The following is a 57,671-nucleotide window of genomic DNA, read 5'->3' on the forward strand; positions in this document are numbered from 1 at the left end:
GCAATTACTCACGAAATTGTGCGATATTCCTGAAGTTTTGGGCGTTTACTCGTGAATTTGAGGCGTTTACTCGTGAATTTGGGCTTTTTACTCGTGAGTTTGGGGCGTTTACTCGTGAGTTTGCGCTTTTTACTCGTGAATTTGTGCTGTTTCCTTATAAGTGTGATGAATTTACTCTTAGGAGGTGCGTTAACTCAAGTTTTGGAGGATTTCTCCGAAGTTTGGGGCAATTACTCGCGAAATTGTGCGATATTCCTGAAGTTTTGTGCGTTTACTCGTGAATTTGAGGCGTTTACTCGTGAATTGGGGCTTTTTACTCGTGAGTTTGCGCTTTTTACTCGTGAATTCGTGCTGTTTCCTTATAAGTGTGATGAATTTACTCTTATGAGGTGCGTTAACTCAAGTTTTGGGGGATTTCTCCGAAGTTTGGGGCATTTACTCACGAAATTGTGCGATATTCCTGAAGTTTTGTGCGTTTACTCGTGAATTTGAGGCGTTTACTCGTGAATTGGGGCTTTTTACTCGTGAGTTCGGGGCGTTTACTCGTGAGTTTGCGCTTTTTACTCGTGAATTCGTGTTGTTTCCTTATAAGTGTGATGAATTTACTCTTAGGAGGTGCGTTAACTCAATTTTTGGGGGATTTAGCCGAAGTTTGGGGCAATTACTCGCGAAATTGTGCGATATTCCTGAAGTTTTGTGCGTTTACTCGTGAGTTTAGGGCGTTTACTCGTGAATTCGGGCTTTTTACTCGTGAGTTTGGGGCGTTTACTCGTGAGTTTGCGCTTTTTACTCGTGAATTCGTGCTGTTTCCTTATAAGTGTGATGAATTTACTCTTAGGAGGTGCGTTAACTCAATTTTTGGGGGATTTAGCCGAAGTTTGGGGCAATTACTCGCGAAATTGTGCGATATTCCTGAAGTTTAGGGCGTTTACTCGTGAATTTGTGCTGTTTACTCGTGAGTTTGGGGCGTTTACTCGTGAATTTGCGCTTTTTACTCGTGAGTTTGGGGCGTTTACTCGTGAATTTGCGCTTTTTACTCGTGAATTCGTGCTGTTTACTCGCGAGTTTGCGCTTTTTACTCGTGAATTCGTGCTGTTTCCTTATAAGTGTGATGAATTTACTCTTATGAGGTGCGTTAACTCAAGTTTTGGGGGATTTCTCCGAAGTTTGGGGCGTTTACTCGCGAGTTTGCGCCTTTTACTCGTGAGTTTGATGAAGAACCTTAACCATTTATAATAGAACAAAAAAAGACGCCAATAAATGACGTCTTAATTATTCATTTTTTCACATGTTTCTTTACAACATACCCAGTCTGGCTTCCCTTTTTCACTTTATACCACTCATCTTGTTGAGCTAGGATCGTTACGGTTTGATCCCTGTATAGTTTCCCGACCGTTTCAGAAGAATCATTTCTATTTTCTTTAATAGATAATGTGTTTGCTGTCACGATTCCCGTCGTCTTCCTAATGGGGATTTTCGTTGAAACGCTTTTCTTATTGTCACTCCCATCCTTAGCAGTGATTGTCACCGTGAAAATCCCGTTGGTCATATTTTTGAAATCCCAGCTTGCCGATTGCCTGCCTTTAATGACCTGCCTTTCGGAAAGGGTGCCAACCGCTTTGCCCTTACTGTTCTTGATTTCCACTTTCACTTTAGAGTTTTCATTTATCGTATACGTTATGTTCGCTTTCTCGGTACTGTAATTACCCGATGTATTGACATCGGTGATTTTCGGTGCCGACGTATCCTTACTAATCTTAATCACCATTCTTGCCGAACCTTCATTACCGCTTCGGTCCATTGTTGATATTTCCGCTCCATATGTACCGTTACTTACCGCTTTCGTGTTCCAGATTACTGAATGGGTACCTTTTTTCATTGTTTGGTCACGAACTGGGGTAGTTAGGGCTTTCCCTTTACTATCTTTAATCGTGAGTGAAACTACTGCATCTTCTTTAAGGGAATAAGTGATTTCAACTTCATCCTTTTCATGATCCGTCTTCGCTTTCATGTTTATTGATTTCGGTGCCGCCTTCACGTCAAGATCCGTTTTAGAACCAGCCCCTATTTGTCCATATTCCTTTTCTATATTAGTATTAGGATAATAAAATGCCAAAATCTCTTGATACGATTGACCTGCTTCCGCCCTGTTTTTCGCTCCAAACTGACTTAGCCCGACCCCATGTCCGTATCCTGACCCTTCAATAGCAATTCTGGAAGGTTCGGAAGATGAATGGTCAACCAGATAGCTTTTCATCACATCTTGCCCCACCATGCCCCTGATTTTGGAAGCCGCTACATTGGTAAGGTTAATCTTTTGCCCCAAAAGTCTCCCCCTGTCATCAACAAGATCCCTTACATAGAATTTCAGTTGGATCGAGCCTTTCGTAACCCGGCCTCCCGTTTTTTTATCGGTAAATGTTAAAACGGGAATCTCCGTTATTTTAATATCTTTATTCGCATATCCATTATTATTCAGCCAAACCTTGAGCCTAGGTACAACCGCATTATCTTTTTCCTGTATACTTGTCCACCATTCATCCGGATTCGATAAATCTTTTTTTGACAGGTCGATTTGCTGCTTGTCCAGCGTTATCGCCCAATTGGTTTTTGGATCATAGGAATCTTCTTTTATAGTTAAATATGCAAGAGGATTACCACTTGACCAAACATTTGAATTCGATTCGGTCATGCCTCCATTACTTGAGGAAAAGAACGCTTCGATTATTTCATCATCTTGTTTGATTACCATACCCGTCGTCTGATCAATGGCAGAATTAGTTTGGTAGTGACCGTCCGCCCCGCCATATACTTGGTAAGAAACCGTATCATCAATTAATGCGGATTGATGGCGAAGAGCATAAGTCCGGGCGGCAATCGCCTGTGCTTTTAAGGCTTCGGCATGCCATAGTGCAGGCATCTCCCGCGGCACAACACCCTTTAGATAATCTTCAATGTAAACATGATTGATTGGCCGAATGTAACCGCCCTCCACTGTAAATGAAAATGAACCTGGATATGGCCGGCCGTTTATGGACAATGAAGCATCTGATTTAACAGGAATTATCTTGAAGGAAGCATAAGCTCCCGCTTTCTTAGAACCTTTGTAAACGGCAATTTTTGCTGACTCCACTTTCAAAGTCAGATCTTCACCCGCCTTGATGAATATCTCTCCCCCTGAAGTACGGTAGTCCCCGGTTGCCGTTAATTTGACACTGGTTTGATTCCCTAAGTAATTCTTCAGTTTCACTTCCATCGTTGTATTCTCTTCCGTTGCCGTTGCTTCAGGAGAAGGAAATGCAGAAAAAATGATAAAGAAAGCAATAAAAAAATATTTTAAACTCCTCATTCCTTTTCATCCTCATTCCAATTCTATTTGTCTTTCAAAGATTTCCGGACGCATTAATCCTGATACGTTCAATCCAATGGCATGGGAGAGTAAATAATAATCCTGGATGATGTCACTGCTGCTGAAACATGTTCCATGATTTTCATTCCTTGTTTTTAACTCCTTTTTGAATGACAAACTTTTAAGGTTTACTGAATTCTCTTTTTTACATTCTGTATGTACGACTCATTATCCTTCAAATCCAACCTTTAATATTGAGGTTGAATAGCATAACGTTTTTGATCATTTATGAAGGTACTGAAATCCTTAACCGTTAAAAAAATAAAAAGCTGGACATGGAAGAAAACATGTCCAGCTTTTTATTTGGTAAATGCTCGATGCATCTAACCATTTTCTGATGGGTACTTATTTCTTTACTTTAAATACTTCTTCAAGACCGGTTTCATATGATCGATAGCGACATGGCTGCCGCCCCGTCCTTTTACATCCTCTACCATCCATGCCATGAGAAGTTCTGGGTCTTCTAAGTCCATTGCAACAAACCAGCCATTTTCTGTTCCGTCAGCGTTTTTGGATGCCTTGATTTCAGCAGTTCCCGTTTTGGCTGCGATTTTTATGCCAAGATCATTTATTCCATGTCCGCTTCCCTTAGGATGTTCCACTACTTGTGTCAGCATCTTGGTGATCTGATTTGCTTGGTCTGCTGATATGGCATTTTCCTTCCATATTTTCTTTTCTATTTTATCTCCTGTTATTAACGAAGGTGCCAGGATGTTTCCTTCATTCAAGAAGGCTGAATAGGTCATAGCGAGATGAAGAGTGCTCATTTGGACTTGAGCTTGACCATATCCAGCGTCTGCCAAGCGTCCTTCACTGTCGATTTTACCAATGCTCGATGCTTTGATCGGATAATCGTAGTTCAAAGCTTCATCAAATCCGAATGCCTTGAGTCCATTTGAGAATTTTTCTTTTCCAAGCCCCAATGCTTTTTGGGCAAAATAAATATTGTCTGAATAAATTAATGCCTTTTCCATATCGATTGGAACACCGGGGTCAGAAACCCTTGTAATGGAATGATCTTTCCATGTCGATTTGGCCCACGTTTTTCCTTGGATATTTATTGTCTCATTCGGATCCACACCATTTTTCAAAGCGATTGCCGCAGTAATCGCCTTAATGGTTGAACCAGGTGCAAACGTCGAACTGAAACGGTTTAAGAGCGGTTTTTTTGGGTCTTCTTCAAGCGCTTTTTGTTCCGCTTTTGTTATTCCGAATATATATTTATTAGGATCGAATGACGGACTTGAAACAAGTGCAAGCGTTTCACCGGTTTTCGGATCAAGTGCCGATGCTGATCCAACTTCGTTCTTATATTGCTTAAAGATATCCTTTTGAAGCTCGGCATCGATGGTCAATGTAATTGTTTCTCCCTCTTCAGCAGGTTTTTCAGCAATTACTTTTTCTTCGCCATCTTCTGATTTAATAAAGATTTTACCGCCAGGTTTCCCTTTAAGCCTTTTTTCTAAAACTTCCTCAAGGCCTCGCTTGCCAATAACGTCACTTACGGTATAACCTTTCCCTTTCAATTTCTCCAAGTCTTCGGCTGATGCCTCGCCGACGTATCCAATTAGATGGGCAGTAGCCTCTTTATATGGATATATGCGTTCTTCCGTATTATTGACCGATACCCCAGCAATGCTTAGTAGCTTTTCCAAGGGTGCAGTATTATCGTTTGACATTTTCTTGATGGGGACGAAATAGCTGGGCTTCACCCATGATTGTTTTAATTTCTGATTCACTTCGTCGGTGGTCATATTGAGGATTCCAGCGACCTTTTTAACTGTTTCGGATTCATTGGCCATTTTCTCTGGCACAATTCCTACTTCTGCTACCGTTCCATTCATGGCAAGACCGCGTTCATTTCGATCGACAATTTCCCCGCGAATGGCTGGATACGATTCAACAGATATCTTTTCACCAGCTTCCAATTTAGGGAATATATAACTTTCATCCCACTTGATGTACCAATTTTCTTCCTCACCTTCCCCTTCCTTGACAAGGGTCGCTTTATGGTCAGAGCTGACTGCACCTGCCATAGTGGACATATCAACGGTATAAGCAAGGTTCACCTTTTCTCCATCTTTATGATCTTTTTCTTCTTTTGGCTGTTTATAGTCCACCTTTAATTGGTCGACTTCTATGCCCGAATAGATTTTTTCATAACGTTTCGCAAATTCATCCGCACTGATTTCTTTCTTTGTCTCAGGTGACAGATATTCGTACATCTTCGTAAAATCCTGTTTATTCCAAAGCTTCGTATATGCTGCAAAGCGATCTTCTGGAGTTGGCTCATCCGAGCACCCGGCCAGGAACAATACGCTCATCAACAATAAGCTGGAAACTAAAGCTAGTTTCTTCATGATTTCCTCCTAATGAATAGTTAGAGTGATATACCTATAGTTTATCAAAATATTAGGGGAATGGGGGATTTTACATGACAGATTTCTTGATTTTGCTAATTAACCATGTTTTTTCTAAAGCAAAAGTCCTGTACATATTGTACAGGACTTCAGACTATAGACGACTTCGAAGAAAGCGAGTTTGCCTACAGTTTTTTAAACGTTTCAGTTGTTTTCAGAAATCCGTTCCCTTTCCGCCGACTGTCTGCCAAGCCGCATCAAAGCAAGCATCTGTGGGGTCCGGCTAGCCAGTTATTCGGCAAGAGTGTCGCAAATTCCTTCAATCCGGTGAAGATTTCATCTACTATAATAAAGTAAAAAAACATGAATGAAATTCAAGGTTTTCTTTTAAATTCATGGTTCGAAATAAAACCAGCAGCTACAGTTTTTTCCTAATAAAAGGTCCATTTGTTTTCGGAAATCCGCAAACCCTTTCCGCCGACCGTCTACCAAGCCTTCTCACGCTAGCATCCTGCGTGGTCCAGGCTAGCCAGTTATTCGGCAGGAGTATCGAAATTCCATTAAACCAGTGGTTTCATCCACTATAATAAAGTAAAAAAACATGAACGATAATCGTTGGGTGAGGCAATTCCTAATTCCCCTTTTTCGACAAATTAAAGCATTCTTTTTTTTCGGCTTCTTTTCTCTTGCAACCATTTTTTCAAGAAGAAAAAGCCCAGGATGCTCGAAATGATGAGACCGCTCGTCGTCACCATGACAGCTACCCATTCGTATAGGGAGTAATTCATATATGCTTTCCACGGTAATTTCCCTTTCCAATCTTCAATATATAGATTCATTCCGAATATCCCGGAAATAACCGTATAAATCGTTAGTATTTGCAAGAGATAATTACTGCTTTTCCCAGCCAGTTTATCCTGGTTTTGATAAAGGTAGGAAAGTGTTTCCTTCACTTCTTTATAGAGAGGGGCGATCCTGAAGGTTTCATCCGTTTTTTTGAATAGCTCTTTACCGACAGCCGTACTATTGACTTCAGTAAATAAATATTTTGCAGAAAACTCAGTGATCATGAAAATCAGCTGTTCCGTATCCGATTGATCTTTTTCCACATCTATTCGGGAATGTTCATGAGCCAATTTGAGCAGTACGATTTTATAATAGAAGAAGAGCAACACCGTGTAAAAGTGTTGGCCGTACATTTCACTGGCCAGTTCCTGTTCCAGTTTACCTGTCGCTTTCGTGACACACGCGAAATGATACATGCTTGTTACATAATAGGTTTCCTTGCCCCACCTGTCATAAACCCTTTCTTGATAATAGCTTTCAATATAATCAGGGTTTAATGCGCCTATATATGGCTCCCCATCATTGTCATACCCGTTCAGTTCACTGATCCGGAATAAGTCATTTTTGGAAATATCACGATTCTCAGGGAATGCAATGTAACTGATCACGTACATTCTTTCATCGATGAAGAAGGGTAAACTGCCAAAATATGTCGGGTCCGCTTGTTCTTCATCTATATATTCTTCCATTGGCGGCAATAGTTCATTGAAGATGAAATCCTTCACCTGTTCATACTGATTTTCCCGACAGCCAACTTTCGTTTTTTCTTCGTCATCAGCAATCGGTTCAAGGATTCGGAATGTATCTCCAAAATAGAGAACATCATTATATGAAAGTCCTTCAGGTAACGTAACACGGAGATTCATCATGCCAATATGAAATGGACATATGAAGATATCTATAGAGTTAATAATAAATGGGGTATTTAAATAGGGTGATTCGAAGGTACAATCAATATCCAGTTTTTTCGTAAAGCGCCGCAAGCCTTCCTTCTGTTTTGCGTTTCCTGGAAATAGTATCGGCTCGATGTAAGGCATGAAATACTTTTCCAATTTACGGTGTGAAACTTTATGGCCACCGTAAAATTGATTTTGTTGTTCCATATCTTTCAAGTTCAAAAAAACGAAATTGTCCCCCAACAACTTTTCCACAAACTTTTCAATCATATTTCCTTCAAGCGTAAACGGAAAAATGTACTGCTGGAAAGTTCGCTTCGTGGTATCATTCTTATCTTTCACATCCATAAATATATTCCTCCGATTAAACCTGCGACAAACAAGGGTTAATTCATTTATTTAATTATTATTTACCCATGTATATACAAACAAAACGAAACATATTATAGTAATAAATTGGACAAATTGTCCAAATAAAAAAAGATCCCCCAAGCAAGTGCTCGGGGGCCATCGAAAAGAGTTCTTCAACCCTCTTCACTTTAGGGTACTAGAAACTGATGTTTCTAATGAAAAATCCGATAGTCAGACCATTTTAGCATTTATTTTCAGGATGATAAACCACGAAATTCCTCCATATTTGGGCTTTAGAACTAAGTTTTATCTAATTAATCCTTATATACAGGGATTCACAGATGAAAATATAACTTTAGGAATAATCATAAGATCTTCTTTAAACCATCCATAAATCATGAAAATCACGTTTTAAATAATGGAAAATGGGTAAATAAAAAAATAAGCAAAGGAGAGACATCATGAAATCAGATAACAATAAACAACACTTTAAATTTTTCGAAAAAACAAATAACTCAAAACCAAGTGAAAGGAAACAAATGAGCGATTTCATCAAAAAAATGAAAATGAATTCTCAAAACTCTCATCTAAATGGTAAAAACTCATGACATGTATGGTGTCATGAGTTTTTATCGTTTAAAATGCGATTTCATTTCCGTGAAGGTTTTGCCTCACACATTTTTTGATACCGATTACATTCAAAAAATGTTGAATTTTCTTCATGGAGGTTGCCTGATATTCATCTACAATCGAAAACTCTTTAATATAAGCGATATTTTCTTGTACATCTGTATCTATATGATCTTGGCTGTATTCTTTTCCATCTGATTTTTTGCATGTGTACACCACAGCTTCACCAATATTCCTGGTTGCCTTATCAAAAGAAAAAGAAAACACAATGGCACATTCATCATCGTAAAAAGAGGGTTTAACTTTCATATTAATATCAATCATTAACCTTACACCTCTCTCCGTTTTATTATTTACACTATAACAAAATTAATAAAAGGAAATAGGCGTTCCAAACTACGCTCACGTTTCTTCCACACCTACCAAATGGACCTTTCACCCCCATTGCATGGATAATTATAACTAAAGGAATATGCGCAAAAGAATAATCTATTAAAAAGAATAAAAAAAACACCTTCATATGAAGATGCTTGAATGAATAATAGGAAGCTTCATTACTTATTTATATAAACCTGGAAGTTCTGCGTAAAGGCCTGGTAATTCGCTTGGGACAATAACAAAAGCAGCGATGATAAGAAAAGATACGACTAATGCTTTAGTACTTTTTTTCATAGGTCATTCCTCCTTTTCTTTTAAAAAAATATTGGTTAAAATAGAAATTAATTCTATAGTTATATTTAACCACATTTCCTAAAACCATTAATTTCGACTAAAGAATCTATTTAAACCGTTCAGGACCTGTACATACAGCTTTCACCGATTTTTCATAACAAAATATAACTCTAGGCATATTTTAAGGAGAATCAAAATGGATTTTTTTGCAGTTGGACAAAAGATCAAAGAGCTACGTAAACAAATCGGACTTTCCCAGGAAGAGTTGGCATCCGGCATTTGTACACAAGCACAGATCAGTAAGATTGAAAAGGGCGATGTCTATCCATATGCATCCACTCTCTACTTAATTTCTCAACGTTTAGGTGTTGATGTAAACTATTTTTTCGATATTGGTATGACCCCTAGGCTGGATTATGTCGAAGAAGTGATTTATCAATTAAAAATAGCCAGAAGAACCCGAAATTATGAAGAAATGCAGCAAATTGTTAAGGCTGAGGAGAACAGTCCGCTCTTTCTTCAGAATAAAAAGAATCATCAATTGATTCTTTGGCACAAGGGAATATACGAATATGAAAAAAATAAAGATTTAGATAAAGCCATTGAGTTTATTAATCAGGCCATCGCCATCACTCATACGACTGATAAAATTTATTCGGAACGGGAGCTTGAAATCTTGAGTAGCCTTGGTGTGATGTATGTTGCCGAAGAACAATACGAAAATGCCTTTGCCTTGTTAAGGAAAGCTTTAGATCACTTGAAAGCCCTGCCCTTTTTGACCGATAAAACGCTAAAGACGCGCTTATCCTATAATTTTGGCAGAGTCTTAACACGTCTGGTCCGATATGAAGAATCCATTGCCTGCTGCCAAGATGCCATAAAGTGGTGCCTCGAACATGATCAATTATATGCGTTAGCGGATTTACATTACCATTTAGGTTACAATTTTGAACTCGTAGGTAACTTTAAAGAGGCAAAAGAGTACTTGGAAAAGTCAGCATTTCTCTTCACATTACAAAAAAATCATACCTTCGCTACATTCATCAACAAAAAGTTGGACAGTTGGAAGAATGAAATGAAAATAAACTAATTCTATATATAAAGCCATTCCCACGGGAATGGCTCTTCCCATTCACCAAGAATATGTATAAGCTCTCGACTCATCATTTCCAAAACCTCTATTCTACATTTCAAATTCCAAGCCAAAATGAAGTATAATAAAGAGATGCTTCAAAAACCCACTTTTAAAAATGGTTCCTGCCCCTCATCACTTGGTTATTTGGCAATGTGAAGCGGATGAAGGATTTGTGGCATGGTTAGCATGAATGCTAGCTATTCCTGTTTGGAAGGCTATATATCCGAACCGCTTATATTCAAGGGGGTTTTTGACGATATTGACTTTTACAGGGGTTAAATGAAAAGACGGAAAGAGAATGGCCATGAAAAAAGTCAAGCATGGTACATATGCTGTGATGGCTTTTAAAATTGTCACTGTGGCAATTCCTTGGTTAACCCAGGCAAGACTACGATTGTTAAAGTACTGATGGTTCATGTTCATACAAAAATATAATTTTGGTAAACAGGGCTTGACCCTGAAGGAGGAGAGTATGGAGCGGGAGTTGTTGTTAGTTGGGGAGCGGCTGGCGGAATTTTTGGAGGCCGGGAATCCGGAAGATTCGGACGTGGTGAATCAAGGGCTTCAGTTATACCGTCAGGGGCTTGTTGATATTAAAGAAGAAGCGGCAGATACGATTACGGCTGAAGTACAGGATGAAACGCGCTTTAAGGCCAGGCTGAACCTACTCTTCCCTCAGGATGGAAGCTGTACATGTGATTCAAGGTTCATTTGCCGGCATCAAATGGCCGTTTTCTTTTCTTCGTATTCAGAACATGCTAGTGTTTCCGACTGGCTGAGCGAATGGAAAGCACCAAAAAATACCTCAACCGCCCAAGCACTGCAGCAAGTAAAACGGGCGAGTGATTTACTTAAACAGGATGGGGAGAAATCCATCACCTTAGATAAAAGCTATCCATCATGGAAGCAATTCGTGAATGTTACCTTTGAGGAACATGTCGAGCCTCATATAGGCGAGCCTACTTATATGATTGAAAACCATATACAAACTTACTTTAAACGCCTTAGCTCTAAAGCTCCAATGGAACGGGAATGGAAACTGCTTTACCATTTCGTTACACAATTTTGCTCGATGCAGCTGACACTGAGAATGATTCAGTTACATAAAAGTCAGACGCAAATGATCCGGGTCTTTTATGCACTTGCTGTCGACCTAGCAGAAGAGCTTCATGAAACGGTGCAGCCGCTTAGCCGACAAGCTAGGCCATTCGCCTTTGATCCCTTCGTTTTCAGCATCAAGGAGGATGTAGCTAAGCTGCTCGATGGAGGAGATGGTCTGGAATATGAAAAGATCGACCTCTACCGGGAGATTTGGAGCTACTTATTCTCCAACTCCTCATGGCGTAAAGAGGAACTGGAACGAATCAAGAAAGAACTTCCTGAGAAATACATGGGCACGACTGAGAGGACGTCCTATTCCCTCGCAGCCATTCACCTATCCCTTCTGGATAATCATGATAAGCAAGCGATTGGGCTACTCCATGAATTGAAGAAGGAAGCCTGTCCATACATTTTTTATTGGCTGAATCTCCTGTCTGAATCAGACAACCGGTCACGTGCCATCCCTTTCATTGAATTCATCAACGCTAATGTCCAGGAGTTTCTTGCGGATTTATCCGATTATTATCAGCGGGTAGATTTCGTACGGACCTTTACGACTTTAATTAACAGTTGCTGTTATAAGCTAAAACGAACCGATTTGCTTGAGAAATTTTACAGAGCCACACTTCCGCACAGCTATTGGAATTATGCAAATTTCCTTTTTGAACAAGGACAATATAAAAAATGGGTGGAGATGCATATTTACTCAGAAATCAGCATTGACTTAATCAGCAGTGAATCCATCAAAGAAGTGGTCTCAAAAGAACCGGAACTAATCTTGCCCCTATATTATCATGCGGTTCAGGAAAAAGTTTCCTTAAAAAACCGACCTGCATATAAGCAAGCTGTCCGTTATTTGAAAAGGATGCGCACCATCTACAAAAAGAGCAAAAAGGAAGACGTATTCGAACGCTATATACTTTATGTAGCTGATTCAACCAAACGGCTTCGCGCTTTCCAAGAAGAACTAAAAAGGGGTAAGCTTATCGATGTTTAATCCAGGGAAATTAAAAATCAAAATAGCGGCTCTCGAAAACGGATCCTACGCCCTTGGTGTAGTCAATGAAGAGAATACCTTCCTCAATACCAATTATATACGCAGGCTGTTATTCAATTGGGATGACGCAAGCTTTTATGGTACTAAAATGACCACGGATCTAGTTGATGGAAATCCTGTATTCATTCTTGACGCTTGGGGACTTCTCAACTTTTTTGCAAGGGAAAGCTTTAATTCCTTCATAGAATGGGAATGGTCCGAGATATCCTCCCTTTGCCTGTCGGCAGCGCCTGTGCTTCATGAATCCATTGAAGCCGGAATCCCAGTACCGGATTTCACTAATCTTCAGTTGGACTCCATCGGCTGGAAGCTGCCGGAAGAGGTGGAGGAGGAATTCGTCCCTTCGTTTTGGGAAGAAGAAATATCTTTGGACCTCCCTTCACCTGAACTGGAAACCAATCGTACATTTATCGAAAAGTGGTATAACGGTGCCGCTAATATGTATTTAAAAAACTATTCACCCATGCAGCATAAATGGAGTGAAGCCGTCGGGGCATTAAAGGATTCACGGCTTTCTCCCGAAGAATTGCAATCCTTTTTTGACAAAGACAGCTGGCAGGAATGGCTCGGGACCCAACCCGATCCCAAACCATTCACTATAGGCCTCCGTTTAACTGAGCCTCCTGATGGTAATGGGCCTTGGATACTCGATGTCACCCTTCGTTCCAAAAAGGATGAGAATATCATCGAAACTTATACAGGAAAGAAACTGCCGCGCGGCTGGAATAAGTATGCAAGTGATGTGGTCCGTGCTACGAAACGCTGGCAACTCGTCGTGCCATGGCTTGGAGAGAATGGACGTCTAAAAAGGGAGATTCCGGAAACGGATGCATGGGAGTTCTTGACCGACGCAAGCGAAAAACTCCTGTTTCTTGGCGTCGAAATTCTCCTTCCATCCTGGTGGCTTGCCTTGAAGGAGTCCTCTTTGAAGGTTAAGGCGAAAGTAAAGAGCCAATCAAATCGCGGCCCTTCTTATGTCGGGTTAAAGGCTTTAATGGACTTTGATTGGCGTTTCTCATTAAATGGCAAAGAGCTCACTGAGGCGGAGTTCGAGGAGCTCGTCAATGAAAAAAGGCGGCTTGTGTTCATCCGTGGCCAATGGGTCAAGCTTGATCCCGCTTTCATTAAACAAATTCAGGAGCTGATGGAAACGGCTAATGAAAAAGGAATCCAGCTGACTGATTTGCTGCAGCAGGAATTGTTGAATGGCGTAAATGAAGATAGCGATGACGATTCTGAAAACGACGAAATGCTCCGGATTCAATTTGAATTGAACCAGGAGCTTCGTAAAATGGTGGGAAGACTCAGGGAAACAAAAAACATATCCGTTTTGCCCGTCCCCAATACACTTCAAGGCGATTTACGACCTTATCAAAAACTGGGCATGAGCTGGCTCCTTTTTTTAAGGGAGCATGGTTTTGGTGCTTGTCTAGCCGACGATATGGGGCTTGGGAAGACTGTCCAGATGATTGCCTACCTCCTTCATGTGAAAGACAAAGAAGGAGCAAGTAAAGAGCTGCCCACTACTCCCTTGGACGAACAAAAGAGTGAAACGATCATCGTCGAAGAGGAAAGTAACGAAGAGAGCAGCGATGAGGCTGAGGTCAATACCTCTCCACCCGAAACCGTCTCTGTACAATCGGCGCTCATCGTTTGCCCAACATCAGTATTAGGCAACTGGCAAAAGGAATTGGAAAAATTCGCACCAACACTTAAAGTTCACCTTCACTACGGTTCAAATCGGGCTAAAGGTGAAGCATTTACTAAACTGGCAGCGGACCATGATATTGTCTTAACATCATACGGCCTGACCCACCAAGATGTAGCTGAACTGTCCTCCATCCATTGGAGCAGCGTAATCCTTGATGAGGCACAAAACATCAAGAATGCCCAAACAAAGCAATCCAAAGCGGTCCGCAAGCTAAATGGCAGGCATCATATTGCGTTATCGGGTACGCCAATGGAAAACCGTTTAAGTGAGCTATGGGCGATTTTCGACTTCATCAATAAAGGTTATCTTGGAACGCTAGGTCAGTTTCAGGAAAAATATGTGGCGACCATCGAACGTGATGAACAGAAGGATAAAGTCAAAGAATTACAGCGTTTGATACAGCCATTTTTACTCCGCCGTACAAAACGCGATAAAGAAGTTGCACTTAATCTCCCGGATAAGCAAGAACAAAAAGAATTCGTACCGCTTACCACAGAGCAAGCGTCGTTATATGAACAATTGATCAAAGATACATTCACCGATATCGAACAACTGTCGGCCTTTGAAAGAAAAGGCATCATCCTGCAGATGCTGAATAAGCTAAAGCAACTCTGCAATCACCCAGCTCTTTACTTAAAAGAGATGGACAAGGAAAACATCATGAAGGCGCCTAACCGATCAGGCAAACTCGAGAAGCTGACTGAGCTTGTCGATGCTGTCCGCGAACAGGATGAAAGCTGTCTCATTTTTACACAATATATCGGGATGGGCAATATGATGAAAGAATTGTTGGAAAAACGGTATGGCTTTGAAGTGCCATTCCTGAACGGGAGTGCGAACAAGAAACAGCGTGATGAAATGATCACTCGATTCCAAGATGGGGAGTTCCCAATCTTTATTCTCTCGCTGAAAGCAGGTGGCACCGGGCTCAATTTAACAGAAGCAAACCACGTGATTCACTATGATCGCTGGTGGAACCCAGCTGTTGAAAATCAAGCCACCGACCGTGCATACCGAATTGGGCAACAGCGTTTCGTTCACGTTCATAAGCTAATATGCACAGGGACACTGGAAGAAAAAATCGACCAGATGCTTGATAAAAAGCAAGCCCTGAACGACGAAATCATCAGCAGTGACAACTGGATCACCGAACTTTCCACAGAGGAAATCAAGGACTTGGTTGCTCTTCAATAATGTTCTCACACTCAAACACCCGCTCTCTCGATATGAAGATGAATGAGTGCGGGGTGTTGCTTATCAAGACATAAAAGGAGAATACATATAATATGTATTCTCCTTCATTTTTTTAAAAAGTGCCCATTAAGTGGTTAATGCTGCACAATATCATTTTTTCAAAAAAACGATTTCACCATATAGAGAGCCGTAATCCAGATGATGATTGCAGAGATTTTATTTAATATTCCAAGGAATTTGCCTGATGTATCAACCTTTTTCAGCAATCGTCCCGCAAGACATAATCCATGGAACCAGCACCATGACACAACGATGCATGTTCCCGTAAAAATCATTTTATCAGTTCCGGAGTAAACAAGTGAGCTAGAACCGATTACACCTATCGTATCTAAGATTGCATGTGGATTGAGTAATGATACCGATAAAGCAAATACAATTTGTTTTTTTACGGACATCTGCATAGTTTGAGCATCTGACTGTGTATTTGCTTTGGCAGACCAAATCTGAAAACCCATATACAATAGGAATATAACTCCGATTATGATTAACGTAAGACGCAACCAATCATATTGCATGACAATCAACGATACACCTAAAATGGCTAACAGAATGAGTACGGTATCACAAATGGCAGCTGTGATCGTTGCAGGCAATGCTTTTTTTAACGTAGGTTGGATTGCTCCTTGATTAAAAATAAATACATTTTGGACTCCTAATGGCAGTATCAGTCCTAATGCCAATAATAATCCATGAAAAAATGGTCCCATACGAATACCTCCCTCCCCCACATTCAGTATAATGAAAAAAACAAAGGAAATGACCATCCAATTGGTTGGTTTTCAACCCAACCAATTTATAATGAATATAGACCTGAAAGGAGTGATTTTTCGTATGATCATCGAATGGAGACCTAACCGGACATCCAACATATCACTTCATCGACAAATAGTGGATTGGATGAAACAACAAATAACAAGGGGGGAATGGCCCGTTGCGACCAAGCTTCCAGCACAACGCTCATTGGCCGATTCCTTTAGCGTTAACCGAAGTACCATCATTACAGCTATAGATGAGTTGATTGCAGATGGACTATTGGAAACCAAGGTAGGGTCTGGCACATTCGTTTCGAATAATACATGGAATGTGCTCGTCTCCAGCAAACAGCCCGACTGGAGAAACTATGTCCGGAATGGCCTTCATGAACCTAATTTAAAAACGATTCAGGACATTAATCAGTATGAAACAGACACCACCATCATCAGATTAGGCACGGGCGAACTTTCACCGTCTCTCCTGCCGACAAAAAAAATCGAAAAGACGCTGCATTCCACTTCTTTCGATGCCCACTCATTGGGTTATTCTGAACCCAAGGGCGATAAAAGGCTCCGCCAATGTATAAGTGTTTATTTAGAAACAAAAGGGGTCAAGGCAAGCCCCAGCTCCCTCATGATCGTTTCTGGCGGGCTTCAAGCACTCCAATTGATTTCAGTCGGTTTACTTCAAAAGGGATCAATGATTTTACATGAATCCCCTTCCTATTTAAATTCTGTTCATCCTTTTCAATCTGCGGGCATGAACTTAGTAGGTATATCAAACCAAGGCCGGGAAAGTATTCCCACACAAATAAAGCGCATCATTGAAAAGAAGAAAGCGTCACTGTTTTATACTGTTCCAACGTTCAACAATCCAACAAATACTACATGGACAAAAGAAGAAAGACAAAACCTCCTATCCATATGCAAAAAAGAACAGATTCCGATTATTGAAGATGACGTATATAGTGACTTGTGGTTTGATAAGGAACCACCGCTACCTATAAAATCACTTGATGCAGATGGCCTTGTATTGCACATTGGCAGTATGTCCAAAACGTTAAGCCCCGGATTGCGAATCGGATGGATTGCTGGTCCAATAACTGTGATTGAACGTTTAGCAGATATTAAAATGCAAATGGATTACGGTTCCAGTGCACTTTCCCAATACCTTGTGGCAGAATGGTTGGCAAGTGGTCAATATTCAAAGCATTTAGAGTGGCTAAGGCATGAGTTGATAGTACGTAGAGATTTCACATTATCTCTTCTCAATCAATATTTTAAAGGACTGGCAGAATGGAAAATACCTCAAGGCGGGTTTTATATATGGTTAAAATTATGTAAACCCATCGTGAATCCAAATCTTTTCAAGCAAGCGATAAAGGAGAACATACTCCTTAATCCGGGGTACATATATGAACCAAATGACACGACACATCTACGGCTTTCATATTCATACGCCTCGGAGGAACAATTAGCTTATGGCATTCAAACCCTTTCAAAAATCATTCGGCAGTTAGTTTGAATTCTTGATTGATCAAAAGCGCCTTATCGTATTGAGACATTAATGGAGCTGCTCGCGGCAGCCCCCATTCATATTGAACTGAACAATTTACATGTACCGGGTAACGAACCTTGTCGAATTACGTTCCACTTTAACGAAAGTGACCAGCTTTAATGTCCTGCCTAAGAAAGGTAAAGAAAGTCAAGGAGTGCCTGATTTCCTTTTTACGTTCCATTCTTTCAGTTGGATGATGAAAAAAGAATGGTGATTTCCATGATTGATCATGATATGATCGAGGATTTCGGTAAGCGCCTCCCCCTTATTCTGATGATATTGATCTGAACTTTCCTCAATGGTGATTTTTTCTTGTTGGGGGTCATAATTAATTGATGTTTTAGCACCCTTTTCAAAAAAAGAAAGGGCTACCTCCTCAAATAGCGGAAAATCCTGATAGGGTGAATCTGAGCGGGGCTCTTTTTCAAATGGAGAATTGACGTGCTGAAGTGCATCAAAGAAACTCGGTTTTGTAAGTGATGAGTCGCTTCCTTTTCTTTCAAATTTCACTGTAATTCCACGATTATATACCTTTTTGCTCGAATACTTCTTACGATACATAGATATCCTCCTTTTTTATCAGTTCTTTATACCTAATTCCTTCACCTTTCACTATTTACCTGCTAGATAATGAAAATACTTCCTCACTAATAGATTTCCATATTAGCACGGTGAAAACGCAGCAAACCACTCCAAAATCATCACGAAAGAATTCATACTCCAAATTCATTTACGCAAAAACAGCCCTCTTGTATAAGAGGGCTCATACTGTAAACAAACTCGATAATAATTGATTTTACCAACAGTTTTTTTGAGGGTTTGTACACAATTCGAACGTTGATTTCCACTCCAGGCACTCGCTTTCCGCGGGCGGTCCGGGAGCCTCCTCGGCGCTCTTTGCGCCTGTGGGGTCTCCCTTGGACACGCTTTTCCCGCAGGAGTCTCGTACCTTCCGTTCCAATCAACTGGAATGTTTTTTTAAAGAATACTGTAGGCAAACTCGCTTTTCTTCGTCAAAAGGAGGTTCGGATTGGACTACCCCAAACCATGATTAGAAAGGAAAACTTGGTAATCCTTCATGTTTTTTTACTTTTTTATGGAATGAAACCCTTATTAAATTGAAGAAATTTGCGACACTCCTGCCGAATAACTGGCTAGACGAGACCCCACAGACGCTTGCTTTGATGCGGCTTGGCAGACAGTCGGCGGAAAGGGAGCGGACTTCTGAAATAAGCTGGAACGTTTTTCAAAGAAAAAAACTGTAGGCAAACTCGCTCTCTGCGAATTTGTCTACAGTCTGAACCCATGGGTAAGAGGGCTGCCTTTCGTTATTTTTTTGCTTTATTGATGTTAAAGGATTTCTTCGATTCATTTCCTGCAAGATCGGTCACCTTAAATTCAAACTTGTTGTTGCCTGATTTAAGCGGCAGTTCCAGATCCTCTATCTTCTTCTTATAGGCACGCATTTTATATGGTTCCTTGAATTCATTATAGAATACTTCGCTTCCGTTCAGGTAAAGGCGGATTTCATCGAAATTATCTTCTACCGTCACATCCACTTTTGGATTTTTCCCTTTGAATCCTACAGTTGCCGGTACGCCTTTAACTTTTATACCTGGTTTTGTTGTATCGACCATAATCGTCCGTTTAAAGGAAACCGTGTTATCCCATTTGTCTGTCGCTTTAACCGTAAAGCTTTGGACGCCGTCCTCGAATTTCTTTTCATATGAGAATTCATATTTATTATTCGTTTTGTTATACGTTACAGGGACCGTTTTATTATCTATTTTAAATTCCTTTATTTCCGACGCTTCTTCAATATCTCCTGTTATTTTGATTTTCTTTTTATTGTTCACGCTTAATGCTTCAGGACTTTTTATCTTTACAGCTGGTGCATGATTATCGATTGGAGCTGAATCACTGGCTAATTCAGTTTCAGCTGTTTTTTCATTACCTGCAAAGTCAATTGCCACTACTTGAACCTTTTCCCCTTTTACATCAGGTAGGGTGAATTGTTTCGAATTCGCCGGGAGCGGCTCCTCCATGATGGATGCTCCATCGACTTGCACATCGTAATAAGCAAGTCCTGAACCATTCAAATTATCCTTACCTTGGATGGTTAATACATTGCCTTTTTTCGAAATCTTGACTGTCGGCTTTACCGTATCGATTTTAATAGGCATTTTAAAAGTCTGCCATTTTGCACCCTCGCAATCTATCATCGCTTTGATTTCAAAATGATAGACCCCATCCTTAGCAAGTGCATTATTGATTTTACCGTCCCATTTACGGGCTGGATCAAGTGAGTATGCGGTCCCTTCCCCACCATCATAATAGTCCTTACGCACATTATTCTCTGTGCGAAGTTTCCGGACTGATTTGTTTTCACCATTCAATATATTATATTCTACCTTTTTCGCATTCCTTAAGAATGATAGGACAGGCACGAAGTCATCCTGCGCTCCATCGCCATTTGGGGAAATCGCAATATTTTTGCCATTAAATGTTTTCCCCGCAGGGTCGTAGCCAAGATAAGTGAAATCTTCACCTGCTGTCGATACTCCACCTGCCATGCCATAGAAAGACTCTTTATCATATTTAGTGCCATCAAGGATTGGGGCCTTGTCCCACTCCCCTTTAAACCCTACATAGGGTACATGCAGTTCCGGATTAGTGTCAGCTGGATCCTTCAATGAAATGAAGCCTTCAACAAAATATCCGTTTGGAAAGACCTTGTCAACGTCTACAAGAGTCTGAAGGTCATCGCCAAGTACTTTTGCATCGGTTATGTCCACCTTCACTTCGAATGTAACCGATTTTTTTGCAGGTACGGTAATCTTATTTGTATCTTTATTATTGATTTTAATCGAAGCGTCCTTAATTTCCTGTGCCTCTAACTGGTGCGCGGAATAACCCAGTTGTCCCTGGATTGCATAGTCTGTTTGGATATTTCCTTTTACATCATACTTGACTGCTTTGTTGCTGAAGTTTTCAACCTTTAAAGTAAAGGCGAACTTATTGCCGATCTCCTTCATTGCAACCTTCGCTTCTTTCGTGAACGCCTCCGTCACGACAGCAGGTGTGGACAATGCGGATTGCAGCTGCATGACTCCAGCTCCCTGTCTGCGAGGCGAGTATGGATTCTCCCATTCAAGGGCGTTATTGACGACCCCCTGATCCATTAATGGCTTTGAAGTATTCATCATCAGGTTCTTAGCCAAATTGGCCCGGGCAGATCCATCTAATTTAAAGTCTTTATCCACTCTTTCAAGAACCAGTGCAGAGCCTCCGGATACATGTGGCGCGGCCATCGAAGTACCGCTCATCATTCCATATTCATCGTTGTTCAACGTCGAATAAATTTGTCCGCCTGGAGCAGTGATTTCCGGTTTGAAATCCAGGTTCGGTGCGACTCCCCATGAACTGAATGCGCTCATTTTTCCTGCTTCTGGATTTACAGCTTTTGTTTTATCACCATTAAAGGTAATCTTCACCTTTTCTCCATCAGTTAAGGCCGCTTTCAGCTTTGTACCATCCGATTTCAACATAAACAGCTGAGGAATCGTGATATTTTGATCTGTAGCCATGGAGATATATCCATCAGCATTATTGTAAATAATGACTCCTGCCGCTCCTGCTGCCTGGGCATTTTGCGTCTTTTCAATAAAAGAAAGCGTGCCGCGCTCGATGAGGGCGAACTTGCCCTTTACATCCACTTTGGAAAGCTCCTCTGGCGTCCCAAGACCTGCGGCAACCAAGTCATGCGTTTTATCTTTTAAAGCATTGGGATGTACGCTCGAAGCCGACATGAACGGCGCTTTTCCTACTTGCCCATTTATATCATAAGTCGCCGCATCCAAATCCATATAGTTATTCTCGACCGAGGCCACTTGTACCGAGTCATAAGCAAGTCCAGGTGAACCTGAAACGCCAATATCCGGGTTCGAGGCTGATGGGTTTGCAAATCCATTTCCAAAGTGAGCCGAATTTCCTGCTGAAATCGACATGAGGATTCCATTATCAACAGCTCTGGATACTGCCTGCTGCTCCGGATCTTCTGCTGATACAAAACCTGCAGTTGAGCCAAGGCTCATATTAAGCACATCCGCCCCAAGGATGATTGCATCGTCAATTGCCTTAATATATATATCTCCCCATGTTGTCTGCATGGCGGGATCATTCCCGAAGACCTTTAAAGCAAGCAGCTGGGCTTCAGGAGCGACCCCTTTAATGCCGCCATTCGCTTCATCTCCATTGGCACCAGCCGTCCCTGCTACATGCATTCCATGCATGGAGGCCCCTTCACCAAGGTCAAGGATTTCTTCATTTTCATCCATGTAATTATATCCATAAGGTACCTTCGCCGTATAATAGTTGCCTAATAGATGGCTAGATTCCTTCATTCCGCTAATTTCACTTTCAGTCAGTTCTGCCTTATTCTCGTCGTTCAGGACCATATCACGGTGAGATGGGTCGATTCCAGTATCGATAATCCCGACGACCATCCCTTCCCCTTTATATCCATATTCCCTCCAAGCTTCCTGGGCTTGGACAAGTTCTTTACTATAAAGCATCTCAGGTTTTTCTACAGGGCGTTCATATTCATTCGCTATATGTACTTCAGCAACTTCAGGCATGGCCTCCACCTTTTTGATTTCACCATACTGAAGTTCACCACTGAACCCATTGACGACTGTGGTAAAACTTTCAAGTTCCTTGAAAGCTATTTTCTTCTCTTTCACCTTATTTTTCAATTTCTTCTGAACAGCTAATTTTTCGGACTTTAATTGTTGTTTCTTATTTTTCGATAGCTGTTTAAAAAGTTTCCCTTCTTTCGAAGCCGTTTCTATTGCCGGGGCTTCCTTCATCTCTACGATGACCCTGACCTTCTCGTTGCTTTTGTATTTCTTCCCCAAATCATTTTTCTTCAGCTTTATAATGCTTTCCTTATTCTTCTCACCTGCACTGCCCGAACCGGTCGGGGGATCTGGGAGCTTGGCTGCGGAAACGCTTGCAGTAAATACTAATAGAAAGATTGCTAGAATGGACAAGCTACGTTTAAACAATGAACTTTCCTCCTCTAAAATAATGTATTTTTGGAATATTCTTACTTAGTATAAAAATATCACAACTTTTGGGGTGAATTTAAGAGATAATAGTCACTATTTTCCTATTTCAAACTAGGATATTGTCATTATTTTTCATATTTTAATAGATTTACAAGATAGACGACAAAAAGATGGTGATGTTAAAACTAACATCACCTTTTACTTCTAGTTTTTCATTCTTGGATCCAGAGCATCACGCAGGCCATCGCCCATTAGGTTAAAGCCGAGTACCGTAAGCATGATCGCAAGCCCAGGAAAAAGAACCGTCCATGGTGCTTGAATGATGAATGCTCTGGAATCAGCAAGCATTTTTCCCCACTCTGGTGCTGGCGGCTGTGCACCGAGACCGAGAAAGCCAAGTGCTGCACACTCAATTATGGCAGTAGCAATCGCCAAGGTACCCTGGACGATAATCGGTGCAAGGCTATTCGGAAGGACGTGATGAAGGAGAATGCGGCCATCTCCCATTCCAATGGCCTTCGCGGCCGTTACATATTCCTCTTCTTTCACGCTTAAGACCCGTGAACGTAGAAGCCGGCCAAATATCGGGACATTGACGATTGCAATGGCAATAAGTGCATTGCGAAGGGAAGGTCCCAAAACGGCCACGACAGCAATGGCCAGCAAGATACTTGGAAAGGCCAGAATGATGTCAAAGACCCTCGATATGATCGTATCTATCCACCTACCGTAATAACCGGCAATGATTCCTAAAAAAGATCCAACCACGACAGACCCGGCTACAGATAAGAAGCCGATCCCTATTGATATGCGCGAGCCATAAAAGACCCTGCTCAAAATATCACGGCCAAATTCATCCGTTCCAAACCAATGTTCCGCAGATGGTGCCAAATGTTTATCACTTAGCTTTTGTCCCTCAAATGAATAGGGTGCTATTAGCGGTGCGAAGACGGCTATTAAGATGAAAAATAAAACAATCCCCAGACCAACAAGGGCTACTTTATTTTTCTTAAAGCTTTTCCATCCTTCCTTCCAGGGAGAGATGACTTTTTCCTCTGCCTCTTTGGGAGGAAGGATTGGCGATGTATTCGTTGCTATTTCAGGCATGAGTTTCCCTCCCTATTTATACTTAATCCTAGGATCGATTGCTGCATACAACAAGTCCACAACTAGATTAATCATGACGAACAGAAAGGCGATGACGAGAATTCCGGACTGTATGACCGGATAGTCCCGAGATAGTATTGCATCATAAATATATGTACCGATACCCGGCCACCCAAAAATGTTTTCCGTTAATATGGCGCCGCCTAAAAGTAATCCTGTCTGAAGGCCGATAACTGTAACCACTGGAATTAAGGCATTCTTAAAGGAATGCTTGTAAACAACCCAAAACATTCTCATTCCCTTGGCACGAGCCGTACGAATGAAATCCGATCTCATAACTTCCAGCATGGACGAACGTGTCATCCTTGCAATAATGGCCATTGGAATGGTCGCAAGCGCAATTCCTGGCAAAATGAGATGTTTGATCACTTCGAAAAACTGATCCACTCTGCCAGCAATGAGTGTATCTATCAAATACAGACCGGTTATGGCCTCAACAGGATCCCTGATATTGTCCCGCCCTGTCGTCGGAAGTAAATCCCATTGTATTGAAATGATGTATTGCTCCATTAATCCCAGCCAGAATATAGGCATGGACAAACCAATCAACGCAATAACCATTGCTACATAATCAAACCATGAGTTTTGGAACCAAGCTGATATTATCCCTGCATTCACACCTATGACTACTGCAATGATCATGGCGATCAATGCCAGTTCTATCGTGGCCATGAGGTATGGCCCAATTTCTTCAGAAACCGGACTATTCGTTTTTAACGATACACCCAGGTCACCCTTTAACAGGCCTGATAAGTAATCCCAAAATTGAATGAACCAAGGTTTATCCAAACCAAGTTCCTTTGTCATTGCAGCGACTGCCTCTTCTGTTGCTTGCTGCCCTAGAATCACCTGTGCTGGATTTCCAGGAATCGCCCGAATCATCATGAATACAATAAATGCCATTCCGAGTAACACTGGAATGAGAGATCCTAAACGTCGTACGGTATAGGAAAACAAAACAATCACCCGCCTTTTAAATAAGGGTCCTTCGAAGCGCCCTCGATCATTTTGAAATGCATTCCATAACAAAACCGGGCGCATGCAAGATTCCATACTACCCGGTTCGTACGGTTAATTTTCTAGAGAAACATTCACAAGGGATTGAGAACCAGTTGGATGTGGAACAAACCCTTTGACTGTCTTAGATCCGGCTAGCTGCGGTAAAGAGTGGACAAGTGGAACCCATGGAGCTTCATCATGGATGATTTCCTGAGCTTTTCCATATAACTCATTACGCTTGGCTTCATCTGCCGTGGACTGGGCTTCAATCAGTAGCTCATGAACTTCATCGTTTGCATAACGGGCATAGTTGTTGGAGCCGATATTATCTTTATCCAATAATGTATAAAGGAAGTTATCCGCATCTCCATTATCGCCTGTCCAGCCCATCATGAAGGATTGAGCTTCACCAGCCTGCACTTTCTCTAAATATGCAGCCCATTCGTACGAAACGATATTAGCTTCGATGCCGACTTGTTTTAGGCTTGCTTGAATGGCTTCAGCCACTTTTTGACCATCTGGCATATATGGGCGCGGTACCGGCATTGCCCAAAGGTCCATTTTAAACCCGTCTTCAAGTCCAGCTTGTTTAAGCAGTTCTTTCGCTTTTTCTACATCGTAATCATAGTCTTTGACTTTGTCATTGTAGCCAGAAACGGATGGCGGCATAGGATTCTTGGCAGGCTCTGCAGTGCCTTCATAAAAATTATCAATGATTTCCTTTTTGTTGATCAAATGCGAGATTGCTTGACGTACTTCTTTCTTGTCGAATGGTGCTTTCTCAACATTGAAAGCAAAGTACCCGACGTTCATGGATGCACGTTCGAATATTTGCAGTTTGTCATCTCCTGTAACCTTACTGATATCACTTGGGTTCAACCCGTCCATCAGGTCGATTTCACCCTTGATTGCAGCATTTAAACGCGCAGAGTTATCTTTAATGACCTTAAAGGTGATTCCATCAAGTTTTGGCAGTCCATCTTGCCAATAGTCATCGTTTTTCACCACTTCAATCGTATCGCCAGGTTTCCATGATTTGAATTTGAAAGGACCTGTACCAGATGGATTCTTGGTGAAGCTGTCTCCCTCTTTTTCAAATCCAGTCGGACTGGCTATTGCAAATGTAGGCATGGCAAGGTTTTTCAGGAATGGAGCCTGCGGACGGTTCAAAGTGAATTCCACCGTGCTTTCATCGATAGCTTTTACTTCTTTGATCACATGGCCCTCATCACCTTCAAATCCTCCGAACATGGAAGCATAGTAAGCAAATTTACCTTCATCCTTACTTTGCGCCCAGCGTTGAAAGTTTTTTACGACCGCATCTGCATTGAAATCAGTACCATCATGGAACTTGATGCCGGTTTTCAATTTGAATGTGTATGTTTTTGCGTCATCGGACACTTCCCATGATTCTGCAAGACCCTGATTAATTTCCGTATCATCTTCCCCATATTTCACAAGCGTTTCAAAAATCTGCTGTGTGACGATGAATGATTCTCCATCGGTTACGATAGCTGGGTCAAGACCGACCGCATCTCCGCCTTTACCGTAAATCAATACGCCGCCTTTTGCATCACTCGATCCCCCTTTACCATCATCTTTCTCTTTTGATGTAGACGAGGAGCATCCCGCAAGCGCTAGTGAAAGAGCCAGGATACCAGTCAACAATAAAGCTAATGTTTTCTTCATATTCTTCCCCCTTATTTTTGCGAATTTATGTATACGTCGTGTCAATTGTATAAATGACAAGCAACGTAGTGACCAGGTTTATGTTCATGCAGGATTGGCTTTTCCGTTTTGCACTCTACCATGGCTTTCGGACACCTCGTATGGAATGGACAGCCGCCAGGCGGGTTTGATGGGCTTGGAACATCTCCCTGCAGGATTACCCTATCCCCCTTGTATTCCACATCCGGGATCGGTACGGCCGATAATAAAGCCTGGGTATATGGGTGAAGGGGATCTTCATAAAGTCCCTCACTTTCCGTCAATTCAACTATATGTCCAAGATACATCACACCGACACGGTCGGAGATATGCCTTACCACTCCAAGATCATGGGCAATGAATAAGTAGGTCAAATCAAAATCTTCCTGCAAATCCTGCAGGAGATTCAAGACCTGGGCCTGAATCGAAACATCCAGTGCAGATACGGGCTCATCGGCGATGATCAGCTTGGGGTTTACGGCAAGTGCCCTCGCAATGCCAATACGCTGCCGCTGGCCACCACTGAATTGATGCGGATACCTTTTAGCATGGTAACTGCTTAAGCCAACAACCTTAAGGAGTTCCTGTACACGGGCCTTTCGCGTCTTTTTATCTTTAACCCCATGGACGATGAGCGGCTCTTCCAATATTTTTTCAATAGTATGCCTGGGATTGAGGGAAGCGAATGGGTCCTGGAAGACCATCTGCATTTCACGGCGCATCTTTCTCATTTCACGGGAAGATAAAGCCGTCAGGTCTTTTCCTTCGAAATAAACGTTCCCCTCACTCGGCTCAAGCAATCGAAGCAATAATCTTCCCGTTGTCGACTTTCCGCAACCGCTTTCTCCGACAAGGCCTAAAGTTTCCCCTTTATAAATGGAAAAAGACAAACCATCCACTGCCTTAACCTCTCCAATGGTCTTTCCTAGAACCCCTCCTTTAATTGGAAAATGTTTCTTTAGGTTTTCTACCTTAACCAATGTTTGATTCATGCAGGGCAGCTCCTTTCCCATCTTCATACAGCCAGCAACGAACATGCTGGCCCTCATCAAATTTCATAAGAGACGGTGTCTCATTCAAACATCGCTCCATGGCATGGGAGCACCGAGGGGCAAACTGGCAACCGAGGCTGCTTGTCCCAGGTTTTGGAACATTACCCGGTATCGAGTAAAGTCGCTCTTTCCTTATCCGCATATCCGGAATCGATTGAAGTAATCCGACCGTATAAGGATGCTTAGGATTTTGGAAAATCGTTTGCACATTTCCTTCCTCTATTACCTTGCCGGCATACATGACAATGACACGTTCACACATTTGCGCCACAACGCCAAGATCATGGGTAATCATCATGATTGCCGTATCTGTTTCTTTATTTAAATTCTTCATTAACTCTAGGATTTGTGCCTGGATCGTCACATCCAAAGCCGTTGTCGGTTCATCGGCTATAAGAAGTTTCGGCTCACAGATCATGGCCATTGCTATCATGACCCTTTGTCTCATTCCACCTGAAAGTTGATGCGGATATTCATCAATCAATTCCTCGGCACGACCAAGGCCAACCAGCTTCAACATTTCTACCGCTCTTTGCCGTGCCTGCTTTTTGTTCCATTTTTTATGTATCCGAAGCGTCTCCACCAACTGCTCGCCAATAGTGAACACAGGATTCAAACTTGTCATCGGTTCCTGGAATATCATCGCTATATCATTCCCGCGAATTTTTCTCATTTTCGCTTCAGAGGCATTTGCGATATTCTCTCCTTTAAAAAGGATTTCTCCCTCCACCTTACCAGCAGGTGAAGAAACCAGACCCATGATGGACAAAGAAGTTACGCTTTTTCCGCATCCTGATTCTCCTACAATACCTAAAACTTCACCAGGATTGACGTGAAAATCGATTGAATTCACGACAGGGATCACCCCATCGTCAGTACGAAAACTGGTTCGCAGCCCACTCACCTTAATAATTGGTTCGTCCATCAAATCACTTCCTATATATAACTTTTTTTCCAATTATATTATTGGGTTTATTATTGCATCAAAATTAAAATATTACAATATATTTTCTAAAAATTCTAATTTGACAGAATAATTTTTTTATTTTGTTTAAATTCACACATTTTGGCATAAAAAAAAGACTGCTTGTTTGCAGTCATTAAAGGAAGGGAATCAGAAATCTTGATTCCATATGAGGGTAAATCGGAGTTTCCAGCGAGGAAAAAGCTATATTAGCCTTTGGGGAATGAAGGGGTGAAAATGAACTCTATATACTACAGTGAAGCTTAACGGAATTTTTCCCGTCATCGAAATATTTTACGCCTTTGTTCAAATGTTGAAATACGTTGCATTAATTTTTCATTATGTTCATATAAATACTTGTTTTGTTTATCCAATTGAGTAAGTTTCAAATTAATCTGTACTAATACATGATTCATTATTGGAAGTTTTCACATGGGTCTTCCCCACATGATGGATTAAATCACTAATGAGTTCTTCCATCCGCTTTTTCTTTTGTATGGTCTTATAAAGCTTGCCTGCTCCTGCCCAGGCAAGCTTCATATCCTCACACATGATCAACCTCCACATAAGTCTATAAACCAATATGTTCAATCTCCTTGGGCTTAACATCATTTTGTTTAGATCCAATGAATTGAACCCTCTCGGCGACCACTTCAGTTACATATACATATTTACCCTCTTGATTTTCGTATCTCCTTGTTTTTATTCTGCCTGTGATACCGATCAAGGCACCTTTTTTACAATACTGAGCAGTATTTTCAGCCGACTTTTTCCATATGATACACTGTACGAAGTCCGCCTCATAGTCACCAACAGTATTACGGAAGTTCCGGTTGACTGCTAATGTGATATTGGAAACAGCCTTGCCGTCGGGTGTGTATCTTAATTCGGGATCCTTCGTAAGCCTGCCGACGAGGGTAACTTGGTTAATCATTTTTTCACTCCTTCCTCTCTAATATGCTTTTATCATACTCTTTCTTCCATCGATTAAAAAATGAAGGAAATGGGCTTATTACACCCTTTTTCTTCTTAAAAAACGGTTTGAACTGATGCAAAATCATTTTTTGTCGATCAAAATTTAATAAAAAACGAATAGTTAACAAAATTAAATATTTTGCAAATTTTTATTCAATCATTCATAATTTAGACAATTGTTGGGTTTTCATTTCATTAAGGGACTGTTTTTTAGTATGATATAATTACCTTTAAAAGGATTAATAAATATGAACCATTCCGGAAGATTAAAATTTACGTTTAAGAGCGGTAATTACCACTCTTCTGGCAAGAAACGGAGGAATTAGATGAAATCATTTAAATTGATCTCGTTGCAAATTGTTACTGAGAATTTAAACTTGATTGATATTGCATTAACAGATGGACTGATTATAAATAAAGAAAACGACGCTAGATCATGGTTACTTGAGGCCTTTGTAGAAGAAAATCATTTCAAAGAGCTTGAACCCTCACTTCCAAATATAGACGGAGAGGTATATATCCAGGCCGTCATTACCAAAAAGGACAATGAACCGGCCCTGTTTCACACTGCTTTACGCACAATAAGAAAAGTAGGTAACCATTATAGCCTCTTATTTGTTGGTCACATCCAAAAAACGCGGAGCAAATATGCAGAACTCCTTCTAGAAGATTTGGTCCAAAAGGGTCTTGCCGGCGATGAATTAATAAAAGAGTTCAAGCAAAAAATCCGCTCAAAGCCTAAATTGGCAACAAATAAATAAAAATCCTTCCCATAATTCCCATCCCCTAATCGCATGGACATAAAAAAGACTGACTTAGACGAATAAGGATGTAAATCCTCTTCTTTAACTAAGCCAGTCTTTCTCATTCTGTGCTAATTACTTATTTTTGTCGTCATTTTTATCATTGTCTTTAATCAAGTCATCGGCATCATTATCAACGTTATTATCAACGTCATTCTCGTCGTTATCAAGCACTCCATCATCGTTATCATTCATGTCGTTATCATCCGTGCCGTTGTTATCATCTGTACCGTTGTTATCATCTTCAATGATGTTGTTATCTTCTTCTGGTGCGGGATTGTTGTTGTTGTCATCATTATCCGTTCCACATCCAGCAAGGAACATAATGGATAATAAAGATCCCCCAATTAGTGCAAAAATTTTCTTCATCATTTTTGGCAACCTCCCTTCTTTCTTTATCATTAGCTATTTTGCCCGAATGTGAAAATAACTTGCGTCCTATTTTAAATTTAAAAAGAAAATCCGCTTATTGGAATTTAATCATGAAAAAATGCCGGACATAAAAATGTCCGGCATTCAAAGGGAGAATAGAAAGTTCTAAAAACCGCTCTTGCTTTAAAAAAGCAATGCAGTGCTATTTATATACACCGCTTCATGCTTCCATAAACCATTTTTTTGAAAAATATAGTTAAATTAGTCCCGTTCCCGGAAAATGAATGCACTACTTCTTATTTGTCACCAAAAGCAAACATGATATCGGCTTCACATGCTGTTTCCCCATCTACCGTTGCCACTGCTTTTCCTTTACCCATTGAACCTCTCATACGCACTATTTCCACTTCAAGACGTAGTTGATCACCTGGTTTTACTTGCTTTTTAAAACGGCAATTATCAATCCCAGCGAAAAATGCAAGCCGTCCTTTGTATTCTTCTTGTTTCAAAACGGCTACAGCGCCAACTTGCGCTAATGCCTCTACAATTAACACACCAGGCATAACTGGGTAATCGGGAAAATGACCATTAAAGAATTCTTCATTTGCCGAGACATTCTTCAATCCCACCGCTCTTTTCCCTTCATCTATTTCTATGATCCGGTCCACTAATAAAAACGGATAACGATGCGGAATAATTTCCTTTATTTGTGTGATATCAAGCATATTTGTTCCTCCTATGAATTCAAAATTTCAAATATAACGTAAACTCGCCCCTGTCATGAAGACAGAGGCGTAGTTGCCATGTAATATAAATCCGATAATGACAGCAACTACTCAAAAAACATGGAACTACGCGCCCTTGTTCACTATATCAATAATATGGGTCCATGTGGATTTTTGGAAAACATCCATTGCATGTCCTCCACCGATCACACTGTATCCCAATAGTGCCCCGGATAATACAGCAATGAAAATCAATCCGATAACAATGAGTAAACGAAGCCAAATTGGCAAAAGCCGGACCTTGATTCTACGATTCGGTTTCGTCTCAACTTCCTTTATCTCTTCTTCAATTTGTTGTCTCATTACACGATTTTGTTCCATATTGAATGTGAAAGCTCCTTTTAAGAAAACTCGCCGACTGATTTTAGAAATTCAGCAGCTATGCAAAAATGATAGGCACGAATGATTCTGTTATGAATTCATTATAACCGATTTGCTCTAATTCCGCAGGGAGACATTTTATTTACCAGATACCTTAACGGATTCCATTGACTAATCCGCTCATTTGATCAGCCATCGTTACTGCCCGGGATTGAAATTGGTAAGACCGCTGAACATTGATTAGATCCGTCATTTCTTTGGAAAGATCGACATTTGAGGACTCCAGAGTGCCTTGACGGACTGCTGCCTGGTTGCGGGAATCCCCTGTTAATTCAGTCATGATATCTTCTTCAGTAACACCCAAGGCAATGAAGTTTTCGGGCATGCCAAGTAAATTTCCCCCTAGCCGGTCAAGAAATTGTGGTTTCTTTACCGAGACGATTCCTAGCCCAAAACCACTTTCGCCATATTCTTCCGTATCCACTATCAATATGCCATTTTCCGAAATCTTAATGTCTTTAATATTTCCCTCTATGAGGACCGGTTCACCATTTTCATCAAGGACTTTATGTCCCGCAGAGGTAACGAGCATCATTTGATCGGGATCATTGGCATTAGGAGATAAATAAAAGGACCCATCCCTTGTAAGCCTTGTATTGACCCCATTATCGTCCTGAACGCTTACGGTGAAGAATTGGTCCTCCCTAGTGATTGCAGCATCAAGATTACGGTCCGTCGTCTTTAAGGCTCCCTGTGAAAGCACCAATTGAGATTGGCTTATCTTAGCACCTGTTCCCTGTCGAATGCCAGGTGTGGTCAACCTTCCTTTTTCCTTGGTATCACTCGGTTGATTATTGAAACTCTGTGTCAATAAGTCATTGAAACTCGTTTGGGTCTTTTTGTAGGCAGTCGTGTCCACATTAGCGATATTATTACTTATTTGATCGATTTTACTTTGAAGTTGGTTCAGCGTATTGGTCGCTGTCATCATGGTCCGATTCATGGATTTTCCCCTTACATGTTCAAATTCCCAAAGGCATTTTTCTTCTAATGTTCAATTAAAGCCTGCCAACTTCATTGACCGCTTTATCCAAACTTTTATCATAGGCTTGAAGAACCTTCTGACTCGCTTCAAAAGAGCGGTATGCCGACATCATTTCTGTCATCGATCTCGATTGGTCAACATTGGAGCCTTCAAGAAAGCCTTGCTTAGTAGAAAAACCAATATCTGCAGCCGCGTATGCGTTAGGTAATTTCCCATCATTCACTGCCTTATAAAGGCCTTCCCCATCCTTCATGAGCTGTGATGATGGATCATCTGAATGACCGATGCCCATACGTGCCGTTTGAACATTTCCTTCCAAAATAACACCGTTTTCCGTTACAGTGAACCGATCGCTATCAAGCTGGATCCGTTCATTATTTTCGTTCAATACATAATGACCGGCAGGTGTAGTCAGATAACCTTGCCCATCTAGAGTGAAATTGCCGTTACGCGTATAACGGACGTCGCCCTCACCATCCTGAACAGTAAAAAACACCGACCCTTGCCGGCCGGTTTCTTCATTGATCGGAAGGTTTTCATCAGCCAAGGAAATATCCGTATTAAGCTGGGTTTCCTCCAATGTACCCTGGATAAATAAAGGATTCGCCTCCTGTACGTAAACGCCCGTACTGAGCCCCCCAACCTGGGATAATTGAGACATACTGAATTTGTTCTCCGTAGGAATCGTTTTACCACCTATATTGCTGATAAGCATTTCAGGAAACGACCTTACACTCGTTTGATCCGCTTTATACCCTGTTGTATTCGCATTGGACATATTGTTTGTGAGCAATTCTGTGCGCCTTTGCTGTGTAAGCATCCCGGAAGCAGCCGTATAAAAACCTCTTAACATCTTCTTCACTCCTCATTCTACATAACTTATCCCGTTCAATTTCCCATATCTATCTTATCGGTCATGAACATCAGTATCTTAAGGAAAAAGAAAAAGCATTAGGCAGAAGAATTTGTCTTTTATCGTAGGCTAGGTCAGATTTAAAGGAATGGTGTTAAATTCTCGACTAAAAGAAGAGGGCCTATTGCTCATCAGTACTAGAACTGCACGCACTTTCTCTATGCCTCATGTTTGTCTGAACCTTAGACCCCTATCTTATGATGCAGATTTCCATCCGCTTTTTAGTTGAATTTGTGCCGTGGCAATTTATCCATATTATCAAGCATGATCCCTGTTCCGATTGCTACACAATCCATTGGGTGCTCGGCAACGAGTACTGGTACCTTAAGTTCTTCAGCAAGGAGTAAATCAATCCCGTGAAGCAATGCTCCACCACCTGTTAAAATGACACCGCGGTCGATGATATCAGCAGAAAGTTCAGGCGGCGTCCGCTCAAGTACGCTTTTTGCAGCTTGTACAATGATGGAAACCTGCTCGCGAAGAGCTTCCTCAATTTCTTTCGAATTGACCGAAATGGTTCTAGGTAATCCTGATACCATATCGCGTCCACGAATATCGATGACTTCATTACGTGAACCAGGGAAGACGGTTGCAACCTGGATTTTAATATTTTCCGCTGTACGTTCACCAATCAGAAGCTTATACTTCCGCTTGATATAATGTAAAATTTCATTATCGAATTTGTCACCGGCCATTTTAATAGAAGAAGATGTAACGATATCCCCCATTGAAAGAACGGCAATATCCGTTGTACCCCCGCCAATGTCTACGACCATATTGCCGCTTGGTTGAAAAATATCCATGCCGGCACCGATTGCAGCCACTTTTGGTTCTTCTTCAAGGAATACTTTCTTCCCTCCGCTTTTTTCAGCAGCCTCTTTAATCGCCTTTTGTTCGACACTTGTTATGTTGGTCGGGCAGCAGATTAAAATTCTAGGCTTTGAAAGGAAACCTTTCACATTCAATGTATTGATAAAATGCTTAAGCATCGATTCTGTTACATCAAAATCCGCAATGACACCGTCTTTTAAAGGACGAATTGCGATGATGTTTCCTGGAGTACGGCCTACCATTTTACGAGCTTCTTCCCCGACAGCAAGAACACGGTTCGTATTCTTATCAATCGCTACTACCGAAGGCTCATTTAACACAATTCCTTTACCTTTGACATGTATAAGAACATTGGCTGTTCCAAGATCTATCCCAATATCTCTAGCAAACATTTCTTAAATCCTCCTTGAATATCCTCACATATAACCTACTTCTGTCCTAATTGTTTATTTTACCATATTGCATTGACACAAGTAAGTATGAATTATAAATAAACGCTAATACAGACTATTATTTCCTATTTTTCCAATATGTAAAAAAATTAGATGTCTTAAGCACTATTCCTCGTCTTTTCCCATAAAAAAATCCCGGCACGGAACCGCAATCAAGGTTAAGGAATAGGCTGACACACTTTCATGTCCCCTTATTCATTCCCTGATTTGCATAATTCACTTCCAATTGCCGGAATGATATCAAAAATTATTTAACGATTTCTTCTTCTCTTTCAGATCGTTTATATTTTAATTTTGTCGCTTCTCCACCTCTTAGGTGACGGATGGATTTATGATAATCCAATATATCCTTAACTTCGTTAGCCAAATCAGGATTGATTTCTGGCAGCCTCTCAGTTAAGTCTTTATGCACTGTGCTTTTAGAGACTCCGAACTCTTTTGCAATGACGCGGACTGTTTTTCTAGTTTCCACGATATACTTTCCTATCTTGATAGTTCTTTCTTTGATGTAATCGTGCACACCACTCGACCTCCCCAGATTGGATGTGAGAAGTGTGAAATGAGATTCGTATTTTTCGAATCGAATACCGCTGCCCTATAAACAATGAAAGATAGAATTATTCACCTATTAGATAATTTGTAATAAACGATTCCTCACCTCAAACACTCTCTTTGCATGGTTTATAACATCTTATTAGCTTGGTTAAGAATATATGCCTAATGGGACAGGCGGTTTGCATTTATTTCTAATTTTCATTTGTTTATTTTCCTTAAGATCAAATTATTTCCCGAGAAATTTGTCGGAAATACAAATGTTTCAGCTTATGGGCCAATACTTCCTCGAAAGAAAAAAAGAAGCCGTTCAAATTGAACGGCTTCTTTTTACCAAATTTTCAGTTGTTGTCATTCGTAACGCTCTAGGTTTTTGTTTTGATTTAATTAAAAATCTTAATCTTAATTAGATTGATTTAACGAATCTTTTAAGGAGTCACTTTCCTCAGTTGCATCTTTCTCTGGGACAGAGCCTTCCTCATCAGTGCCACTCTCTAAATCAGTGCTCTCGTCAGTTTCGTCAACGGCAGGCGTTTCATCCGTGCCAGTTTCAGATTCTTCGACTGCAGGTGTTTCTTCTTTATCAGTTTCAGATCCTTCAACTGCAGGTGTTTCTTCTTTATCAGTTTCAGATCCTTCGACTGCAGGTGTTTCTTCTTTATCAGTTGAATCGTTAAGTTCGCTGCCTTCTGCTTCAGTTGCCGATTGAATGGCAGAAGCTTGTTTATCAACAAAATCAAGTGGATTTAACGCAATGTTATCTTTTCTGATTTCGAAGTGGACATGCACGCCAGCTTCTTCGTTGATTTGGCTTTTTCCAGCTGTTGCAATTGCTTGTCCTTGTTTCACTTTGTCACCGACTGCAACCTTAATGTCTTTAACAGATTGATAACGAGTGACGACACCATCTTCATGCTGTACTTCAACTAAATTTCCAAGTAACGCGTCGTCTTGAACTTTCGTTACATTTCCACTTAAGGAAGCTTTTACATCGAAAGATTTTCCATCTTCCATTGCAATGTCTATACCTTTGTTTTGCTCATATCTATTGTTGTAGAAAACCAATGCTTCTTCTTGTGCCTTTTCATCCGCATTCACATCATAAAACTGTTTCTTGATAACCGATTTGTCTGCATCGGCTACAGGCATCTTGATTGTCTCAAGATTACTATTAACCTCGACAGAAGGCTGACCATAGTTTTTTCCTGTTTCAGCTGATTCCTCTTTGCCATCTTTAGCTGAATCATCAAAACTATTTTGTAATAAGAAGGCCGCGGCTAAGATTATGGCTGCACTTGCGATATAGATTGCTGATAATGCCCAACGTTGTTTTAGTATACGTCGGATTGTGGAAGTTGGTTTCTTTTCTTCCTCTCTCATATTAATCACCTCAGCAATCATTCTGAACATTTTGTTAAGATTATATACATTCAGGAAAAAAATTTTTTAGATTTATTTTGCGGAAATGAAACCGATTTTATTCGTAGAATGGTAAAATGTTTGGTATCTTACTGTTGAAGGATGTTTAATTCATGAAAAAAGCCTTTAAACTTGTGTTAACGTTATTGCCTTTTCTATATATGATTGCCATTTGGATAATGTCGAGCAACCCCGATGATATGATTCTTGATCTTCCCTCATCCTCAATTGACCGCTTTATCAAAGAGGCACTTCATCTGGTCGAATTTGCCCTTTTGTATATATTATTGGTTTCGGCCCTTGCTGCAAACCAAAAACTGAAACCTGGTTTAAGCCTGTTGGCGGCCCTTGTAGCTTGCCTTTACGGAGTTATTGATGAATACCACCAATCATTCATCCCATACCGCACCGCTGCCTTAATAGATGTAATTAAAGATATCATTGGAGTGGCTGCAGTCTATTTTCATGTCCAATATCATTATTTCAAGCGTGAACGCGGCTTTTTGACCATTATAGAAAAATTAAGCGCAAAAAAATGAGAGATGGGAATCCCCATCTCTCATTTTTTTGCCGTCATCGTATTCAGCCACTTACTTGAAGACTGAACTTTGACTCCTTTATAATAATATTTTACGATGTCTTCATAGGTTTTCCCTTCCCTGGCCATCCCATTGGCACCGTATTGGCTCATTCCAACTCCGTGTCCAGAACCTTTTGTCGTGATGACAATCTGGTTGCCTTGACGCTCCCAGTTAAAATCGGATGATGTCAGCCCAAGCTTTTCACGAATCTGTTTTCCTGTCATTTTCTTTCCTCCGATTTCCACCACACCAACGCGATTACCTGATGTTCTTTCAATGACGGTTCCTATTGATGTTCCAGATGAAAGGCTTACACCCAGTTTGTTTTCAAAATCTGCAGTATTCACTACAACTTTATTATAAAACTTTGGTGATTCTTCTTTATCCCATGGGCTGGATACACTTTTTAAATAGGGAAAATCAGCTTGCCAATAGTCCTCGGAATTCTCCGTGTAGCCATTGCTGGTCGAAAAAAATGTGGCAGTAATCGGTTTTCCTTCATAGGTTAGGATTTGACCCGCTGTTTCTTTTATAGCTTTGTTAATTTTCTTCATCTTCGATTTATAATCAGAGCCCCACTGTTTCTTCAGCTCATCATTATTCTTATAAACTTGGTGCATGACCGTATCGCTTACATCGGCACCATCCGGCAAGCCCAATCGACTTTCGCTTATGAGCTGATTGACGATATAAGTTCTCGCTGTCAATGCTTGTGCCTTCAGCGCCTCTTCCTCAAAATCTGCTGGCATCTCAGCTGCAACCACACCAGTCAAATACGATTCAATCGGCAGTTTTTCAATCTTTTTTGCAGAGGTACGGTAAACGGCAACTTCAACGGAACTCATTTCATTTGCACTTACCTCTTTCCCCTCATTCTTCACTTTCTTATCTAATTGTTCGGCTAACTCCCCACTTGTCTTATCATTTGAAAATGGAAGCACAAGCACTGCTGGAATCATGATAATTGCGAATGCTACTGCTATGAATAGTACGATCATCGGTTTGATTGCTTTCAAATTCCTGAGCCTCCCTACACTTGTTTTCTCTGCCGTATAATCTTTATCCAGCAGGATCTTTACATAACAAATGTATGTCGAAGGACAAGCTTTTATGAATAGAAAAACGATAACTATTTAACCGGAGGCGATGAATGCTGGAACAAAACAAAAAAAACCATTCACGTTTCCATGTATCGAACGTGAATGGTTTTATAAGCTATCTTATGCGTTTTAAATCTGCAATTTTTTTTGTTTCTGCAGGTACATCTTCGTTAATACGTTCCACATCAGCACCTAGAGATGCCAATTTACCATGGAAGTTAACGTATCCTCTGTCAAGATGCTTTAATTCTGTAACGCGAGTAATGCCATCTGCAACCAATCCAGTCAGGATGAGCGCTGCTGCGGCACGTAAATCTGTTGCAGCTACTTCAGCACCTTGAATGTTAGTTGGTCCATTAACGATAACAGAACGACCTTCTATTTTAATATTGGCATTCATGCGACGGAATTCCTCAACATGCATGAAACGGTTTTCGAAAACGGTCTCCGTAATCATACTTGTTCCTTCAGCACGCAATAATAATGCCATCATTTGCGATTGCATATCAGTCGGGAAACCAGGATGTGGCATTGTTTTGATATCAATGGCCTTCAAGGTTTTTGGACCGATAACGCGTAATCCATCTTCTTCTTCAAGAATTTTAACGCCCATTTCCTCCATTTTAGCAATAAGGGAAGTAAGGTGTTCAGGTACAGCTCCTTGAACAAGAACATTGCCGCCAGTAAGAGCAGCCGCTGTCATAAATGTACCAGCTTCGATACGGTCAGGTATAATCGCATGTTCAGTGCCATATAATTTATCGACACCTTCGATTCTCATCGTACCAGTACCAGCACCTCTGACTTTGGCACCCATTTTATTAAGGAAATTCGCAAGATCTACAATTTCAGGCTCTTTGGCCACATTTTCAAGAACAGTTATACCTTCAGCAAGTGTTGCTGCCATCATGATGTTTTCAGTGGCACCCACACTCGGGAAGTCAAGATACACTCTTGCACCCTTAAGTCTTCCTTCTACCTCGGCATCAATGAAACCATTGCCGACCTTCACTTTTGCTCCCATCGCTTCAAAACCCTTTAAATGCTGGTCGATAGGACGTGATCCGATGGCACAGCCACCAGGAAGAGCAACGCGGGCCCGGCCATTCCTTGCTAGTAATGAGCCCATTACTAAAACGGAAGCTCTCATTTTACGTACATATTCAAATGGTGCTTCTTCTAATAACTCTCTTGATGCATCTACAGTTACTTGATTGTCATGAAAGGCAACATCTGCATTTAAGTTGCGCAATACTTCATTGATTGTATATACATCGGAGAGCGTAGGAACATCTTTAATGATACTTTTCCCATCACTTGCTAATAATGTTGCAGCGATAACTGGCAAAACGGCGTTTTTAGCACCTTCTACTTTAACTGTCCCGCTAAGCCTTTTTCCGCCGCGGACGATGATTTTTTCCAAAAGTATTCCCCTCCGCGTCCATTTTCTCTATATTAATATTCAAACGTTATGATTGGTGTGCCAACTACAAAGTTCGTTTGGTCACCCAATCCTTCTGTCCGTAGCCCAAACTGCAAATTTAATTTTTCTTTTGTCAAAGGTTGTTTAAACAATGTTGAATGTGCAGATATTGATGTAAAGTTCGTTTCATGCACACTCTCAATTTCCCTTGCTTGGAACATATCTAACAGGTCTTCAGTTTTAGAGTTTAAAACCGAATCCATATTATCATTGATAGACCCTTTAATACAAGAAAAAATTGAAGGAGTCCCTATAAATAGGTCATTCACCCTGTTCTGGAATGTAGCCGTAAAAAATGCCGAATTAGCTTTTCTCCACTTTTTTCCCTTCACTTCGTAAATAACATAGGTAACTTTATCAAATTTCTCTTCCGTTGTCATTATTTTGATAGACTCGGTTAGACCTGAATCGACATTGTAAGTTAACGCCTCAGCCTTCCAGCCGGAAGCATCATCTTTCCGGTGCCATTGAAATTGAGGGTATTTTCGTTTTAAAGCCGCAACTTCGCTTTCAAACTCTCGTTTAGTTGTAATCTCTTTATTTATTTCTCTAGTGAGTACAGACCAATCTTCTATGTCTAAATCCTTATCCTTTTGTAACAGACCCACCAATTTAACTATATCTGGTTTACTTTCTGCCACAATCGTACTATTCCCAATTAAAATCACCATCAAACCAAGAAATACTATGTATGTTAACATTTTTTTGTTTAAAATATACATGTTAAATCCCTCCCCTTTTACACATTCTTTCCATAAGGAGAGAGATCATACTTCGAGTTTTCCGACAATTGGTGACACATTCCGCCTTAAAATGGCAGTAAGCATGGCGAATACAAGAGTAGAATCATATTTTGCTATAAGAAAAGTCTTACAGCTTATCAGTCATCACTAAACATATACGGGAGTTGGTTTGCAAATCCCAGGTAGTCAAGGAAGAAGTTACTAACAACTGAACCTATGGCAACCGTTAATAAAATGTATAAAACCCTGGCCTTGATGACCGAATTGGATCTTAAGATTTTATCGAAATGTAATGCCTGTAAAGCCCACCAGGTAACTGCAATGAAAAACAAATGTGCAATTATTCCTGTTAAAGCCTGCTGTCCCATTGCTGAAAACATGTACATACCTCCTAAATGACACCCGAACTCTATTCTAACACAAAACTCCTTCGAATTTGGAATATAAAAGGAAGAATTGCAAAATATCTTTTTAAAACTGTAAATAGAGGCTTGATCCAATGGAACAAGCCTCTGATACAGGCATTATATCATTTACTCGAAATAAAGTCTGTAAATTCACCAAATTGATCATGAATAAAATCAAAGGCAATATTTGGCGCCACCCCGAAAAGTATGGTGCCTATTACGCAAATGATCAACACTGTGTAAAGACCCCAACGAATTTTAATGACCTTCTCTGAATGAATGGGTCGGAAAAAGACCTGAACCAATAATCCGAAATAGTATACATAGGACACAATGGTACCTGCGATCATGATTCCCGCAAGGACAAAATGTCCAGGCTCCGTAATGAATGTTCCAAGGAAAATATTGAGTTTGCCAATGAATCCTGTCGTCCCGGGAATTCCAGCAAGCGACAGGATAAATACAGTAAATGATATGGCAAGATACGGGGATTTCCTCCCCAGTCCTGCAAGAATGCTAATGTCTTCCGATCCGCTTTGACTGGAGAGCAGCTGAATGACTGCAAATACACCGATATTCATCAATACATAAGCCAGTAGGTAAAACCAGACTGTATCCAACAGGAAATATCCCCCACCCAATGTGGCAACCGCTACAAGGAGATAACCCGCATGGGCGATGCTTGAATAGGCGAACAACCGTTTTAAATTTTGCTGCCTTAACGCAATCACATTTCCAATGATGATTGTCAGACCTGCCAATGAAGCTATATAGATATTGTTTTTTTCCAAAAAGTCGAGCGCTCCGAATGTATCACCGGATGCCGTTAGGAACAACGAAAGAAAAATTCGCAGAATGATGACGAAACCCGCTATTTTCGAAATTACACTTAAGAAGGCTACTACCGGTGTCGGTGCCCCCTCATAGACATCCGGCGCCCACATATGAAAGGGAGCGGCAGCTATCTTGAAGGATAAACCGACAAATACCATGAAGAAAGCGAGGCCCATGATGTATTGCAGCTGACCATCGGTCATCGCAGCCATCGTCCGGCTCATTTCGCCTAGATTGACAGAACCAGTCACACCATATAAATAGCTCATCCCGAATAAAGTGATCGCCGTGGAAATGCCTCCGTTTATCACATACTTCATGGACGCTTCGTTAGACTTCTGATCATGTTTACGCATTCCGACTAGTATATAAGATGAAAGGGAAAGAAGTTCCAGTCCAACGAACAGGGTTATCAAATCCCCGCTTGAGGACATGACCATCGCTCCAAGCAAAGCGGTCAGGAAAAGATAATAAAATTCCCCCCGATGTTCCCGCAGCCCCTCTTTAGGTTCATATTCTTCAGCCAGAAGGATGATTAGGCCCGCTCCGAATAATAAGAGTAGCTTAAATGCTTTTGCAAATGAATCTAAACGAAACGTATCGGATAAGATACTGACTGTATCAAAGGATAGTAAGCTAATCAGTGACAAACATGCCAAAATGATACCGGTTAGCGCGAGCCATGCCAATTTTCTCCGATTAAAGTGCTTCGGCCAGAATAAATCCAATATCGAAAGAATCATGGCCGTTCCCAGGATGATGAATTCCGGCATCATCGCTCCCCAATCATAAGAAAGCATCGTGTTCAAATCCATCCTTCATCGCCCCCCTAAAGCTAGCATCATGGCTTCAATCGTTCCTTGAAGAGGCCCGCCTAACAAATTTGGGTATACCCCAACAGATATTATCAAACCGAGAAGAACCAATGCCGGTACAAGCTCCCAGTCTCTAAGGTCCCGTTTCTCTTTCTCTACCAAGCTATCATTTTTCCCGAAGGTCATCAACATGACCGCCCTCAGGATATAGACAGCGGTTAATACCAGCCCGATCACCCCAATTGCTGCAAGCAATGGCTGACTCTTGAATAAGCCAAGAAATACCATGAATTCACTGATGAAGCCAGACATGCCAGGCAAACCGAGTGAAGCCATCCCGCACGCTAACATAAACCCTGAAAAAACCGGCATCGACTTGGCCAATCCACCAAGCTTAGGAAGCATGGTGGTTCCCGTCCGCTCATACAACACACCCACCAAGAAAAACAACAAAGCAGCAATTAGCCCATGTGAGATGACTTGAAAGATAGCTCCCTGAATGCCCGCTTCATTCAAGGCTCCCAGACCCATCATGACGATTCCCATATGCGAGATTGATGAGTATGCTAAAACGAGCTTGAAATCCGTTTGTACCAATGCTAGAAATGCACCATATAAAAAACTGAGGACCCCAATCAGGACAACGGTAAAGGCCAAGCTTTTATATTGTTCAGGAAATATCCCCATTCCAAACCGGATGATTCCATAAGCCCCTATTTTCAATAGGACACCAGCATGAATCATGACTATGGATGGAGGTGCTTCCGCATGGACCCGCACCATCCAGCTGTGAAATGGAAATACGGGCAGCTTTATCGCAAATGCAACGAGAAAGGCCAGGCATAAACCAAACTTCATCGAACCGGATATGGGCGCAAAAAGCGAAACACCACCCATTGTCATCATCTGTGTCAATGCCGCAATATTGGTCGTACCTGTCCTGGCAAACAAAATCAAAATGACCACCAATAAAACTGCAGAACCGATGCCATTATAAATCAGAAAACTATAAGACGCTTTCTCCCTCTCCAGAAAGCCCCACCTACCAATCAAAAAGAAAGCGGGGATCAAGGTCATTTCAAAAAAGATGAAAAAAAGGATCAAATTTTCTGCGGTGAAGACACCGAGCATCCCGATCTCCAAAATCAAAAATAACAAATAATACCCTTTCCATTCTTGTTTTATATATATGGAGGCGATTGCGGCAAGTGAAGAAATGATTGTCGTCAATAATATGAAGATGAGACTTAACCCATCCAGGCCCAACTCAAAGTCAACTGTGAAGAGTTTGGGATCATACATCTCCAAATTCCCAAATCTGATCCAATTCAACTTAATGTCAAAGACGGATAGGGCCACTCCCGAATAATATTGACTGCATAGAAAGAATGATAGGAAAAGGGGAGGCAGTGTTCCGAAAAAGCCAAATTGTTTAATCGTCCTTTCCTCTTTCTTCGGCATTAGGGCAACCATCACAATGCCCAGCAGCGGTGAGAACACTAGAAGCGAGAGCAAATAGACATTCATCTTAGATACCCCCCAGTTACTGCAAAAATCACCAATAGTACCGCAAGTCCCAGAAAGGCTATCATGCCATATTGCTGTACCTGTCCCGTTTGCAGTTTAGACCCTAATTTCCCCAATCCCTCTATTGAACTTGTTACGGTGGATACCAAGCCACCGACAACGAACCTTTCAAAATAAGATAGGAAAATACTAAAGCCTTTGATTGCATAGCCTGCTGTGAAATGGTAAATCTCATCAATATAATACTTATTTTCCAAAACTCTATATAACTCGGAGTTTTCCTTGACAAGCCATACCCGAGGTAACTTCTTTTTAGCGTATATCATATATGCAAGGAATATTCCGGCAAGTGATACAAGCACAGCCATGAACATTATCCAAACTGGTCCCTCACTATGGCTGGCTCCTAGAAGAGTTTCATTTCCCTCCACAAGCCAATCTCCCAGGAAAGTCCCAAACCATGGTGTTTGGATATACCCACTGATTACAGCAAGCAATGCCAATACAAGCATGGGAATTAACATGATGGAAGGTGAGTCCTTAACCTGTGTTACTTGACTGCGTGAATCTCCTGCAAACATCATGAAAAACAGCCGGAACATATAAAACGCGGTTAAAAAGGAGGTAATCACCGCAAGTCCAAACAACACATAATTGCCGTTCTCCCAGGCTGCCATTAGAATTTCATCTTTACTGAAAAAACCCGAGAGCAAGGGGAACCCTGATATCGCCAAAGTTCCAGTCAAGAACAGCGGCCCTGTCCAATTCAATTTCCCCCATAATCCACCCATCTCTTCTATATCCTGTGTATGTATAGCATGAATAACACTGCCTGCTGCCAAAAACAGCAATGCTTTAAAAAAGGCATGGGTCATTAAATGAAACACACCCGCCACATATCCAGCAGTCCCCAAAGCAAGCATCATAAAACCAAGCTGAGAGATTGTCGAATAGGCCAATACCCGCTTAACATCCTTTTGCACAATAGCGATGCTTGCGGCAAATATGGCTGTAAATCCACCTGTTATTGCTACGACTTGCATCGCCGCTTCACTAGCGACGAATAACGGAAACAGGGTCGCCACCAGGTATACCCCTGCAGCAACCATGGTTGCTGCGTGAATCAATGCGGAAACCGGAGTCGGTCCCTCCATTGCATCCGGAAGCCATGTGTGTAGTGGAAATTGTCCAGACTTCCCAACCGCACCGATAAAAATCAAAATAGCGATCAAAGTCAGTCTTTCATTTGATATCACGCCTGATTGAATGGCTTGAAAGATCTCTCCAAATTCAAAGCTTCCCGTTTCCCAGAATAGTAGAATGATGCCGATTAAGAGCCCTACATCCCCAATTCTGGTCATGATGAATGCCTTCTTCGCTGCATTCTTGGCTTCCAGTTTATAAAAGTAAAACCCAATAAGCAGGAAAGATCCCCCCCCGACCAATTCCCAGAAGATATAAAGCTGTAGCAAATTTGGTGCCATGACAAGTCCAAGCATGGCAAAGGTGAAGAAGCCCAGATAAGCATAAAAAATGGAGAATCGCACTTCACCCTTCATATACCCCTTCGAATATATCTGGACAAGCAGGCTGACAAGTGAAACGATCACGAGCATCAAGGCATTAAGCTGGTTGATTTCAAACCCCGCTGTAAGTTGCGTCCCCCCAAAGGAAAGCCAATCTATCGATATTTTATAAGTAGGTTCTTTAAATCGTTCCACCAAGGTAAGCAGCGATAGAACCAACGAAGCCATTGTACATATTATTCCTATAAAGGCCCCTCGTTCCCGCAACCGCCCACCCGATAGAAGCAGAACCAGAAATGTGACGAGTGGAAAGATCGGTATGAGCCAAGCGTTCTCCATCATCGTATCAAATCCCCTTCTTCATTTATATAAACCTTCAATGCTTCATAATATCCATTTCATCGACATTGACCGTCTTCCGATTCCGATAAAGGGACATTAATATAGCCAGCCCTACAGCTGCCTCGGCCGCAGCGATCGTAATCGTGAATAATGAAAACACTTGACCCGTAATGGATGGCGTTACACCGAATTTACTGAAGGCAACTAAATTGATATTAGCAGCGTTCAGCATCAGCTCGATTGAAATCAAAACAATGACCGCATTTCTCTTCGTCAAAGCGCCATACAGTCCTATACAAAATAAAACGAGTGCCAATACAAGATAAGCCGACAAGGGAACTCCCGTCATGATCGATCTCCCTCCCCATCATCTTTTTTAGCCAATACAATGGCGCCGACAAGAGCAACAAGCAGTAGTACCGACATTGCTTCAAATGGAATGACATATTTTGGAAAAAAGTTCGATTCCTATTTGTTTTGTATTATCCTCATGCAAGGCGGTTGGCTGTACAGGGATATCCAGATTATAAATACCCAGGTAAACCGCCACGGCGAATCCAGCAATAGCTGCCAGAAATGAGAATCTCCCCCAGCCCCCTTTAACGGGTTCATCACTTTCTTGGTGTTTTGTGAGCATAATTCCAAATAACATCACGATCGTTATTGCCCCTGAATAAATAAGGATCTGGACAATGGCGACGAACTCAGCCGAAAGCAACATATAAATTCCAGCAATGCTCAAGAAAGTAAAAACGAGTGCAATTACCATGTGGACCACTTTTGTTAAGGTAATTAACAGCACCCCGCCTAATATGGCGACGAGTGCCAAACCAAAAAAGGCAATTAATTCACCGGACAAACTCATACTTTATTCACCTTCCGGATATTTTCATCATTTTCATCAAGCCACTCCAGATTTTTAAATAAATGATCACGGCTATACTCCGCCAGCTCAAATTGATTCGTCATCACGATTGCTTCTGTCGGGCATACCTCCGTACATAAATCACACAAAATGCAAATCTCGAAATTAATGTCATACGTATCAATAATTTTACCTTTTTTTGACGGGTCCGGATGTTTTTTACCAGTTAATTGAATACAATCGGTTGGACAAATCGTCACGCATTGATTGCATACGATACACTTTTCAGGATAAAATTTTTGGATTCCGCGGAATCGGTCAGGGAGCGGCAGCGGCTCATTCGGGTAGTCATAGGTCACTTTTTTCCTCGTCAAGTTCTTTAATGTATAGGTTAAACCTTTTGCTAAACCAAGCATATAAATCCCTCGCTTTCTGACCAGCTTAAGTTTTTAAAAAAGGTTAATTAATTCTTTTATAAGTGCCGTCAAAAATATATTTGCCAATGCAACCGGAAGCAGCACTTTCCATCCGAACTCCATCAATTGATCTGCCCTTATACGAGGAAAAGTCACACGGATCCAGACCAATACATAGAAAACAACACTAAACTTGAGACCGAACCAGATGGCCGCCGGAATAAAATCCAAAAACGGAATAGAATTCCATCCCCCTAAAAATAATACAGTGGTTAGCGTGGCCATTGCAAACATATACACATATTCGGATAACATAAAGAAGGCCCAACGAAATCCAGAGTATTCAACATGATAGCCTGCAACAAGTTCGGATTCCGCTTCCGGCAGGTCAAAAGGAACCCTGTTCAACTCGGCAACCGATGCAATAAAAAACACGATAAACGCAATCGGCTGAAGAAAAATGAACCAAACCTTCTCCTGGGCTGCAACTATTTCATTCAAGTTTAAACTGCCTGTTAAGAGGACGATTCCCACTAGTGACATCACCAACGGGATTTCATAAGATATCATTTGCGCGGCTGCCCTCATTCCGCCAATCAAAGAATATTTATTATTGGATGCCCAACCCGCAGTGACGATGCCGATGGTCGATATGCCGGAAATGGCAATATAATATAGCAGTCCAACACCTATATCAGCAAATTGGAAGGCATCGGTGAACGGCAAGGTGGCAAGGACCATGAAAGCCGGAGCAAAAGCAATCACTGGAGCTAATATATATAGCGGCTTATCGGCTTTTTTTGGTATTGTATCTTCCTTGATCAGAAGTTTCAAAACATCGGCAACGGTCTGTAAGAGACCCCATTTCCCCCCAATTTGGTTGGGACCGACACGCATCTGCATAAACCCCATGATTTTTCGCTCTGATAGGATTCCATAGGTTACGAACCCTAATACAACGAATAGCAGCAGGACTGCCAAACCAAAAAAGATGCCAAAATTCAGTAGGCTAGGAGTGGATTGGAGCAAATCCTTGATCATTTATCCATCCACCTCCCCTAGAACGATATCGATTGCACCTAATATCGTTATCAAGTTCGCCATATTTTCCCCTTCCAATAATTTCGGAAGAATCTGCAGATTATAAAATGAAGGTCTGCGAAATTTCAAACGATATGGCTCCTTTTTCCCTTCACTCGCGATATAACAGCCGATTTCCCCTCTTGGTGATTCAATACGGACAAATGCTTCACCCTTAGGAACCTTTATTATTTTTGGGACCTTAGCAAGAACCGGCCCTTCTGGAAATTGCTCAACCGCCTGCTCAATGATTTTCAGTGATTCTTCGATTTCCTCCATTCTACAGTGATAGCGAGAAAAGGCATCACCCTCTTCCCTTGTAGGAACATCAAAGGTGAACCTGTCATAAATGGAATATGGTTCATTTTTCCGCAAATCCCATTTCACGCCTGTACACCTTAAGTTGGCACCGCTAAGCGAATACTGCAATGCTTCTTCTTTCGTATAGATGCCCACCCCTCTAACCCGGTTAACAAAGATTTCATTCCCTGTTACTAACTCATGGTAACCGGCAAGCTGCTCCCTCATATAAGGAACAAACTCGGCCACCTTCGCAATCCAGTCATCAGGAGCATCCCATTTCACACCTCCGACACGCATATAATTGAATGTAAGACGTGCTCCTGACAATTCAGTCAATAAGTTAACGATCATTTCACGTTCTCGAAAAGCGTATAGGAAAGGGCTCGTCGCACCTATATCAAGCAAGTATGTACCCCACCAGACAAGGTGGCTTGCGACTCTGCCCAATTCCATGGCAATTACGCGCAAATATTCTGCCCTTTCGGGGATTTCCACCCCCATCATTGTTTCAACAGCATGGCAAAGCACATAATTATTTGTCATTGCGGCTAGATAATCGAGTCGGTCGGTATATGGAATTATTTGTGTATATTGCAGATTTTCCGCTAGTTTTTCAGTACCGCGATGCAGATACCCAATGACAGGGGTAGCCTCTTTTATAATTTCACCGTCAATCTTGATGACAAGCCGAAAAACACCATGTGTACTCGGATGCTGCGGCCCGACATTGAGAAGCATTTCTTCGGTCCTTAACATTGGGCTTACACCTCCACATCATAAGGCTGATAATCTTTTCTAAGGGGATACCCTTTCCAATCATCACCAAGTAAAATCCGCTTTAAGTCAGGATGTTCTTGAAAATTAATACCTAATAAATCGTAAGCCTCACATTCCGGCCAATTTGCACCTGGCCATAATGGTGCCAATGATGGAATAACGGGAGAATCCCTATCCAGCTTCACCTTTAAGGCAACCGATTGGTTCATATTGAACGAATGCAAATGTACATAAATTTCCATATGGGATTCAAAATCCGTTCCATGAAGTTCCGATAAATATGAAAAGTTAAGCTGTTCATCATACCGCAGAAATTTTGCTATTGAGAAATATGTATCCGGATTAGCCACTAAAGTGGGTACATCTTTTGATAGTCTATTAATATAGTGGTCTATTAATGCCTCTTGCCCTACATGCCTTTCAATAGCATGAACAATTTGATCGAGTTTGGACTGGTTTGGAGAAAGATCATCTGGGGTGATAACTTCCTTGCTTTCCTTTACAGCAGTTCTGGCCTTCGCAACAGCAGCGGCTTTCGCCTTGGCCGCTGCAATAGCCTTTGCCTTCGCAGTTTCAAGATCATCACCATTATCCCTTGATTCCTTTCGGGCCAATGCTGCCGCCTTCGCTTTGGCCGCTGCCGCTGCCTTTTGCTTCGCTACGTCCATTTCTCCTTCCGGTTTTTCCATCCCTTCCTCTTTCGCCTGTTTTCGGGCCAGTGCTGCCGCCTTCGCTTTGGCCGCTGCCGCTGCCTTTTGCTTCGCTACGTCCACTTCTCCTTCCGGTTTTTCCATCCCTTCCTCTTTCGCCTGTTTTCGGGCCAGTGCTGCTGCCTTCGCCTTCGCCGCTGCCGCTGCCTTTTGTTTCGCTAAATCGGTTTCTCCTTCCGGATTTTCCGTCCCTTCCTCTTTCGCCTGTTTTCGGGCCAGTGCTGCTGCCTTCGCCTTCGCCGCTGCCGCTGCCTTTTGCTTCGCTAAATCGGTTTCTCCTTCCGGATTCTCCATCCCTTCTTCTTTCGCCTGTTTTCGGGCCAATGCTGCTGCTGCCTTCGCCTTGGCTGCTGCCGCTGCCTTTTGCTTCGTTAAATCGGTTTCTCCTTCCGGATTCTCCGTCCCTTCCTCTTTCGCCTGTTTTCGGGCCAGTGCTACAGCCTTCGCCTTCGCCGCTGCCGCTGCCTTTTGTTTCGCTAAATCGGTTTCTCCTTCCGGATTCTCCGTCCCTTCCTCTTTCGCCTGTTTTCGGGCCAGTGCTACAGCCTTCGCCTTCGCCGCTGCCGCTGCCTTTTGTTTCGCTATGTCTTGCTTTTCACTCATCTATATCACCCGCTTTCCGGTTTTCGCCTCGTAACGGATTTTTTCTTTTAATTTATTGATTCCATAAATAAGTGCTGCTGGGTTTGGGGGACACCCAGGTATATATACATCGACAGGTACTATTTGATCTACTCCTTTGACCACCGAGTAGGAGTGAACATACGGCCCTCCTGCAGTTGCACAGGATCCCATTGCAATAACCCATTTCGGTTCCGGCATTTGTTCGTATAATCTACTAATTATTGGAGCCATTTTTTTCGTTACCGTGCCTGAGACAATCATGACATCCGATTGTCTGGGTGATGTCCGAAAAAACGAACCAAACCGGTCCAAATCATAATGAGAGGAGCCTACGCCCATCATTTCAATTGCACAACATGCTAAACCGAAAGTCATCGGCCAGAGTGAGTTACTTCTAGCCCAGCCTTTTATTTGTTCAAGTGTGGATAAAAAAATACTATGACGCATTTCTTCCATTTCTTTAGGGGTAAGTTCATCTAACTTCAATTCCACTTCAACACCTTCTTTTTCCAAGCGTAGATTAGCCCTAGCATAAGGATAAGGACAAAAAATAGCATTTCGATCAGAGCAAACAGCCCGAGTTCATCGTAGGCAGCCGCCCATGGATAAAGAAAAACAGTTTCTACGTCAAATATGACGAACATCAGTCCGAATAGATAATACCTGACATTGAATTGAACCCTTGAATCCTGAAAAGGCTCGATTCCACTTTCATAAGTCGTATATTTCATATCAGTCGGTTTATAAGGCCTTAGCAGTTTACCAAGAAATAATGCGACCACAGGTAATAAAATACCGAGACAAAGAAAAACAAATACAATTAAATAATTATTTTGGTAAATATGCAGCTGTCCCATGTTCATCTCCCTTTATGGATAAATCATGTTAAATGGATGCATTTAAAATTTGCTTGTCTTCTTTTTTGGTGGATACCGTTTTAAATATTATGCAGGGTGACATTCTTTTAGAAGCAACGTGACAGGAGGAGGTATGAAGCAATTAATGTAAGCGTGTACATTATATCATCAGGATAATCGCATGTCGATGAGTTAAGGTTTAATATGGAAAATACTTTATCCTATAATTCGATTATTTTTTCAAATGCACAACAGTTTTTTCCAAATTTCGCTATTAAATGATAAATATCTTGAAAAACCATTTAAAAAAACACCTGATCTTACCAGGAATGGTTAGATCAGGTGTTTTCATCATTTAAAGTTATCGCATTTCTGCAATTTGGATCCGGTTGATGGCACGTTTAAGCGCTAAATTAGCTCTTTTGTCATCATTTGATCCATCATTGTTCTGCAATCTTTGTTCAGCACGAGCTTTTGCTGCTTGAGCACGTGCAAGATCGATAGTTTCAGCTCTTTCAGCAGATTGAGCTAAAATGGTTACCACATCAGGGCGAACTTCTAAGAAGCCACCATTTACAGCTACATAGTCTGTGTTGCTTCCATTTTTAAGACGGACAGCACCAATGGTAAGTGGGGCTACAGTTGGAACGTGTCCAGCCATGATTCCCAGCTCACCGCTTTTAGCTTTAGTGCTTACCATTTCAACTTCTGCATCATATACTGGGCCATCGGGAGTAACAACATTGACTTTAATGGTCTTCATTTCATTCCCTCCTAGGTCCCTTTAATTAAGCCATTTCTTTAGCTTTGGCAATAACTTCTTCAATGCGACCAACTAGACGGAAAGCATCTTCAGGAAGGTCGTCATATTTTCCAGCTAGGATATCTTTGAATCCTTGGACTGTTTCTTTAACTGGTACATAAGATCCTTTTTGACCAGTGAATTGTTCAGCCACGTGGAAGTTCTGCGACAAGAAGTTTTGAATTCTACGAGCACGGGCAACGATTACTTTTTCGTCTTCGCTTAATTCATCCATACCCAAGATGGCAATAATATCTTGAAGTTCTTTATATTTCTGTAAAGTCGATTGCACTTGACGAGCCACTTTATAGTGCTCAGCCCCAACTACTTCTGGGCTAAGGGCACGAGAAGAAGACGCCAATGGATCAACTGCTGGGTAAATACCCATTTCAGAAAGTTTACGCTCAAGGTTAGTTGTTGCATCCAAGTGAGCGAAAGTTGTAGCTGGAGCCGGATCCGTATAGTCATCGGCAGGTACATAGATCGCTTGAATAGATGTAACAGAACCTTTATTTGTTGAAGTGATACGTTCTTGTAATTGACCCATTTCAGTAGCAAGCGTTGGTTGGTAACCTACCGCTGAAGGCATACGGCCTAGTAGGGCAGAAACCTCAGAACCTGCTTGTGTGAAACGGAAAATGTTATCGATGAAGAAAAGAACGTCTTGTCCTTGTTCGTCACGGAAATATTCAGCCATTGTCAAACCGCTTAGGGCAACACGCATACGTGCACCTGGTGGCTCGTTCATTTGTCCGAATACCATCGCCGTTTTCTTAATAACACCAGAATCAGTCATCTCGTAGAAAAGGTCATTCCCTTCACGAGTACGCTCACCTACACCAGCGAATACCGAGATACCGCCGTGCTCTTGTGCGATGTTATTAATAAGTTCTTGAATAAGTACAGTTTTACCAACACCGGCTCCACCGAAGAGACCGATCTTACCACCTTTGATGTAAGGTGCAAGTAAATCTACTACTTTAATACCTGTCTCAAGAATTTCAACTGATGTTGATAATTCCTCGAATGTTGGTGCTTGCCTGTGAATTGGATCACGACGCACCTCTGCTGTAAGTGGTTCAAATAGGTCAATATTTTCCCCTAATACGTTGAAAACGCGACCTAGAGTAACTTCACCTACAGGTACTGAAATTGGAGCTCCTGTATCAACAGTCTCTGCACCACGAGTTAAACCATCAGTGGAAGACATTGCTACAGTACGAACTGTATTATCACCTAGTTGAAGGGCCACTTCAAGAGTTAGTCCTGTACCAGACGCTGTATTTTCGATTCTTAACGCGTTATAGATCTTAGGAAGTTGTCCGTCTTCGAATTTCACGTCAACAACCGGACCCATAACTTGAGTAACGCGTCCTATATTCATCGTTTTCCCTCCTAACGTTGCTTATAACGACTATCAAGTTTATGGAACGGCCAGCATATCGTCCGGGCCGACCGCCCCTTTAATGATTTTATTCTAAAGCTGCTGCACCGCCGACAATCTCTGTAATTTCTTGAGTGATCGCTGCCTGACGTGCACGGTTATATTGTAATGAAAGTGAGTCAATCAACTCTTTTGCATTATCGGTCGCATTTTTCATTGCAGTCATACGTGCAGAGTGCTCACTTGCTTTACCATCTAACAAAGCACCATAAATCAAACTTTCTGCGTACTGAGGCAGTAATACCTCAAGAATTTCTTCTGCATTCGGTTCAAATTCATAAGAAGTCAATGTTGCATTGGAAGTATTAAAATCAGCTAACGGAAGGACTTGCTTTTCCGTTACATCCTGTTGGATTGGGCTGACATAATGGTTATAGTACATATAAAGCTCATCACACAGCTCATTTAGATATAAATTCACTGTCGATTTTGCAAGGGAGCTAATGTCAGCGAAAGACGGCTGATCAGGAACCCCAATTACTTCAAGCTCTACGTGCATGTTACGGCTGACAAAGAAATCACGGCCAACCCTTCCGATTGCGATAATGACGAACTCATCATTGGATTTATGGCGTTCAAGAATAGTTTTATGAACGTGGCGAAGGATGCTACTATTGTAAGCCCCAGCCAATCCACGGTCCGATGTGATTACCAAGTAACCGGTTTTCTTAACGGGACGTGAAGTAAGCATTGGATGAGATGCATCCGTGCTTCCGTTCGCAATACTAGATACCACTTCTTGAATTTTTTCCATATATGGAACATATGCTTTAGCATTAGCTTCTGCACGGTTCATTTTAGAAGCAGATACCATCTGCATCGCTTTTGTAATTTGACTCGTCTTTTTCGTTGAAGTAATCCGAGACTTAATATCGCGTAAAGAGGCCATTCATTCTCACCACCCTTTATAAATTAGTTAGACCTTATTATTCAGAAATAACGAAGTTCTTTTTGAATTCGTTAATTGCAGCAACGATAGCAGCGTCTTCAGGAAGACCTTTTGTTGTGCGAATGTGATCTAATAATTCCGGATGAGAACGATCTAGGAACACATAGTATTCTTCTTCAAAACGAAGGATATCCGATACTGGAATATCATCTAAATGACCTTTAGTCAATGCATAGAAAATCATGACTTGTTTTTCTACTTTGATCGGTTTGTTTAGATCTTGCTTAAGGACTTCAACTGTACGAGCACCACGGTTAAGTTTTGCTTGTGTTGCAGCATCCAGATCAGAACCGAATTGAGAGAATGCTTCCAATTCACGGTATGAAGCCAAGTCAAGACGTAATGTACCGGCAACTTTCTTCATCGCTTTAATTTGTGCAGATCCACCAACACGTGATACGGAAAGACCAGCGTTAATCGCAGGACGTACACCTGAGAAGAACAAATCGGATTGCAAGAAGATTTGTCCATCAGTGATGGAAATGACGTTTGTTGGGATGTAAGCAGAGATGTCGCCTGCTTGCGTTTCAACAAATGGAAGCGCAGTGATTGAACCGGCACCTAAAGTGTCATTCAATTTTGCTGCACGCTCAAGTAAACGGGAGTGCAAGTAGAATACATCCCCTGGGAATGCTTCACGACCTGGAGGACGGCGAAGTAGCAAGGAGAGTTCACGGTATGCAGATGCTTGTTTAGAAAGATCATCATAAACCACAAGAACGTGCTTGCCAGCGAACATGAACTCTTCACCCATTGTCACACCAGCGTATGGAGCCAGGTATAAAAGTGGTGCTGGTTGAGAAGCTGATGCAGATACAACGATTGTGTAATCCAAAGCACCATTTTTACGTAGTGTTTCAACTGTTCCACGAACCGTAGATTCTTTTTGACCGATAGCAACATAGATACAGATCATATTTTGGTCAGCTTGGTTAAGGATTGTATCGATCGCAACTGATGTTTTACCAGTTTGACGGTCACCAATGATTAACTCACGTTGTCCACGACCGATTGGAACTAATGCATCGATTGCTTTAATACCTGTTTGTAAAGGTTCATGAACTGATTTACGGTCCATTACACCTGTTGCAGGGCTTTCGATTGGACGAGTTTTTGTCGTAGCGATCGGGCCAAGACCATCTAATGGTTGTCCAAGCGGATTCACGACACGTCCGATTAATTCTTCTCCAACTGGCACTTCCATGATTCTGCCAGTACGGCGAACTTCACTGCCTTCTTTAATGTCTCTGAATGGTCCAAGAATAACAACACCCACGTTATTTTGCTCAAGGTTTTGTGCTAATCCCATTGAACCATTGGAAAATTCTAAGAGCTCCCCAGACATTGCATTATCTAAACCATGAACGCGTGCGATACCATCACCAACAGTGATAACCGTACCTACATCGCTTACTTTAATTTCCGACTGATAGTTTTCAATCTGCTTTTTAATCAGCGCACTGATTTCTTCAGCTTTGATGCTCATGAATTTCACCCCTATCTGTGAATATTAACCTAATAGTTGTTTGCTAAGGCGATCTAGCTTACCGCTAATCGTCCCGTCATATATGCGGTTACCGATTTGTAGTTTGATGCCGCCAAGGATATTGCTATCCGTAATATTAGTAATGCGTAAATTTCTTTTGCCGATTTTTGCAGCAAAAGATGTAGACACAGCTTCCACTTCCGTTTCAGTCAATGGACGAACTGTATAGACCGTTGCATCAGCTACTGAGTTTTCTTCATTCGCAAGTTCGATGAACTCTTGTGCCATTGCTGTCACATCATCTGTACGATGACGTTCCACCATTAACATCACAGTGTTTTGAACGGAAGAAGAAAGGCTTGCAAAAGCATTTGCAATCAAAGCGCCTTTTGCATCTTTAGTCATTTTAGGATGAGCCAGGAAGCTTAATAGCTCATTATCATTTGTGAAAACTTCATTCACTATGCGAAGCTCTTCTTCAAGTTGGTTAATGAGATTTTGCTCTTTCGCAATTTGGAAAAGGGCAACGGCATAACGCTTTGCTACTGTTATATCGCTCATTTCCCTTCTCCTGCCTCTTGAATGTAGTCATTAATCAATTGCTCTTGATCTGCTTCGGATAGTTCTTTTTCTATTACTTTAGAAGCAATAAGTACGGATAAAGATGCCACTTGCTCGCGTAATGCCGTAATGGCTTTTTCTTTTTCCTGTACGATTTCACGCTTAGCTGATTCTTTGACGCGGTCAGCTTCAAGACGTGCTTGATTCACGATCTCTTCACGCTGTGCTTCACCTTGAAGTTTCGCGTTTTCTATAAGTTGTCCCGCTTCAGTGCGAGATTG

55 protein-coding genes (1 of these 55 only partly in view) are annotated in these 57,671 nt (G+C 41.4%); 10 read left to right on the forward strand and 45 right to left on the reverse strand.

The genetic code is table 11. From position 1 onward, the window contains the following. The first annotated feature begins 51 nt into the window (after window positions 1–51). The 3 genes from ABIE66_RS26495 to ABIE66_RS26505 are packed head-to-tail and all read left to right on the forward strand — an operon-like array spanning window position 52 to window position 1,129. Window positions 52–486, forward strand: a complete 435-nt coding sequence (locus tag ABIE66_RS26495; RefSeq protein ID WP_370016834.1) for a hypothetical protein — start codon at window positions 52–54, stop codon at window positions 484–486. After that, a complete protein-coding gene (locus tag ABIE66_RS26500) occupies window positions 483–923 on the forward strand; it encodes a hypothetical protein (protein WP_370016835.1) in 441 nt (146 codons plus the stop codon). Before ABIE66_RS26495 ends, ABIE66_RS26500 begins: the two co-directional genes overlap by 4 nt. An 11-nt stretch (window positions 924–934) precedes the next feature. Beyond that, window positions 935–1,129 (forward strand): hypothetical protein, encoded by a 195-nt coding sequence (locus ABIE66_RS26505; RefSeq protein ID WP_370016836.1) that lies wholly within the window; start codon window positions 935–937, stop codon window positions 1,127–1,129. Window positions 1,130–1,276: 147 nt separating this feature from the next. On the opposite strand, the gene ABIE66_RS26510 is transcribed toward ABIE66_RS26505, so the two are convergent. The 4 genes from ABIE66_RS26510 to ABIE66_RS26525 all read right to left on the reverse strand — a co-directional run bounded on the left by ABIE66_RS26510 (window position 1,277) and on the right by ABIE66_RS26525 (window position 7,859). Then, on the reverse strand, window positions 1,277–3,349 hold the full coding sequence (locus ABIE66_RS26510; protein ID WP_370016837.1) for a SpoIID/LytB domain-containing protein: 2,073 nt from the start codon (window positions 3,347–3,349) through the stop codon (window positions 1,277–1,279). 12 nt (window positions 3,350–3,361) lie between these two features. Further along, window positions 3,362–3,526, reverse strand: coding sequence for a hypothetical protein (locus ABIE66_RS26515; RefSeq protein ID WP_370016838.1), 165 nt, complete (start codon window positions 3,524–3,526; stop codon window positions 3,362–3,364). 236 nt (window positions 3,527–3,762) lie between these two features. Beyond that, window positions 3,763–5,769: a penicillin-binding transpeptidase domain-containing protein gene (locus ABIE66_RS26520; protein WP_370016839.1), complete on the reverse strand. Its 2,007-nt coding sequence runs from the start codon at window positions 5,767–5,769 to the stop codon at window positions 3,763–3,765. Between the two features lie 653 nt (window positions 5,770–6,422). Beyond that, window positions 6,423–7,859, reverse strand: coding sequence for a hypothetical protein (locus tag ABIE66_RS26525; protein WP_370016840.1), 1,437 nt, complete (start codon window positions 7,857–7,859; stop codon window positions 6,423–6,425). Window positions 7,860–8,323: 464 nt separating this feature from the next. Between ABIE66_RS26525 and ABIE66_RS26530 the strand changes: the two genes are divergently transcribed. Beyond that, window positions 8,324–8,470 (forward strand): hypothetical protein, encoded by a 147-nt coding sequence (locus ABIE66_RS26530; protein ID WP_370016841.1) that lies wholly within the window; start codon window positions 8,324–8,326, stop codon window positions 8,468–8,470. Window positions 8,471–8,498: 28 nt separating this feature from the next. Here the strand turns inward: ABIE66_RS26530 and ABIE66_RS26535 are convergent, their stop codons facing one another. Continuing rightward, window positions 8,499–8,816 (reverse strand): hypothetical protein, encoded by a 318-nt coding sequence (locus ABIE66_RS26535; protein ID WP_289327021.1) that lies wholly within the window; start codon window positions 8,814–8,816, stop codon window positions 8,499–8,501. Between the two features lie 544 nt (window positions 8,817–9,360). Between ABIE66_RS26535 and ABIE66_RS26540 the strand changes: the two genes are divergently transcribed. Beyond that, complete coding sequence (locus ABIE66_RS26540) at window positions 9,361–10,254, forward strand: helix-turn-helix domain-containing protein (RefSeq protein ID WP_289327022.1); 894 nt, start codon at window positions 9,361–9,363, stop codon at window positions 10,252–10,254. A 177-nt stretch (window positions 10,255–10,431) separates the two neighbouring features. On the opposite strand, the gene ABIE66_RS26545 is transcribed toward ABIE66_RS26540, so the two are convergent. Beyond that, entirely contained in the window at window positions 10,432–10,656 is a 225-nt protein-coding gene (locus ABIE66_RS26545; protein WP_370016842.1) for a hypothetical protein, read from the reverse strand. Between the two features lie 115 nt (window positions 10,657–10,771). Between ABIE66_RS26545 and ABIE66_RS26550 the strand changes: the two genes are divergently transcribed. Both ABIE66_RS26550 and ABIE66_RS26555 read left to right on the forward strand, forming a co-directional pair. Then, on the forward strand, window positions 10,772–12,397 hold the full coding sequence (locus tag ABIE66_RS26550) for a hypothetical protein (protein WP_370016843.1): 1,626 nt from the start codon (window positions 10,772–10,774) through the stop codon (window positions 12,395–12,397). Continuing rightward, a complete protein-coding gene (locus ABIE66_RS26555; protein WP_370016844.1) occupies window positions 12,390–15,362 on the forward strand; it encodes a DEAD/DEAH box helicase in 2,973 nt (990 codons plus the stop codon). The genes ABIE66_RS26550 and ABIE66_RS26555 overlap by 8 nt, the downstream gene beginning before the upstream one ends. Before the next feature lie 158 nt (window positions 15,363–15,520). On the opposite strand, the gene ABIE66_RS26560 is transcribed toward ABIE66_RS26555, so the two are convergent. Then, window positions 15,521–16,129 carry a LysE/ArgO family amino acid transporter gene (locus tag ABIE66_RS26560; protein WP_289327026.1) on the reverse strand — a complete coding sequence of 203 codons (609 nt, stop codon included), beginning with the start codon at window positions 16,127–16,129 and terminating at the stop codon, window positions 15,521–15,523. 31 nt (window positions 16,130–16,160) lie between these two features. On the opposite strand from ABIE66_RS26560, the gene ABIE66_RS26565 reads away from it, so the two are divergent. Continuing rightward, window positions 16,161–17,699, forward strand: a complete 1,539-nt coding sequence (locus ABIE66_RS26565) for an aminotransferase-like domain-containing protein (protein ID WP_370016845.1) — start codon at window positions 16,161–16,163, stop codon at window positions 17,697–17,699. Window positions 17,700–17,879: 180 nt separating this feature from the next. Here ABIE66_RS26565 and ABIE66_RS26570 read toward each other — a convergent pair whose 3' ends face one another. From ABIE66_RS26570 to ssb, 9 genes are all read right to left on the reverse strand, one after another. Next, complete coding sequence (locus ABIE66_RS26570) at window positions 17,880–18,293, reverse strand: hypothetical protein (RefSeq protein WP_289327027.1); 414 nt, start codon at window positions 18,291–18,293, stop codon at window positions 17,880–17,882. Window positions 18,294–19,060: 767 nt separating this feature from the next. After that, window positions 19,061–22,798 (reverse strand): S8 family serine peptidase, encoded by a 3,738-nt coding sequence (locus ABIE66_RS26575; RefSeq protein WP_370016846.1) that lies wholly within the window; start codon window positions 22,796–22,798, stop codon window positions 19,061–19,063. Window positions 22,799–23,005: 207 nt separating this feature from the next. Then, complete coding sequence (locus ABIE66_RS26580; RefSeq protein ID WP_370016847.1) at window positions 23,006–23,908, reverse strand: ABC transporter permease; 903 nt, start codon at window positions 23,906–23,908, stop codon at window positions 23,006–23,008. A 12-nt stretch (window positions 23,909–23,920) separates the two neighbouring features. After that, window positions 23,921–24,925 carry an ABC transporter permease gene (locus ABIE66_RS26585; RefSeq protein WP_289327409.1) on the reverse strand — a complete coding sequence of 335 codons (1,005 nt, stop codon included), beginning with the start codon at window positions 24,923–24,925 and terminating at the stop codon, window positions 23,921–23,923. A gap of 114 nt (window positions 24,926–25,039) precedes the next feature. Then, window positions 25,040–26,656 carry an ABC transporter substrate-binding protein gene (locus tag ABIE66_RS26590; RefSeq protein ID WP_370016848.1) on the reverse strand — a complete coding sequence of 539 codons (1,617 nt, stop codon included), beginning with the start codon at window positions 26,654–26,656 and terminating at the stop codon, window positions 25,040–25,042. Between the two features lie 41 nt (window positions 26,657–26,697). Next, window positions 26,698–27,666, reverse strand: a complete 969-nt coding sequence (locus ABIE66_RS26595) for an ABC transporter ATP-binding protein (RefSeq protein WP_289314335.1) — start codon at window positions 27,664–27,666, stop codon at window positions 26,698–26,700. After that, window positions 27,647–28,651, reverse strand: coding sequence for an ABC transporter ATP-binding protein (locus tag ABIE66_RS26600; RefSeq protein WP_370016849.1), 1,005 nt, complete (start codon window positions 28,649–28,651; stop codon window positions 27,647–27,649). Before ABIE66_RS26600 ends, ABIE66_RS26595 begins: the two co-directional genes overlap by 20 nt. A gap of 429 nt (window positions 28,652–29,080) precedes the next feature. Next, the gene (locus ABIE66_RS26605) at window positions 29,081–29,242 is read right to left on the reverse strand and encodes a hypothetical protein (RefSeq protein WP_370016850.1); all 162 of its coding nucleotides are present in this window, start codon (window positions 29,240–29,242) and stop codon (window positions 29,081–29,083) included. Window positions 29,243–29,261: 19 nt separating this feature from the next. Beyond that, the gene (ssb, locus tag ABIE66_RS26610) at window positions 29,262–29,624 is read right to left on the reverse strand and encodes a single-stranded DNA-binding protein (RefSeq protein WP_370016851.1); all 363 of its coding nucleotides are present in this window, start codon (window positions 29,622–29,624) and stop codon (window positions 29,262–29,264) included. Between the two features lie 367 nt (window positions 29,625–29,991). Between ssb and ABIE66_RS26615 the strand changes: the two genes are divergently transcribed. After that, window positions 29,992–30,426 (forward strand): YwpF family protein, encoded by a 435-nt coding sequence (locus ABIE66_RS26615; protein ID WP_289327033.1) that lies wholly within the window; start codon window positions 29,992–29,994, stop codon window positions 30,424–30,426. Between the two features lie 117 nt (window positions 30,427–30,543). Here the strand turns inward: ABIE66_RS26615 and ABIE66_RS26620 are convergent, their stop codons facing one another. The 8 genes from ABIE66_RS26620 to spoIIQ all read right to left on the reverse strand — a co-directional run bounded on the left by ABIE66_RS26620 (window position 30,544) and on the right by spoIIQ (window position 37,119). Continuing rightward, a complete protein-coding gene (locus ABIE66_RS26620) occupies window positions 30,544–30,840 on the reverse strand; it encodes a hypothetical protein (protein WP_370016852.1) in 297 nt (98 codons plus the stop codon). A 296-nt stretch (window positions 30,841–31,136) separates the two neighbouring features. Continuing rightward, window positions 31,137–31,565: a 3-hydroxyacyl-ACP dehydratase FabZ gene (fabZ, locus tag ABIE66_RS26625; protein ID WP_034315755.1), complete on the reverse strand. Its 429-nt coding sequence runs from the start codon at window positions 31,563–31,565 to the stop codon at window positions 31,137–31,139. Window positions 31,566–31,691: 126 nt separating this feature from the next. After that, complete coding sequence (locus ABIE66_RS26630) at window positions 31,692–31,928, reverse strand: DNA-directed RNA polymerase subunit beta (protein ID WP_370016853.1); 237 nt, start codon at window positions 31,926–31,928, stop codon at window positions 31,692–31,694. Window positions 31,929–32,100: 172 nt separating this feature from the next. After that, the gene (locus ABIE66_RS26635) at window positions 32,101–32,949 is read right to left on the reverse strand and encodes a flagellar hook-basal body protein (RefSeq protein WP_370016854.1); all 849 of its coding nucleotides are present in this window, start codon (window positions 32,947–32,949) and stop codon (window positions 32,101–32,103) included. 55 nt (window positions 32,950–33,004) lie between these two features. Beyond that, entirely contained in the window at window positions 33,005–33,844 is an 840-nt protein-coding gene (locus tag ABIE66_RS26640; protein WP_370016855.1) for a flagellar hook-basal body protein, read from the reverse strand. 281 nt (window positions 33,845–34,125) lie between these two features. Next, entirely contained in the window at window positions 34,126–35,127 is a 1,002-nt protein-coding gene (gene mreB / locus ABIE66_RS26645) for a rod shape-determining protein (RefSeq protein WP_289327037.1), read from the reverse strand. 307 nt (window positions 35,128–35,434) lie between these two features. Continuing rightward, window positions 35,435–35,707: a sporulation transcriptional regulator SpoIIID gene (spoIIID, locus tag ABIE66_RS26650; RefSeq protein ID WP_034315767.1), complete on the reverse strand. Its 273-nt coding sequence runs from the start codon at window positions 35,705–35,707 to the stop codon at window positions 35,435–35,437. A 434-nt stretch (window positions 35,708–36,141) separates the two neighbouring features. Continuing rightward, the gene (spoIIQ, locus tag ABIE66_RS26655; protein ID WP_370016856.1) at window positions 36,142–37,119 is read right to left on the reverse strand and encodes a stage II sporulation protein SpoIIQ; all 978 of its coding nucleotides are present in this window, start codon (window positions 37,117–37,119) and stop codon (window positions 36,142–36,144) included. Window positions 37,120–37,271: 152 nt separating this feature from the next. Here spoIIQ and ABIE66_RS26660 point away from each other — a divergent pair, with 152 nt between their 5' ends. Beyond that, window positions 37,272–37,697 (forward strand): VanZ family protein, encoded by a 426-nt coding sequence (locus tag ABIE66_RS26660; RefSeq protein WP_370016857.1) that lies wholly within the window; start codon window positions 37,272–37,274, stop codon window positions 37,695–37,697. A 20-nt stretch (window positions 37,698–37,717) separates the two neighbouring features. On the opposite strand, the gene spoIID is transcribed toward ABIE66_RS26660, so the two are convergent. The 21 genes from spoIID to atpF all read right to left on the reverse strand — a co-directional run. Next, a complete protein-coding gene (spoIID, locus tag ABIE66_RS26665; protein ID WP_289327040.1) occupies window positions 37,718–38,755 on the reverse strand; it encodes a stage II sporulation protein D in 1,038 nt (345 codons plus the stop codon). 199 nt (window positions 38,756–38,954) lie between these two features. After that, a complete protein-coding gene (murA, locus tag ABIE66_RS26670) occupies window positions 38,955–40,262 on the reverse strand; it encodes a UDP-N-acetylglucosamine 1-carboxyvinyltransferase (protein ID WP_370016858.1) in 1,308 nt (435 codons plus the stop codon). A 32-nt stretch (window positions 40,263–40,294) separates the two neighbouring features. Beyond that, the gene (locus ABIE66_RS26675; protein ID WP_289327041.1) at window positions 40,295–41,044 is read right to left on the reverse strand and encodes a YwmB family TATA-box binding protein; all 750 of its coding nucleotides are present in this window, start codon (window positions 41,042–41,044) and stop codon (window positions 40,295–40,297) included. 158 nt (window positions 41,045–41,202) lie between these two features. After that, complete coding sequence (locus ABIE66_RS26680) at window positions 41,203–41,445, reverse strand: DUF1146 family protein (protein ID WP_061465671.1); 243 nt, start codon at window positions 41,443–41,445, stop codon at window positions 41,203–41,205. A gap of 149 nt (window positions 41,446–41,594) precedes the next feature. Further along, window positions 41,595–43,121 (reverse strand): NADH-quinone oxidoreductase subunit NuoN, encoded by a 1,527-nt coding sequence (gene nuoN, locus ABIE66_RS26685; protein WP_289327042.1) that lies wholly within the window; start codon window positions 43,119–43,121, stop codon window positions 41,595–41,597. Window positions 43,122–43,124: 3 nt separating this feature from the next. Continuing rightward, window positions 43,125–44,648: a complex I subunit 4 family protein gene (locus ABIE66_RS26690; RefSeq protein ID WP_370016859.1), complete on the reverse strand. Its 1,524-nt coding sequence runs from the start codon at window positions 44,646–44,648 to the stop codon at window positions 43,125–43,127. Further along, window positions 44,645–46,516, reverse strand: a complete 1,872-nt coding sequence (nuoL, locus tag ABIE66_RS26695) for an NADH-quinone oxidoreductase subunit L (RefSeq protein ID WP_370016860.1) — start codon at window positions 46,514–46,516, stop codon at window positions 44,645–44,647. Before nuoL ends, ABIE66_RS26690 begins: the two co-directional genes overlap by 4 nt. Before the next feature lie 34 nt (window positions 46,517–46,550). Then, the gene (gene nuoK / locus ABIE66_RS26700; RefSeq protein ID WP_064467120.1) at window positions 46,551–46,865 is read right to left on the reverse strand and encodes an NADH-quinone oxidoreductase subunit NuoK; all 315 of its coding nucleotides are present in this window, start codon (window positions 46,863–46,865) and stop codon (window positions 46,551–46,553) included. An 81-nt stretch (window positions 46,866–46,946) separates the two neighbouring features. Next, window positions 46,947–47,375 carry an NADH-quinone oxidoreductase subunit J gene (locus ABIE66_RS26705; protein ID WP_370017123.1) on the reverse strand — a complete coding sequence of 143 codons (429 nt, stop codon included), beginning with the start codon at window positions 47,373–47,375 and terminating at the stop codon, window positions 46,947–46,949. A gap of 2 nt (window positions 47,376–47,377) precedes the next feature. After that, the gene (gene nuoI, locus ABIE66_RS26710) at window positions 47,378–47,797 is read right to left on the reverse strand and encodes an NADH-quinone oxidoreductase subunit NuoI (RefSeq protein WP_048685828.1); all 420 of its coding nucleotides are present in this window, start codon (window positions 47,795–47,797) and stop codon (window positions 47,378–47,380) included. Between the two features lie 33 nt (window positions 47,798–47,830). Then, the gene (gene nuoH / locus ABIE66_RS26715) at window positions 47,831–48,838 is read right to left on the reverse strand and encodes an NADH-quinone oxidoreductase subunit NuoH (protein ID WP_289314317.1); all 1,008 of its coding nucleotides are present in this window, start codon (window positions 48,836–48,838) and stop codon (window positions 47,831–47,833) included. After that, window positions 48,839–49,936, reverse strand: coding sequence for an NADH-quinone oxidoreductase subunit D (locus ABIE66_RS26720; protein WP_289314316.1), 1,098 nt, complete (start codon window positions 49,934–49,936; stop codon window positions 48,839–48,841). Between the two features lie 5 nt (window positions 49,937–49,941). Beyond that, the gene (locus ABIE66_RS26725) at window positions 49,942–51,270 is read right to left on the reverse strand and encodes an NADH-quinone oxidoreductase subunit C (protein ID WP_370016861.1); all 1,329 of its coding nucleotides are present in this window, start codon (window positions 51,268–51,270) and stop codon (window positions 49,942–49,944) included. Next, window positions 51,271–51,747 (reverse strand): NuoB/complex I 20 kDa subunit family protein, encoded by a 477-nt coding sequence (locus ABIE66_RS26730; RefSeq protein WP_170946902.1) that lies wholly within the window; start codon window positions 51,745–51,747, stop codon window positions 51,271–51,273. It lies immediately after the preceding gene. Window positions 51,748–51,773: 26 nt separating this feature from the next. Next, the gene (locus tag ABIE66_RS26735; protein ID WP_370016862.1) at window positions 51,774–52,148 is read right to left on the reverse strand and encodes an NADH-quinone oxidoreductase subunit A; all 375 of its coding nucleotides are present in this window, start codon (window positions 52,146–52,148) and stop codon (window positions 51,774–51,776) included. Window positions 52,149–52,509: 361 nt separating this feature from the next. After that, window positions 52,510–52,911: a F0F1 ATP synthase subunit epsilon gene (locus tag ABIE66_RS26740; RefSeq protein WP_289314314.1), complete on the reverse strand. Its 402-nt coding sequence runs from the start codon at window positions 52,909–52,911 to the stop codon at window positions 52,510–52,512. 25 nt (window positions 52,912–52,936) lie between these two features. Beyond that, window positions 52,937–54,334, reverse strand: a complete 1,398-nt coding sequence (gene atpD / locus ABIE66_RS26745) for a F0F1 ATP synthase subunit beta (protein ID WP_289314313.1) — start codon at window positions 54,332–54,334, stop codon at window positions 52,937–52,939. 88 nt (window positions 54,335–54,422) lie between these two features. Continuing rightward, on the reverse strand, window positions 54,423–55,283 hold the full coding sequence (locus ABIE66_RS26750; RefSeq protein ID WP_101223833.1) for a F0F1 ATP synthase subunit gamma: 861 nt from the start codon (window positions 55,281–55,283) through the stop codon (window positions 54,423–54,425). 37 nt (window positions 55,284–55,320) lie between these two features. Continuing rightward, window positions 55,321–56,829, reverse strand: coding sequence for a F0F1 ATP synthase subunit alpha (gene atpA / locus ABIE66_RS26755; RefSeq protein ID WP_370016863.1), 1,509 nt, complete (start codon window positions 56,827–56,829; stop codon window positions 55,321–55,323). Between the two features lie 24 nt (window positions 56,830–56,853). Continuing rightward, window positions 56,854–57,390 (reverse strand): F0F1 ATP synthase subunit delta, encoded by a 537-nt coding sequence (locus ABIE66_RS26760; RefSeq protein ID WP_289314312.1) that lies wholly within the window; start codon window positions 57,388–57,390, stop codon window positions 56,854–56,856. Further along, window positions 57,387–57,671: the 3' portion of a F0F1 ATP synthase subunit B gene (gene atpF, locus ABIE66_RS26765; protein WP_289318259.1), read on the reverse strand. It continues 237 nt past the right edge of the window; only the last 285 of its 522 coding nucleotides appear in the window; the start codon falls outside the window, past its right edge; its stop codon occupies window positions 57,387–57,389. Before atpF ends, ABIE66_RS26760 begins: the two co-directional genes overlap by 4 nt.

Origin of the sequence: Peribacillus sp. B2I2 (genome assembly GCF_041261685.1) — a bacterium.
Classification (GTDB): Bacteria; Bacillota; Bacilli; order Bacillales; family DSM-1321; genus Peribacillus.

Excerpts from the sequence above, each read along its gene's own strand:
- ABIE66_RS26510 (WP_370016837.1), bottom strand. The coding sequence starts at position 3,349 with ATGAGGAGTTTAAAATATTTTTTTATTGCTTTCTTTATCATTTTTTCT.
- ABIE66_RS26520 (WP_370016839.1), bottom strand. The coding sequence starts at position 5,769 with ATGAAGAAACTAGCTTTAGTTTCCAGCTTATTGTTGATGAGCGTATTG.
- ABIE66_RS26525 (WP_370016840.1), bottom strand. The coding sequence starts at position 7,859 with ATGGATGTGAAAGATAAGAATGATACCACGAAGCGAACTTTCCAGCAG.
- ABIE66_RS26530 (WP_370016841.1), top strand. The coding sequence starts at position 8,324 with ATGAAATCAGATAACAATAAACAACACTTTAAATTTTTCGAAAAAACA.
- ABIE66_RS26535 (WP_289327021.1), bottom strand. The coding sequence starts at position 8,816 with ATGATTGATATTAATATGAAAGTTAAACCCTCTTTTTACGATGATGAA.
- ABIE66_RS26540 (WP_289327022.1), top strand. The coding sequence starts at position 9,361 with ATGGATTTTTTTGCAGTTGGACAAAAGATCAAAGAGCTACGTAAACAA.
- ABIE66_RS26550 (WP_370016843.1), top strand. The coding sequence starts at position 10,772 with ATGGAGCGGGAGTTGTTGTTAGTTGGGGAGCGGCTGGCGGAATTTTTG.
- ABIE66_RS26555 (WP_370016844.1), top strand. The coding sequence starts at position 12,390 with ATGTTTAATCCAGGGAAATTAAAAATCAAAATAGCGGCTCTCGAAAAC.
- ABIE66_RS26560 (WP_289327026.1), bottom strand. The coding sequence starts at position 16,129 with ATGGGACCATTTTTTCATGGATTATTATTGGCATTAGGACTGATACTG.
- ABIE66_RS26565 (WP_370016845.1), top strand. The coding sequence starts at position 16,161 with ATGAAAAAAACAAAGGAAATGACCATCCAATTGGTTGGTTTTCAACCC.
- ABIE66_RS26570 (WP_289327027.1), bottom strand. The coding sequence starts at position 18,293 with ATGTATCGTAAGAAGTATTCGAGCAAAAAGGTATATAATCGTGGAATT.
- ABIE66_RS26580 (WP_370016847.1), bottom strand. The coding sequence starts at position 23,908 with ATGCCTGAAATAGCAACGAATACATCGCCAATCCTTCCTCCCAAAGAG.
- ABIE66_RS26590 (WP_370016848.1), bottom strand. The coding sequence starts at position 26,656 with ATGAAGAAAACATTAGCTTTATTGTTGACTGGTATCCTGGCTCTTTCA.
- ABIE66_RS26595 (WP_289314335.1), bottom strand. The coding sequence starts at position 27,666 with ATGAATCAAACATTGGTTAAGGTAGAAAACCTAAAGAAACATTTTCCA.
- ABIE66_RS26600 (WP_370016849.1), bottom strand. The coding sequence starts at position 28,651 with ATGGACGAACCAATTATTAAGGTGAGTGGGCTGCGAACCAGTTTTCGT.
- ABIE66_RS26605 (WP_370016850.1), bottom strand. The coding sequence starts at position 29,242 with ATGTGTGAGGATATGAAGCTTGCCTGGGCAGGAGCAGGCAAGCTTTAT.
- ssb (WP_370016851.1), bottom strand. The coding sequence starts at position 29,624 with ATGATTAACCAAGTTACCCTCGTCGGCAGGCTTACGAAGGATCCCGAA.
- ABIE66_RS26615 (WP_289327033.1), top strand. The coding sequence starts at position 29,992 with ATGAAATCATTTAAATTGATCTCGTTGCAAATTGTTACTGAGAATTTA.
- ABIE66_RS26620 (WP_370016852.1), bottom strand. The coding sequence starts at position 30,840 with ATGATGAAGAAAATTTTTGCACTAATTGGGGGATCTTTATTATCCATT.
- fabZ (WP_034315755.1), bottom strand. The coding sequence starts at position 31,565 with ATGCTTGATATCACACAAATAAAGGAAATTATTCCGCATCGTTATCCG.
- ABIE66_RS26630 (WP_370016853.1), bottom strand. The coding sequence starts at position 31,928 with ATGAGACAACAAATTGAAGAAGAGATAAAGGAAGTTGAGACGAAACCG.
- ABIE66_RS26635 (WP_370016854.1), bottom strand. The coding sequence starts at position 32,949 with ATGAATCGGACCATGATGACAGCGACCAATACGCTGAACCAACTTCAA.
- ABIE66_RS26640 (WP_370016855.1), bottom strand. The coding sequence starts at position 33,844 with ATGTTAAGAGGTTTTTATACGGCTGCTTCCGGGATGCTTACACAGCAA.
- mreB (WP_289327037.1), bottom strand. The coding sequence starts at position 35,127 with ATGTTTGCTAGAGATATTGGGATAGATCTTGGAACAGCCAATGTTCTT.
- spoIIQ (WP_370016856.1), bottom strand. The coding sequence starts at position 37,119 with ATGAGAGAGGAAGAAAAGAAACCAACTTCCACAATCCGACGTATACTA.
- ABIE66_RS26660 (WP_370016857.1), top strand. The coding sequence starts at position 37,272 with ATGAAAAAAGCCTTTAAACTTGTGTTAACGTTATTGCCTTTTCTATAT.
- ABIE66_RS26675 (WP_289327041.1), bottom strand. The coding sequence starts at position 41,044 with ATGTATATTTTAAACAAAAAAATGTTAACATACATAGTATTTCTTGGT.
- ABIE66_RS26680 (WP_061465671.1), bottom strand. The coding sequence starts at position 41,445 with ATGTTTTCAGCAATGGGACAGCAGGCTTTAACAGGAATAATTGCACAT.
- nuoN (WP_289327042.1), bottom strand. The coding sequence starts at position 43,121 with ATGGATTTGAACACGATGCTTTCTTATGATTGGGGAGCGATGATGCCG.
- ABIE66_RS26690 (WP_370016859.1), bottom strand. The coding sequence starts at position 44,648 with ATGAATGTCTATTTGCTCTCGCTTCTAGTGTTCTCACCGCTGCTGGGC.
- nuoL (WP_370016860.1), bottom strand. The coding sequence starts at position 46,516 with ATGATGGAGAACGCTTGGCTCATACCGATCTTTCCACTCGTCACATTT.
- nuoK (WP_064467120.1), bottom strand. The coding sequence starts at position 46,865 with ATGACGGGAGTTCCCTTGTCGGCTTATCTTGTATTGGCACTCGTTTTA.
- nuoI (WP_048685828.1), bottom strand. The coding sequence starts at position 47,797 with ATGCTTGGTTTAGCAAAAGGTTTAACCTATACATTAAAGAACTTGACG.
- nuoH (WP_289314317.1), bottom strand. The coding sequence starts at position 48,838 with ATGATCAAGGATTTGCTCCAATCCACTCCTAGCCTACTGAATTTTGGC.
- ABIE66_RS26720 (WP_289314316.1), bottom strand. The coding sequence starts at position 49,936 with ATGTTAAGGACCGAAGAAATGCTTCTCAATGTCGGGCCGCAGCATCCG.
- ABIE66_RS26725 (WP_370016861.1), bottom strand. The coding sequence starts at position 51,270 with ATGAGTGAAAAGCAAGACATAGCGAAACAAAAGGCAGCGGCAGCGGCG.
- ABIE66_RS26730 (WP_170946902.1), bottom strand. The coding sequence starts at position 51,747 with ATGGAAGAAATGCGTCATAGTATTTTTTTATCCACACTTGAACAAATA.
- ABIE66_RS26735 (WP_370016862.1), bottom strand. The coding sequence starts at position 52,148 with ATGGGACAGCTGCATATTTACCAAAATAATTATTTAATTGTATTTGTT.
- ABIE66_RS26740 (WP_289314314.1), bottom strand. The coding sequence starts at position 52,911 with ATGAAGACCATTAAAGTCAATGTTGTTACTCCCGATGGCCCAGTATAT.
- atpD (WP_289314313.1), bottom strand. The coding sequence starts at position 54,334 with ATGAATATAGGACGCGTTACTCAAGTTATGGGTCCGGTTGTTGACGTG.
- ABIE66_RS26750 (WP_101223833.1), bottom strand. The coding sequence starts at position 55,283 with ATGGCCTCTTTACGCGATATTAAGTCTCGGATTACTTCAACGAAAAAG.
- atpA (WP_370016863.1), bottom strand. The coding sequence starts at position 56,829 with ATGAGCATCAAAGCTGAAGAAATCAGTGCGCTGATTAAAAAGCAGATT.
- ABIE66_RS26760 (WP_289314312.1), bottom strand. The coding sequence starts at position 57,390 with ATGAGCGATATAACAGTAGCAAAGCGTTATGCCGTTGCCCTTTTCCAA.